63 protein-coding genes, 3 tRNA genes and 1 pseudogene (1 of these 67 running past the window's edge) are annotated in these 53,747 nt (G+C 66.3%); 48 read left to right on the forward strand and 19 right to left on the reverse strand.

All coding sequences use genetic code 11. The features are described from left to right. Window positions 1–760: 760 nt before the first annotated feature. Both petD and petB read right to left on the reverse strand, forming a co-directional pair. Window positions 761–1,243: a cytochrome b6-f complex subunit IV gene (gene petD, locus CJZ80_RS12910; protein WP_094514044.1), complete on the reverse strand. Its 483-nt coding sequence runs from the start codon at window positions 1,241–1,243 to the stop codon at window positions 761–763. Window positions 1,244–1,303: 60 nt separating this feature from the next. After that, window positions 1,304–1,978 carry a cytochrome b6 gene (gene petB, locus CJZ80_RS12915; RefSeq protein WP_094514048.1) on the reverse strand — a complete coding sequence of 225 codons (675 nt, stop codon included), beginning with the start codon at window positions 1,976–1,978 and terminating at the stop codon, window positions 1,304–1,306. A gap of 69 nt (window positions 1,979–2,047) precedes the next feature. Here petB and ctpZ point away from each other — a divergent pair, with 69 nt between their 5' ends. The 3 genes from ctpZ to minC are packed head-to-tail and all read left to right on the forward strand — an operon-like array spanning window position 2,048 to window position 5,274. After that, a complete protein-coding gene (ctpZ, locus tag CJZ80_RS12920; RefSeq protein WP_369803094.1) occupies window positions 2,048–3,256 on the forward strand; it encodes a carboxyl-terminal processing protease CtpZ in 1,209 nt (402 codons plus the stop codon). After that, window positions 3,257–4,528, forward strand: a complete 1,272-nt coding sequence (locus CJZ80_RS12925; protein WP_094514053.1) for an HD domain-containing protein — start codon at window positions 3,257–3,259, stop codon at window positions 4,526–4,528. It abuts the gene before it with no gap. A 23-nt stretch (window positions 4,529–4,551) separates the two neighbouring features. Beyond that, window positions 4,552–5,274 (forward strand): septum site-determining protein MinC, encoded by a 723-nt coding sequence (gene minC / locus CJZ80_RS12930; RefSeq protein ID WP_094514055.1) that lies wholly within the window; start codon window positions 4,552–4,554, stop codon window positions 5,272–5,274. Window positions 5,275–5,327: 53 nt separating this feature from the next. On the opposite strand, the gene CJZ80_RS12935 is transcribed toward minC, so the two are convergent. The 3 genes from CJZ80_RS12935 to CJZ80_RS12945 are packed head-to-tail and all read right to left on the reverse strand — an operon-like array spanning window position 5,328 to window position 7,485. After that, window positions 5,328–5,915, reverse strand: coding sequence for a chromate transporter (locus CJZ80_RS12935; protein ID WP_233133096.1), 588 nt, complete (start codon window positions 5,913–5,915; stop codon window positions 5,328–5,330). An 8-nt stretch (window positions 5,916–5,923) separates the two neighbouring features. Further along, the gene (locus CJZ80_RS12940) at window positions 5,924–6,526 is read right to left on the reverse strand and encodes a chromate transporter (protein WP_233133097.1); all 603 of its coding nucleotides are present in this window, start codon (window positions 6,524–6,526) and stop codon (window positions 5,924–5,926) included. Then, a complete protein-coding gene (locus tag CJZ80_RS12945; RefSeq protein WP_233133098.1) occupies window positions 6,526–7,485 on the reverse strand; it encodes a phospholipase D-like domain-containing protein in 960 nt (319 codons plus the stop codon). The genes CJZ80_RS12940 and CJZ80_RS12945 overlap by 1 nt, the downstream gene beginning before the upstream one ends. A 161-nt stretch (window positions 7,486–7,646) precedes the next feature. Here CJZ80_RS12945 and minD point away from each other — a divergent pair, with 161 nt between their 5' ends. The 4 genes from minD (at window position 7,647) to CJZ80_RS12965 (ending at window position 9,208) form a co-directional block, all read left to right on the forward strand. After that, window positions 7,647–8,465 (forward strand): septum site-determining protein MinD, encoded by an 819-nt coding sequence (minD, locus tag CJZ80_RS12950; protein WP_094514061.1) that lies wholly within the window; start codon window positions 7,647–7,649, stop codon window positions 8,463–8,465. Window positions 8,466–8,471: 6 nt separating this feature from the next. Beyond that, window positions 8,472–8,777 (forward strand): cell division topological specificity factor MinE, encoded by a 306-nt coding sequence (minE, locus tag CJZ80_RS12955; RefSeq protein ID WP_094514062.1) that lies wholly within the window; start codon window positions 8,472–8,474, stop codon window positions 8,775–8,777. 129 nt (window positions 8,778–8,906) lie between these two features. Beyond that, window positions 8,907–9,125: a response regulator transcription factor gene (locus tag CJZ80_RS12960; RefSeq protein WP_369803074.1), complete on the forward strand. Its 219-nt coding sequence runs from the start codon at window positions 8,907–8,909 to the stop codon at window positions 9,123–9,125. Between the two features lie 11 nt (window positions 9,126–9,136). Continuing rightward, window positions 9,137–9,208, forward strand: a tRNA-Thr gene (locus tag CJZ80_RS12965). 194 nt (window positions 9,209–9,402) lie between these two features. Here the strand turns inward: CJZ80_RS12965 and CJZ80_RS15480 are convergent. The 5 genes from CJZ80_RS15480 to CJZ80_RS12985 form a co-directional block, all read right to left on the reverse strand. After that, window positions 9,403–9,561 (reverse strand): hypothetical protein, encoded by a 159-nt coding sequence (locus tag CJZ80_RS15480; protein WP_198948317.1) that lies wholly within the window; start codon window positions 9,559–9,561, stop codon window positions 9,403–9,405. Window positions 9,562–9,568: 7 nt separating this feature from the next. After that, on the reverse strand, window positions 9,569–10,198 hold the full coding sequence (locus CJZ80_RS12970) for an L-threonylcarbamoyladenylate synthase (RefSeq protein ID WP_094514067.1): 630 nt from the start codon (window positions 10,196–10,198) through the stop codon (window positions 9,569–9,571). Then, complete coding sequence (prmC, locus tag CJZ80_RS12975; protein WP_233133099.1) at window positions 10,198–11,115, reverse strand: peptide chain release factor N(5)-glutamine methyltransferase; 918 nt, start codon at window positions 11,113–11,115, stop codon at window positions 10,198–10,200. Before prmC ends, CJZ80_RS12970 begins: the two co-directional genes overlap by 1 nt. Before the next feature lie 64 nt (window positions 11,116–11,179). Continuing rightward, window positions 11,180–12,298: a DNA-processing protein DprA gene (locus tag CJZ80_RS12980; protein WP_233133100.1), complete on the reverse strand. Its 1,119-nt coding sequence runs from the start codon at window positions 12,296–12,298 to the stop codon at window positions 11,180–11,182. A gap of 164 nt (window positions 12,299–12,462) precedes the next feature. After that, the gene (locus tag CJZ80_RS12985) at window positions 12,463–12,891 is read right to left on the reverse strand and encodes an acyl-CoA thioesterase (RefSeq protein WP_369803095.1); all 429 of its coding nucleotides are present in this window, start codon (window positions 12,889–12,891) and stop codon (window positions 12,463–12,465) included. A gap of 116 nt (window positions 12,892–13,007) precedes the next feature. Between CJZ80_RS12985 and CJZ80_RS12990 the strand changes: the two genes are divergently transcribed. After that, on the forward strand, window positions 13,008–13,859 hold the full coding sequence (locus tag CJZ80_RS12990; protein WP_094514074.1) for a universal stress protein: 852 nt from the start codon (window positions 13,008–13,010) through the stop codon (window positions 13,857–13,859). Between the two features lie 372 nt (window positions 13,860–14,231). Here CJZ80_RS12990 and psbM read toward each other — a convergent pair whose 3' ends face one another. Continuing rightward, window positions 14,232–14,339 (reverse strand): photosystem II reaction center protein PsbM, encoded by a 108-nt coding sequence (psbM, locus tag CJZ80_RS12995; protein ID WP_094514076.1) that lies wholly within the window; start codon window positions 14,337–14,339, stop codon window positions 14,232–14,234. 15 nt (window positions 14,340–14,354) lie between these two features. Then, a complete protein-coding gene (locus CJZ80_RS13000) occupies window positions 14,355–14,840 on the reverse strand; it encodes a 2Fe-2S iron-sulfur cluster-binding protein (RefSeq protein ID WP_094514078.1) in 486 nt (161 codons plus the stop codon). Between the two features lie 223 nt (window positions 14,841–15,063). Between CJZ80_RS13000 and psbB the strand changes: the two genes are divergently transcribed. From psbB to CJZ80_RS13065, 13 genes are all read left to right on the forward strand, one after another. After that, the gene (gene psbB, locus CJZ80_RS13005; protein ID WP_094514080.1) at window positions 15,064–16,623 is read left to right on the forward strand and encodes a photosystem II chlorophyll-binding protein CP47; all 1,560 of its coding nucleotides are present in this window, start codon (window positions 15,064–15,066) and stop codon (window positions 16,621–16,623) included. A gap of 24 nt (window positions 16,624–16,647) precedes the next feature. Then, window positions 16,648–16,743: a photosystem II reaction center protein T gene (locus CJZ80_RS13010; RefSeq protein WP_006042122.1), complete on the forward strand. Its 96-nt coding sequence runs from the start codon at window positions 16,648–16,650 to the stop codon at window positions 16,741–16,743. 148 nt (window positions 16,744–16,891) lie between these two features. Continuing rightward, window positions 16,892–17,395, forward strand: a complete 504-nt coding sequence (gene nrdR, locus CJZ80_RS13015; protein ID WP_094514082.1) for a transcriptional regulator NrdR — start codon at window positions 16,892–16,894, stop codon at window positions 17,393–17,395. Window positions 17,396–17,493: 98 nt separating this feature from the next. Then, complete coding sequence (locus CJZ80_RS13020) at window positions 17,494–18,555, forward strand: 30S ribosomal protein S1 (protein ID WP_094514084.1); 1,062 nt, start codon at window positions 17,494–17,496, stop codon at window positions 18,553–18,555. Between the two features lie 27 nt (window positions 18,556–18,582). Beyond that, window positions 18,583–19,371 (forward strand): HAD family hydrolase, encoded by a 789-nt coding sequence (locus CJZ80_RS13025; RefSeq protein ID WP_094514086.1) that lies wholly within the window; start codon window positions 18,583–18,585, stop codon window positions 19,369–19,371. Between the two features lie 60 nt (window positions 19,372–19,431). Continuing rightward, window positions 19,432–20,706, forward strand: a complete 1,275-nt coding sequence (metK, locus tag CJZ80_RS13030) for a methionine adenosyltransferase (RefSeq protein WP_094514088.1) — start codon at window positions 19,432–19,434, stop codon at window positions 20,704–20,706. Between the two features lie 15 nt (window positions 20,707–20,721). Beyond that, window positions 20,722–22,011: an FGGY-family carbohydrate kinase gene (locus CJZ80_RS13035; protein WP_094514090.1), complete on the forward strand. Its 1,290-nt coding sequence runs from the start codon at window positions 20,722–20,724 to the stop codon at window positions 22,009–22,011. 207 nt (window positions 22,012–22,218) lie between these two features. Next, window positions 22,219–22,494 carry a DUF2470 domain-containing protein gene (locus CJZ80_RS13040; protein WP_094514093.1) on the forward strand — a complete coding sequence of 92 codons (276 nt, stop codon included), beginning with the start codon at window positions 22,219–22,221 and terminating at the stop codon, window positions 22,492–22,494. 94 nt (window positions 22,495–22,588) lie between these two features. Then, entirely contained in the window at window positions 22,589–23,287 is a 699-nt protein-coding gene (locus CJZ80_RS13045) for a ComF family protein (RefSeq protein WP_144037038.1), read from the forward strand. A gap of 32 nt (window positions 23,288–23,319) precedes the next feature. Continuing rightward, a tRNA-Phe gene (locus tag CJZ80_RS13050) sits at window positions 23,320–23,392 on the forward strand. A 178-nt stretch (window positions 23,393–23,570) separates the two neighbouring features. Then, window positions 23,571–23,807 carry a hypothetical protein gene (locus CJZ80_RS13055; RefSeq protein WP_233133102.1) on the forward strand — a complete coding sequence of 79 codons (237 nt, stop codon included), beginning with the start codon at window positions 23,571–23,573 and terminating at the stop codon, window positions 23,805–23,807. Between the two features lie 136 nt (window positions 23,808–23,943). Continuing rightward, complete coding sequence (locus tag CJZ80_RS13060; RefSeq protein ID WP_094514098.1) at window positions 23,944–24,540, forward strand: chromophore lyase CpcT/CpeT; 597 nt, start codon at window positions 23,944–23,946, stop codon at window positions 24,538–24,540. A 166-nt stretch (window positions 24,541–24,706) separates the two neighbouring features. After that, complete coding sequence (locus tag CJZ80_RS13065; protein ID WP_094514101.1) at window positions 24,707–25,525, forward strand: phycobilisome rod-core linker polypeptide; 819 nt, start codon at window positions 24,707–24,709, stop codon at window positions 25,523–25,525. Window positions 25,526–25,607: 82 nt separating this feature from the next. Here the strand turns inward: CJZ80_RS13065 and CJZ80_RS13070 are convergent, their stop codons facing one another. Then, on the reverse strand, window positions 25,608–26,195 hold the full coding sequence (locus CJZ80_RS13070) for a hypothetical protein (protein ID WP_094514104.1): 588 nt from the start codon (window positions 26,193–26,195) through the stop codon (window positions 25,608–25,610). Window positions 26,196–26,405: 210 nt separating this feature from the next. Between CJZ80_RS13070 and CJZ80_RS13075 the strand changes: the two genes are divergently transcribed. The 13 genes and pseudogenes from CJZ80_RS13075 to CJZ80_RS13135 form a co-directional block, all read left to right on the forward strand. Further along, a complete protein-coding gene (locus CJZ80_RS13075) occupies window positions 26,406–27,251 on the forward strand; it encodes a phycobilisome linker polypeptide (protein WP_094514107.1) in 846 nt (281 codons plus the stop codon). Between the two features lie 31 nt (window positions 27,252–27,282). Further along, window positions 27,283–27,501, forward strand: a complete 219-nt coding sequence (locus CJZ80_RS13080; protein ID WP_094514109.1) for a phycobilisome linker polypeptide — start codon at window positions 27,283–27,285, stop codon at window positions 27,499–27,501. Between the two features lie 412 nt (window positions 27,502–27,913). Continuing rightward, the gene (locus CJZ80_RS15365) at window positions 27,914–28,081 is read left to right on the forward strand and encodes a hypothetical protein (protein WP_158217485.1); all 168 of its coding nucleotides are present in this window, start codon (window positions 27,914–27,916) and stop codon (window positions 28,079–28,081) included. Between the two features lie 81 nt (window positions 28,082–28,162). Further along, complete coding sequence (locus tag CJZ80_RS13085; RefSeq protein WP_255374180.1) at window positions 28,163–28,456, forward strand: DDE-type integrase/transposase/recombinase; 294 nt, start codon at window positions 28,163–28,165, stop codon at window positions 28,454–28,456. 41 nt (window positions 28,457–28,497) lie between these two features. Then, entirely contained in the window at window positions 28,498–28,737 is a 240-nt protein-coding gene (locus CJZ80_RS15960) for a hypothetical protein (RefSeq protein ID WP_369803097.1), read from the forward strand. Window positions 28,738–29,242: 505 nt separating this feature from the next. Continuing rightward, window positions 29,243–29,761, forward strand: a complete 519-nt coding sequence (locus tag CJZ80_RS13095; RefSeq protein ID WP_094514122.1) for a phycocyanin subunit beta — start codon at window positions 29,243–29,245, stop codon at window positions 29,759–29,761. 79 nt (window positions 29,762–29,840) lie between these two features. Further along, complete coding sequence (cpcA, locus tag CJZ80_RS13100; RefSeq protein WP_094514115.1) at window positions 29,841–30,332, forward strand: phycocyanin subunit alpha; 492 nt, start codon at window positions 29,841–29,843, stop codon at window positions 30,330–30,332. A 107-nt stretch (window positions 30,333–30,439) separates the two neighbouring features. After that, window positions 30,440–31,291, forward strand: coding sequence for a phycobilisome rod-core linker polypeptide (locus CJZ80_RS13105; protein WP_094514118.1), 852 nt, complete (start codon window positions 30,440–30,442; stop codon window positions 31,289–31,291). Between the two features lie 869 nt (window positions 31,292–32,160). Next, window positions 32,161–32,679 (forward strand): phycocyanin subunit beta, encoded by a 519-nt coding sequence (locus tag CJZ80_RS13115; protein ID WP_094514122.1) that lies wholly within the window; start codon window positions 32,161–32,163, stop codon window positions 32,677–32,679. A 79-nt stretch (window positions 32,680–32,758) separates the two neighbouring features. Then, window positions 32,759–33,250 (forward strand): phycocyanin subunit alpha, encoded by a 492-nt coding sequence (gene cpcA / locus CJZ80_RS13120; protein WP_094514115.1) that lies wholly within the window; start codon window positions 32,759–32,761, stop codon window positions 33,248–33,250. 211 nt (window positions 33,251–33,461) lie between these two features. After that, window positions 33,462–34,322 (forward strand): HEAT repeat domain-containing protein, encoded by an 861-nt coding sequence (locus CJZ80_RS13125; protein ID WP_094514125.1) that lies wholly within the window; start codon window positions 33,462–33,464, stop codon window positions 34,320–34,322. A gap of 2 nt (window positions 34,323–34,324) precedes the next feature. Further along, entirely contained in the window at window positions 34,325–34,963 is a 639-nt protein-coding gene (locus CJZ80_RS13130) for a HEAT repeat domain-containing protein (RefSeq protein ID WP_094514128.1), read from the forward strand. Window positions 34,964–34,968: 5 nt separating this feature from the next. Beyond that, window positions 34,969–35,430 (forward strand): annotated as a pseudogene (locus CJZ80_RS13135) (low molecular weight protein-tyrosine-phosphatase); the annotation flags it as partial. Window positions 35,431–35,525: 95 nt separating this feature from the next. On the opposite strand, the gene CJZ80_RS13140 reads toward CJZ80_RS13135, so the two are convergent. Together CJZ80_RS13140 and CJZ80_RS13145 are read right to left on the reverse strand one after the other, a co-directional pair. Further along, complete coding sequence (locus CJZ80_RS13140; protein WP_094514407.1) at window positions 35,526–37,100, reverse strand: bifunctional pantoate--beta-alanine ligase/(d)CMP kinase; 1,575 nt, start codon at window positions 37,098–37,100, stop codon at window positions 35,526–35,528. Between the two features lie 84 nt (window positions 37,101–37,184). Further along, window positions 37,185–37,736 (reverse strand): septal ring lytic transglycosylase RlpA family protein, encoded by a 552-nt coding sequence (locus tag CJZ80_RS13145; protein WP_094514131.1) that lies wholly within the window; start codon window positions 37,734–37,736, stop codon window positions 37,185–37,187. Window positions 37,737–38,168: 432 nt separating this feature from the next. On the opposite strand from CJZ80_RS13145, the gene purM reads away from it, so the two are divergent. Then, window positions 38,169–39,203 (forward strand): phosphoribosylformylglycinamidine cyclo-ligase, encoded by a 1,035-nt coding sequence (purM, locus tag CJZ80_RS13150; RefSeq protein WP_094514134.1) that lies wholly within the window; start codon window positions 38,169–38,171, stop codon window positions 39,201–39,203. 140 nt (window positions 39,204–39,343) lie between these two features. Next, a complete protein-coding gene (locus CJZ80_RS13155) occupies window positions 39,344–39,976 on the forward strand; it encodes a hypothetical protein (RefSeq protein ID WP_094514137.1) in 633 nt (210 codons plus the stop codon). 51 nt (window positions 39,977–40,027) lie between these two features. On the opposite strand, the gene CJZ80_RS13160 is transcribed toward CJZ80_RS13155, so the two are convergent. Further along, on the reverse strand, window positions 40,028–41,035 hold the full coding sequence (locus CJZ80_RS13160; RefSeq protein WP_094514140.1) for an aldo/keto reductase: 1,008 nt from the start codon (window positions 41,033–41,035) through the stop codon (window positions 40,028–40,030). 58 nt (window positions 41,036–41,093) lie between these two features. On the opposite strand from CJZ80_RS13160, the gene CJZ80_RS15370 reads away from it, so the two are divergent. Together CJZ80_RS15370 and CJZ80_RS13165 are read left to right on the forward strand one after the other, a co-directional pair. Further along, a complete protein-coding gene (locus tag CJZ80_RS15370; RefSeq protein ID WP_158217486.1) occupies window positions 41,094–41,252 on the forward strand; it encodes a hypothetical protein in 159 nt (52 codons plus the stop codon). An 82-nt stretch (window positions 41,253–41,334) separates the two neighbouring features. Beyond that, complete coding sequence (locus tag CJZ80_RS13165; RefSeq protein WP_144037039.1) at window positions 41,335–41,862, forward strand: hypothetical protein; 528 nt, start codon at window positions 41,335–41,337, stop codon at window positions 41,860–41,862. 96 nt (window positions 41,863–41,958) lie between these two features. On the opposite strand, the gene CJZ80_RS13170 is transcribed toward CJZ80_RS13165, so the two are convergent. After that, window positions 41,959–42,029 (reverse strand) — tRNA-Cys (locus CJZ80_RS13170). Window positions 42,030–42,074: 45 nt separating this feature from the next. Here CJZ80_RS13170 and CJZ80_RS13175 point away from each other — a divergent pair. Together CJZ80_RS13175 and CJZ80_RS13180 are read left to right on the forward strand one after the other, a co-directional pair. Continuing rightward, window positions 42,075–43,316: a lipid-A-disaccharide synthase-related protein gene (locus tag CJZ80_RS13175; protein WP_094514149.1), complete on the forward strand. Its 1,242-nt coding sequence runs from the start codon at window positions 42,075–42,077 to the stop codon at window positions 43,314–43,316. Between the two features lie 36 nt (window positions 43,317–43,352). Next, entirely contained in the window at window positions 43,353–43,610 is a 258-nt protein-coding gene (locus CJZ80_RS13180) for a hypothetical protein (RefSeq protein WP_094514153.1), read from the forward strand. A 103-nt stretch (window positions 43,611–43,713) separates the two neighbouring features. Here the strand turns inward: CJZ80_RS13180 and CJZ80_RS13185 are convergent, their stop codons facing one another. Next, window positions 43,714–44,373, reverse strand: coding sequence for a ribonuclease D (locus tag CJZ80_RS13185; protein ID WP_094514157.1), 660 nt, complete (start codon window positions 44,371–44,373; stop codon window positions 43,714–43,716). A 78-nt stretch (window positions 44,374–44,451) separates the two neighbouring features. Between CJZ80_RS13185 and CJZ80_RS13190 the strand changes: the two genes are divergently transcribed. Both CJZ80_RS13190 and CJZ80_RS13195 read left to right on the forward strand, forming a co-directional pair. Continuing rightward, window positions 44,452–45,006 (forward strand): cofactor assembly of complex C subunit B, encoded by a 555-nt coding sequence (locus tag CJZ80_RS13190; protein WP_094514160.1) that lies wholly within the window; start codon window positions 44,452–44,454, stop codon window positions 45,004–45,006. Window positions 45,007–45,011: 5 nt separating this feature from the next. After that, on the forward strand, window positions 45,012–45,848 hold the full coding sequence (locus tag CJZ80_RS13195; protein WP_094514163.1) for a dehydrogenase: 837 nt from the start codon (window positions 45,012–45,014) through the stop codon (window positions 45,846–45,848). On the opposite strand, the gene hemF is transcribed toward CJZ80_RS13195, so the two are convergent. Next, window positions 45,796–46,881, reverse strand: a complete 1,086-nt coding sequence (hemF, locus tag CJZ80_RS13200) for an oxygen-dependent coproporphyrinogen oxidase (protein ID WP_255374181.1) — start codon at window positions 46,879–46,881, stop codon at window positions 45,796–45,798. The two genes, CJZ80_RS13195 and hemF, sit on opposite strands and share 53 nt — an antisense overlap. Before the next feature lie 172 nt (window positions 46,882–47,053). On the opposite strand from hemF, the gene CJZ80_RS13205 reads away from it, so the two are divergent. From CJZ80_RS13205 to gshA, 6 genes are all read left to right on the forward strand, one after another. Beyond that, a complete protein-coding gene (locus CJZ80_RS13205) occupies window positions 47,054–48,145 on the forward strand; it encodes an Mrp/NBP35 family ATP-binding protein (RefSeq protein ID WP_094514169.1) in 1,092 nt (363 codons plus the stop codon). 5 nt (window positions 48,146–48,150) lie between these two features. Further along, window positions 48,151–49,425, forward strand: a complete 1,275-nt coding sequence (gene rodA, locus CJZ80_RS13210; protein ID WP_369803080.1) for a rod shape-determining protein RodA — start codon at window positions 48,151–48,153, stop codon at window positions 49,423–49,425. Beyond that, a complete protein-coding gene (locus tag CJZ80_RS13215) occupies window positions 49,422–50,834 on the forward strand; it encodes a sensor histidine kinase (RefSeq protein ID WP_369803082.1) in 1,413 nt (470 codons plus the stop codon). The genes rodA and CJZ80_RS13215 overlap by 4 nt, the downstream gene beginning before the upstream one ends. Before the next feature lie 137 nt (window positions 50,835–50,971). After that, window positions 50,972–51,403: a photosystem I reaction center subunit II PsaD gene (locus tag CJZ80_RS13220; RefSeq protein ID WP_094514174.1), complete on the forward strand. Its 432-nt coding sequence runs from the start codon at window positions 50,972–50,974 to the stop codon at window positions 51,401–51,403. Window positions 51,404–51,491: 88 nt separating this feature from the next. After that, the gene (locus CJZ80_RS13225; protein ID WP_094514177.1) at window positions 51,492–53,015 is read left to right on the forward strand and encodes an anthranilate synthase component I family protein; all 1,524 of its coding nucleotides are present in this window, start codon (window positions 51,492–51,494) and stop codon (window positions 53,013–53,015) included. Then, window positions 53,012–53,747: the 5' portion of a glutamate--cysteine ligase gene (gene gshA / locus CJZ80_RS13230; RefSeq protein WP_094514180.1), read on the forward strand. Its footprint extends 425 nt past the window's final position; the window shows 736 of its 1,161 coding nt (coding positions 1–736); it begins with the start codon at window positions 53,012–53,014; its stop codon lies off the right edge, out of view. The genes CJZ80_RS13225 and gshA overlap by 4 nt, the downstream gene beginning before the upstream one ends.

The raw sequence follows: 53,747 nt of genomic DNA on the forward strand, positions 1-53,747 counted from the left end.
CAGCTGCTCGCTATTGCTCGCCGCAAGCACGGGAAAGTCTGTGCTCGCAAGGCTTTCGCCCGCTACTAGTGGGGTGGGACTGCGTTGCAGCCACTGCTCTCAACGAGCCGCAGGAGCCATTGCGAAACGGGCCGAACCGTCCACTGTGAACTTTTGCAACAGTCACGCGGCCCCCCTGGCTCACGGTTGCGCTGGCCGCGCTTGAAGCCACGAGAGAAGACAGCAGGTGCCACACGAAGGCAACGACTCCGCTCAGACCTCTCCAGCGCAGGCCCTCCTGGTGGAGCTGAGAGGAGACGGTTCGCTCCAGAGGCCGAGCACAAGCTCTTCGGACGTAGCCGTTCCAAGCCCCATCGCCTTCCAGCTTCCAATCCCCGCTCCGCTACTCCGCTTCTCACCACCCGGGGGCCGGCTTGCTGAACGCGACGGACGGATACGGCCCAGAAGCCCGCAGCCATAGGGAGGGCCAGTGTGCTCAGGAAGGTGCGTTCAAAGCCGTGAGCAGCCTTAGCCTCAATCGGACCTCTGCCCCTGGGAGGCCTTCGAGCAGCAGAGTGTGGCTGTCACTACAGACGCGCTACCGAGAGGCACACCCATGTCTGCCCAGGCCAGAGCAAAACCGAGGCAACAGAGGCGATAGCAGTTGCTGGCCTGCCTCAAGAGAGAAGAAGGCCCAGGAACTGCCAGCGGACCGTTCTCCCATAAAAAAAGCCGCGGCTGATGCCGCGGCGGGGGAGTATTGGCTGAGCTCGGAAGAGGCTCAGAACAGACCAAGGGTGAGGGACTTGTCAATCGGCATGGCGGCACCGATGCCCAGGTAAATCGTGAAAGCAGTACCAAAAAGGAAGGCACCCATGGCCACAGGGCGGCGGAAGGGGTTCTGGAACTTGTTGAAGCTCTCAATAAAAGGAATGAGCATCAAGCCGAGGGGCACCATCGTTTGAAGAGCGATGCCGAGCAGCTTGTTGGGGACAACCCTCAGAATCTGGAAGACGGGATAGAGGTACCACTCGGGGAGAATTTCCAGAGGAGTGGCAAATGGATCGGCTTTGTCGCCCAGCATGGCTGGATCGAGGACAGCGAGCCCAACAACGCACGCGATGGTGCCAAGGATCACCACTGGGAAGATGTAGAGGAGATCGTTGGGCCAAGCGGGCTCGCCGTAGTAGTTGTGCCCCATGCCCTTGGCGAGCTTGGCGCGGAGCTTGGGATCGCTCAGATCAGGCTTCTTGAGGATGTGCATGGAGGGGACCTAGTGAGGGCGGCGGAAAGCTAGAGAGCAGGGGCAAGAAACAGGCAGAGATCACAAGGGACCGGAAATGCCTTGCTTACGGATCATCAGGAAGTGCATGAGCATGAAGACCGCAAGCAGCCAGGGCATGACGAAGGTGTGAAGGCTGTAGAAGCGGGTAAGAGTGGACTGACCGACGCTTTCACCACCACGGAGCAGCTCGACCATGAAGTCGCCAACCACAGGGACGGCGGCAGGAACACCGGAAACAATCTTGACGGCCCAATAACCCACCTGATCCCAAGGGAGGGAATAGCCGGTGACCCCGAAAGAAACTGTGATGACGGCCATGGTGACGCCGGTGATCCAGGTGAGCTCACGGGGACGCTTGAAGCCGCCAGTGAGATACACGCGGAACACGTGAAGAATGAGCATCAGCACCATCATGCTGGCGCTCCAGCGATGCACTGAGCGGATCAGCCAACCGAAGCTGACATCCGTCATGAGGTACTGAACCGAGGCATACGCCTCAGCGACGGTGGGCTTGTAATAGAAGGTCATCGCGAAGCCGGTGGCAAACTGGATCAGAAAGCACACCAGGGTGATGCCGCCGAGGCAATAGAAAATGTTGACGTGGGGCGGCACGTATTTGGAGGAGATATCGTCTGCGATCGCCTGGATCTCCAGACGCTCCTCAAACCAGTCGTACACAGGGGACGACTTGGCAGCCGGAGACGAGTTCGCCATGCAGCAGGGGACGGTGGGTTGCGAGAGTCTACCGATTGCCGTGGACCGGTCGTGATTGCTGGCAGGCCTCTGAAACAGAGGGCATGGGCCTTGGTGTCGGCGGCCTCTTTGGCCCTGATTCTGCTGGGGTGCCCGCCCCCCGTGCAGGCCCTCAACGACGCGCAGCAACTGGTGGTGGAGGCCTGGCGCCTCGTGAACCAGAGCTATGTGGACCCCGAGCGCTTCGAGGCTGTGCACTGGCGCCAGTTGCGCCAGCAGGCCCTTGAACAGAGGATCGAAAGCAGTGGTGAGGCCTACGACGCCATCGCCGCCATGCTGGCCCCGCTGGGTGACCCCTACACACGGTTCCTCAGCCCATCTGACTACGCCGCTCTTCGTTCAAGCACCAAGGGGAGCGTCAGCGGGGTGGGCCTGCAGCTTGGGACGGTGGGCAACGACCAGACCATCGTGGTGATTGCGCCCCTGGATGGCTCACCGGCTGCCGAGGCGGCCATCGGCACCGGCAGTGCACTGCTTGAAGTGGAGGGGCAAAGCTGCGCCTCACTCGGTCTTGAGGCCACAGCGGCACGGCTGCGGGGACCGGCTGGAAGCCGGGTTCAGCTGCTGGTGCGCTCACCCGAAGGCGTGGAACGGCAGCTGCTGCTGGAACGCAGAACCGTTGACCTGCAACCCGTGCGGCAGCGCGAGTTCAATGCGCAGGGCCACCGGCTTGGGTACCTGCGCATCAGCCAGTTCAGCGAGCAGGTGCCCGAACAGGTGCGCGACACCCTCACTGCCTTCGACAGCCATGGCGTGGAAGGGCTTGTGCTGGACCTGCGCAACAACTCCGGCGGACTGGTGGATGCCGGAGTTGCCGTAGCCGGCGCCTTGCTGGATGGCCAGCGGATCGTGGAAACCCGCACCCGCAGCGGCCTGAGCGAAGAGAGGCAGGCCCCTCCCGGCCAACTGTTCCGCGGGCCGATGCTCACGCTGGTGAATGGCGGCACAGCCAGTGCCAGTGAGATCCTGGCCGGGGCTCTCCAGGACGATGGACGTTCGGAGCTGCTGGGTAGCCGCACCTTCGGGAAAGGGCTGATTCAGACACTGATCGGGCTGGGCGACGGCAGTGGCCTCACGGTGACCGTGGCCCGCTACGTGACCCCCAGCGGCCGCGACATCCAAAGCCTGGGCATCACCCCCGATCAGCCCCTGCCCGAGCCGGAACCGCTCAACCCCGGCGGAGAGGACGACACCTGGCTGGCGGAAGCGGCCGCGACGCTCGCCGGGGAGTTGGCCTGAATGAAACGCACCCGCACGTATCACGATCCCCTGCATGGGGCCATTCGCCTCGACCGTGACAATCCAGCCGAAGCGCTGGCCATGGAACTGGTCGATACCGTGCCGTTTCAACGGCTGCGCCGCATCCGCCAGCTGGGGCCCGCCTTTCTGACCTTCCACGGAGCTGAATCCAGCCGCTTCACCCATTCCCTCGGGGTGCTCCATCTGGTCCGTCGCGCCCTGGCGGAACTCACTCCCCAGGCTCCCGATCTGCTCGAAGCCCAGGGCGTTCTGTATGCCGCGGCCCTGCTGCACGACGTGGGCCATGGCCCGCTCAGCCACTCGGGCGAGGAGATGTATGGGTTAAGGCACGAGCGCTGGTCGGCCCGGCTGGTGCGCGAGCACCCGGATCTGCGCGGCCCGATGGAGCAGTTCGCTCCCGGCACCGCCGAGGCTGTGGCCAGCCTGCTGGAAGAGGGCAGCCACCCGCATCCCTCGATCGCGGCGCTGGTGAGCAGCCAGCTCGACTGTGACCGCCTCGACTACCTGCTGCGGGACAGCCACAGCACCGGAACCTGCTTCGGACAACTGGACCTCGACCGCCTGCTGGCCGCCCTGACCCTGGCCCCCGACCGCAGCCTTGCCATCCATCCCAAAGGCCTGATGGCAGTGGAGCACTACCTGGTGGTGCGCAATCTGATGCACCGCAGCGTCTACAACCACCGCCTCAACGTGGTCTGCAACTGGCTGCTGCGGCAGCTGATCCTGGCCGCCCGCGACGCTCGCCCCGATCAGGTGTTTGCCGATGCGGTGATGGCCCGCTGGCTGTGGGAACCGGCGGCGCTGGATGTCTCCACCTATCTGGCCAACGATGACGTACGCACCGGGTACCACCTGCTCCGCTGGGCCGAGGACGGACCTGAGCCCCTGCGGCAGCTGAGCGCTCGCCTGCTGGAGCGCAGGCTGTTGAAGGCCCTTGACGTGAGCGCCCTGCCAGCGCAGGGCCGGTTGGAGCTGCTGGCACTGGCCCAGCGCCACGCTGCCGCCGCCGGCCTCGACCCACGGGTGTGTTGCGGGCTCGATCAGCGCCAGAGCCGTGGGTATCACCCATACAAAGGTGGGCTGCGGCTATGGGACGGTCACACGCTCGAAGCGCTTGAGGAGCGATCGCCATTGGTGAGCAGCCTGGTCAAACCGGTGGAGCTGTGTTGGCTGATCCATCCGGCTGAGGTCAACGCGCAGCTGAGGCAAGCGCTCCGGCAGCGATCGGCTGAATCGAGACCTCCTGGGTAAGTTGTCCTCCTTCGCCCGCACCGATGGCTGCCGTTCTGATTGCGGCTTCAGCGCCCGGCCTCGCCCATCAGATGCTGCTGCCGGCCTCCCCTGACGGAGCAGCCACTGCCTTTCAGAACGTGCGCCTCGCTCTGGGGCACAGACCACCGCAGGGGCCGGTGGTGCTGCAGAGCGGAACCTGGCAGCTGGATCTGCCGCAGCTGCGCGAGCTCCAGCGGTTGTTCCGCAGCCATGGCCTGAAGCTTTGCAGGGTGGAGGGGCGGTGCGAGGAAACGCTGGTGGCGGCGGCGGCGATCGGACTTGCCGTTGTCTCCAGCCGCAGCACGGAAGAGGGGTCAGGCGCGGCGGGGAACAGCGACAGCCAGGCGAGCGGCACCGTCGCAGGGCTGCCCGGCAGCGACGGACTCAGCCTGCATCGCGGCACACTGCGCGCCGGGGACCACGTGGAGGTGGGGGGATCGCTGCTGGTGCTGGGGGATGTGAACCCGGGCGCCCGTGTACGCGCCGCGGGTCATGTGCTCGTGTGGGGACGGCTGCGGGGCATTGCCCATGCGGGCTGCGAAGGGGATGCAAACGCCAGGATCGTGGCCTTGCACCTGCGGCCTCTGCAGTTGCGGATCGCCGATGCCGTGGCCCGCGGGCCCGAAGATCAACCACCGCTGGGCTTCTGCGAGCAGGCCACGCTGGTGGCAGGAAGCATTCGGATCGATCCGGCGGAACCGTTCTGGCCGGTGACGGAGGCCTGAAGATCGCTTGGCTGGCATGTGTTCGGCGACAGCACTGACGAACAGCAAGCTCATCAGCGGTTGATGATCCCCAGCCCGCCCAAAAGGCCCGCCACCCCCATGAACCACAGCGGCGAAAGCCGCGTGCGCAGCATGAGGAAGCACACCACAATCGAAACGAGATAACCCGGAACCCCGTGGTTGGCCGTGTTGAGGATCTTGAAGCCCACCACGAAGAGAATGCCCAGGGTGATCGGCCCAAGACCGCGCTCAAATGCCACCCGCCAGGGGGAATGCTCCAGGCGTTTCCAGCTGAGGCAGGCGACCACCATCAGCAGCGTGGATGGAACGAGAATGGCCAGTTCAGCGGCGTAGGCACTCACGAGCGCCATCCATGGCCCTTCCTTCCAGGCCGCCCCCATGCCCAGCAACCCCACAATCATTGAGCTGGGGCCCGGGGCCGCCTCCGCCAGCGCGTAGATATCCGAGAACTGGGAATCGGTGAGCCAGCAGAACTGCTCCACACTGATGTGGTGATACTCCGCCAGCAGGGTGTTGCCGCCTCCCAGCGAAAACAACGAAAGAGAAAGGAAGGTCCAGATCAGTTGAAGGAAGTCACCCAGCTGAGTGGTGGGAGGGGTCGCGCAGGAAAGCAAGACCAACGGCGAGCTCATGACGGCTCCTGGGCGCTGCTGCGGGGCCAGTACCAGACCATGGCCAGTGGACCCGCCACCAGCACCATCGGAATCAGCCGCACATGGAACACGGCCATCGCCACAAAGGTGAGCGCAGCCAGTAGCAGGGCAACCCGATCTCGCCAGTAGGTGTGCAGGATCTTGAAGCCCATCGACAGGGCCATGCCGGCCGCCGCTGCAACGACCCCGGCCAGCACCCGATCCACGGCCGGGATCTCATGCACCTGGAAATACACGAGGCCGAGCAGCATCAGCAGCGTGAATGGCACCACCAACATGCCGGCAAGAGCCACCAGCGCTCCGACGAGCCCGTGAAAACTGGCGCCGATGTAAACGGCCATGTTGATCTGGTTGGGCCCGGGGAACAGGCGCGCCACGGTGAGGCCGGTGAGGAAGTCCTGGTCGGACATCCAGCGGCGCTGCTCCACCACGATGCGCTGGCTCCAGGCCGAAAGGCCACCGCCAAAGGAGGAGAGCGCGACCTGCAGCATGCCGATGAACAGCTGACGGAGGCCGGGGGGTGGCGCCAGCCCGGCAGGGCACGGAATCGGGTGCGGTTCGGGAGCAGACGCAGGCATCAATCGTGCACGAAGTGGGGATCAGGGGGGAGTTCACCCAGTTCGTGCAGGCTTGGATTGAGCGGGTCGGGGGCGGCATAGGGGCTGGCCTGCTCCCAGTCGGCTGCGAACGTGGCCTTGAGCCGTTCCACCACGGCCGGGGCATCACACTCGATGCCCAACTCCCGGCGCAGATCGAAGGCGCTGCGGTCGATGTTCATGGATCCGGTCTGGGCGGCAATACCATCCATGAGGATCAGCTTGGCGTGCAGCTTGAGATGTTTCTGCCGCCGCACCTTCACACCGAAGCGTTGCATCACCCGCAGCGATGAGAAGGTGTCATAAATGTCCCAGTCACTGATGCCGTGCTTTCCTCCGCAGAGCACGCGCACCTTCACCCCCCTTTCGCGGGCCGAAATGATCCGATCGAGGATCACCGCATCCACGAACTTGGGATGCTGGATCCACAGCGTGTTGTTGGCAGCATCCACGATCCGCGCCATCTGGCCGCGGCTGTGCAGACTGCTCCACAGCAGGCCGACCGCCAGATCAGGGGAGAAGAAGGTGCGGTTCCAGTCAGCCTCGAAGCCAGCAATCACCTGCTCCACCACAGCTTTGGCACAGCTCACCACGCCATAGTCGCGCGTCTGGGTGAAGTACTTGTCACTCAGGTTGAAGGTGGCGATCAGGGCCTGCTCGCGGTCCACCACCATCGATTTCTCGTGGGTCACAGGGAAGGCTTCGCTCGTCCAGTTCACCTCCATGCCCCAGTCACACAGGCGCTGGTAGGCGGCATCGTTCCAACGATCGCCGCCGGAAGTGTGAGGATTGAGCATCACCCGCACCTGCACACCACGTTGATGGGCCCGCAGCAAGGCCGCTTCCACCGCTTCCGATTCCAGCTTGAACTGCTTCAGCAGCAGTTGCTCCCTGGCCCCTTCAATGAGCGCCACCACCGCTTCAGCGCCGTCGTCGGGCATGACCAGAAGTCTCTGGTGATGGGGGAGCGGATCCGGCATCGGACAGGTGACAGCACGTGCACCGTTTTACTGGGCTCAGGAGCGTCTCGCCCGCAGCAGCAACGGGTACGGAGGGTGCCGACCACAAGTGGACGTAACCTGCAGGCATCCCTGGCAGCGCCGTGACCTCCGCCTCGAGCCGCACGATCCTCATCTGCTCCGGCAAGGGGGGGGTCGGCAAGACCACCCTCACCGCCAACCTCGGCATCGCCCTGGCCAAACAAGGCGCCAGAACCGCCGTGTTGGATGCCGATTTCGGTCTGCGCAATCTGGATCTGCTGCTCGGCCTCGAAAACCGGATCGTCTACACGGCGCAGGAAGTGCTCGCGGAAACCTGCCGCCTGGAGCAGGCTCTGGTGAAGCACAAGCAGGAGCCGAATTTATCGCTGCTGCCCGCAGGCAACCCACGCATGCTCGAGTGGCTCACGCCCGACGACATGAAGAAGATCGTGGCCATGCTGGAGGAGCGCTTTGATTTCGTACTGATCGACTGCCCGGCCGGCATCGAGGACGGCTTCAAGAATGCGGCGGCCGCCTCCCGCGAAGCCCTGATCGTGACCACTCCGGAAGTGTCCGCGGTGCGGGACGCTGACCGGGTGATCGGCCTGCTGCAGACGCGAGAAATCCAGCCGGTGCAGCTGGTGCTGAACCGGGTGCGGCCAAAGATGATGGCCAATCAGGAGATGCTGGCCGTCGACGACGTGACCGACATCCTCGCCCTGCCGCTGGTGGGCCTGGTGCTGGAGGACGAGCAGGTGATCGTGTCGACCAACCGCGGCGAACCGCTCACCCTCAATGGCAGCCGCTCCCCCGCAGGCCAGGCCTACATGAACGTGGCCAGGCGCCTGCGGGGCGAGGACGTTCCACTGGTGGATCCCACCAAGAAAGCACCAGGGCTGAGGGCCAAGATCGGCCGCTTGATGCAAACCAAGATCTTCTGATCACCGATGACGCTCCGCGAACTCATCGACAAGCTGCTTGGACGTCAACCGGCCAGCGCTGCCACCGCCAAGCAGAGGCTGCAGCTGGTGCTGGCTCACGATCGCAGTGATCTGAATCCTGAATTGCTGGAGCAGATGCGCCGGGAAATCCTTGAAGTGGTGTCGCGCTACGTGGAAATCGATCTGGAGGAAGGCGATGTGAGCCTGGAAACCGAAGACCGCGTGACTGCTCTGGTGGCCAACCTGCCGATCAAGCGGGCCCGCCCCACACCGTTACCTCCACCGCCTGGCACGGCTGCCGCCTCCGCCTGAGCAAGCCAGCGGCAGAAGCCGCTGGCCATGGGCTACGCCGGAGTGAAGTGGGAACCAGGGCCAGCAACGAGGGCGAAGCTGCGATTGCGTGGGAACCCTGGCATGAGCCGCACTTCAGCGATGGATCCCTTGCCTGCCACCAGCGAAACCACACTGACTTCACCCGTGCTCACCCCTGCCGAGAGGCGCGTGCTGCACATGTTGAAAGAAGGGAGAAGCAACAAAGGCATTGCCGCCGCCCTTACCTTGAGCCACCGCACCGTGGAAAGCCACGTGTCGCACTTGCTGGCAAAAACCGGCTGCAACAACCGGAGCCAGCTGCTGCTGTGGGCTCTGGGGGAGAGATAAGCTCAACGCGTGCCGGCTTAGCTCAGCGGTAGAGCAGCGCTTTTGTAAAGCGAAGGCCATCGGTTCAAATCCGTTAGCCGGCTTCTCTTTGCCCTCAAGCTCACGGCTGTTGCCTTCTGGCCAGCAGGTTCCGGCGGCGTGCCGGCCTTCCCCGTGCTGTGCAACAGCATTGCTCCTTGCCGCTTGATGCTGTTTTGCTCTATGCCCTGCAGGACGTCAGCGGCTCAGGAGGCAAGACAAGCAACACACGGGGAAGCCCCTCAGCCGACGCCGTCTTTCAGGAGCGCCGGCCCGCCAGCAACCAGCCGCCAGCGATCAGCGGCAGCCAGATCCAGCCGCTCAAGGAGAGGAGCGGCGTGAAGGCGCGCAGCACCGGCTCCAGGAGTGCGTCGAATCCCGTGAGCAGGAACACGATCAGCAGGATCAGCCAGAGCATGGCGGCATCATGGCGCGCCGTTGATGGGCATCACAGCCCCACGCCGCAGCACTTCCCAGCGATCGCCCGGATGCCAGCGAAGCACCGTGCTGGCCTGGCCTTCCATCAACGGCCATGGCAGCGGAGCCAGGATCGGCAACCCGCCGAACACCGCAGCCACCTCGACAGGGGTGCGGCAAGGCGGCTCCCCTGAGCGGTTGGCGCTTGTGGTGGCCAGAGGGCCGGTGCGCCGCAGCAGATCCAAAGCCGGGGCACAGGCTGGAATGCGCAGGCCCAGGGAGATTGCCTGCTTGGGCGCACTGGGCTGCAGGGCCTCAACGATCGGGCCGCTCGCCGGCAGCACGAGGGTGACCGCGCCTGGCCAGCAGCGCGCCGCCATCTCCAGCCAGGACGGCTGCAGAGGTTGGTGCAACGCCGCAAACAACAGCTCCGGATCTGCCCCCATGAGGATGAGCGGCTTGCCTTCAGGGCGCTGCTTGAGACGCCAGATCTGGGCGGCCACAAGTGGTTGGGTGGCCAGGGCGGGAAGGGTGTCGGTGGGAAACACCGCTGCTCCGCCACCGACCAGGTGCTGAGCCAGAGCCGCTGGCTCGAGGGTGAGCGGCAGAGAGGAACCAGGAGCAGGCAACGAATCCATCAGTGGGGAATGGGCGGACGCCGGCCCTGGGCAAAGCGGAAATGCCCTTCCAGATCCTTGTGGGCAACAACCGCTTCCAGACCGGCCGCGCTGAGCAGAGCGCACACGGCGGAGGATTGGTCGTGGTGGTGCTCAAGCAGCAGCCAGCCCCCGGGGGCCAGTGCCTGGAGAGCTCCGGCGGCAATCAAGCGAACTGCGTCAAGGCCATCGGCACCGCCATCGAGGGCGAGATGGGGTTCATGCCAGCGCACCACGGGATCGAGCTGGCTCACCTCGGCCGAGGGGATGTAGGGGGGATTGCTCACCACCAGATCGAGCTGCCCCCAGACGGCCTGCAGGGGGTCCCACCAGGACCCTTCCAGCTGTGCGACCCGGCCTTGGACGCGGGCGCGCTGGAGATTGTTGTGCGTGTGGTGAAGCGCCTCCGGGGAGCAATCCACTGCCCATCCCTGAGCCTCTGGGAAAGCCAGCGCCAGCGCCACTGCCAGGCAACCGGAACCGCAGCCAAGATCGGCCCAGCGGCGCGGCCAGCCGGGAGCGAGGGCGCCGGCATGCTCCAAGGCCAGTTCCACCAGCCATTCGGTTTCCTGGCGGGGAATCAGGGCCCCGGGCCCCACAACAAGCTCCAGATCGCGCCAGGGGCATATGCCCACCAGGTATTGAAGGGGGATGTGCTCGCTCAGATGACGGCGCCAGAGGCGCTCGATCTCGCCGAGGCTGCACCGCAGATCCACGCTGAGCTCAGGCTCAAGCCGCAGGCGATGGCGGCCGCGGCCATCCACTCCGCCGGCGAGATCCAGCAGCCAATCGAAATCTGCGGCAACTCCGCCAAGGCGAAGTTGTTCGCGGCGCCAAGGCCAGAGTTGCTTGCCGCTGAGCCGAATCGGCCCTGGGGAGCCTGTGGATGGGGTTTCCACGGGGGAGAACGCCTGTGGCGAGGCTGGAACTGCGATGGGACTGCGTTTGGCCGATGCGGAAAGGCTAAGCAAAGCTGCCGTGGGCGGGCCGCCAGTACAGCCCAGGCTCGGCGCTGATCAGCCCCGCCAACTCCAGATCCAGAAGCAGGCTGGAGAGATGCGCTGGTGGCTCTCCAAGAGACTGGCAAAGGTGCTCAAGCGAGGCCCCGCTGCCCAGTGCGGCGAGCAGATTCCGCTGCACAAACGTCAGTGCCCCCACCCGGCAAGATGGCAAGCCCGTGGCTCGCTCAGCGGAGCTCTGCGCCTGCAACAGCGGGCCGGGGCCCAGCTGGTGCACAAGATCCCCAGGCTGCAGCAACGGTGTGGCACCTTGCAGCAGCAAGCGGTTGCTGCCCTGGGCAGACACCTTGGCCGCATCGGCCGGCACCACCCAGAGCGGCAGACCCTGCTCCCAGGCCAGCGCCGCGGAATGGAGAGCGCCACTTTTGAAGGGGCACTCGATCACTACCACCGCCTTTGCTAGGGCCACCTGCAGGCGGTTGCGGGCGGCGAAATGGCCACGCTGAACCGAGGCGCCCGGAGGTTGCTCGGTGATCAGCAGCCCCCGGGCGGACACAAACTGCTGAAGGGGCCCGTGATGGCGGGGATAAGCCCGCCTTAGCGGCGTGCCGAGCACCGCCACTGGCTTGCCATCCTGAGCCAGACACCCTCGATGGGCGGCGGCATCGATGCCATCGGCGAGGCCGCTCACCACAGGCCAGCCTGCCGCGGCAAGGGCAGCACCCACCGCCTCCGCCATCGCCAGACCGTGCAGGGAGGGGTTGCGGGTGCCCACCACAGCCACTGCCTCACGGCGGCGCAGCACCGGCCATAAGGCGCCCTGCCCCTGCCAGTAGATCGCCAGGGGTGGCCGTTCCAGGGCAGTGAACGCCCGCGGGTTGGCGGGATCCCCGGGAAGCAGCACCCGGCGCATCGCCGCCGGCGCCGGCTTGCCGGCGGCGACCGGATCGGCGCCGTGCCGCTGCCGATAGGCCTCCACAGCGGCCCGCAACCCTGCACCCAACCCCTGCACAGCGGCAAGATCCGCGGCCGGCGCCTTCCAGGCCTCTTCCAGAGAGCCGAACCGCTGCTCCAGCCCCTCCAGCCGCCGGATTCCCAGACCCGGACAGCCAGCCCAGAGCAACCACCACCGCCGACGCCGCTCTGGCCATGGCAGCCCCATCTCAGACGTGGGATTGCCAGAAACGAAGCCCTTGGGCCATGGGCTCGGCACAGCGCCAGAGCCCCGAGGAAAGCTGACGGCAACAAGCTCTCCCATTCCGCCGACAAAAGATCAGTACGCTTGTACTATGGCATGGCGGTCCGAGGGCCCCGCCGCAGGGCTGCCAGCGCCTCCGCCAGATCGGCGGGCGGTTGGCGTCGCAGCCGCCGCTGTGGAACGCCCCCGGCCGGATGGGGCCTGGATTCCACCAGCACAAGCTCCACCCGCGCGGTGGCAGCCACATGCCCTTCCATGCCCACGAACCTGCTGCACCAGGGCAGTCGCAGCCCCTGCGCATCACCCACCATGCTCTCGATGTCCACGCAGTCGCCGTGCTGGAGCGGGCGGCGGTAGTCGATGGTGAGCGAAACCACCGGCAGCTCAAGGCCCCGGTCGGAGAGCACCCGGTAGGGCAAGCCCACCGCTGCCAGCGCCTCCACCCGCGCCTCCTCCAACCAGCGGAGGTAGGCCCCGTGCCACATCACCCCTGCGTGATCCGTGTGCTGAGGCAACACGCGCCGGGTCAGACGCCAGGGCCAGGTCGGATCACGATCGTCCATTACGACCTCGACAGGGCGGAGCTGCTGGCCCCGGAGGCGGCCATAGGCTGATTTTGAACCGTGACGCCCCCGTGTTTCGCAACCTTCTGATCGCCGATTCCGGCAAAGGTCATGTGGAGGAAATGGTGCGCATGCTGCGCGACCTCCCGGCCTTCCGGCAGGCACGGCTCAACCTGCTCCATGTGGTGCCCGAGCAGTCGGGGGAAACCGTGCAGGAGCACTGGCAGCGTGCCGGCGGGTTGATGGCGGAGGCCGTTCAACGCCTGGGCCTCAATCCCACCGATGTGAACACGATCATCCGTCAGGGGGATGCCAAGCAGACTGTGCTGAAGGTGGCCGATGAGCTGGATGCCGACCTGATCGTGATGGGGTCGCGCGGCCTTGGACGGCTGCAGTCGATCCTGGGCAACAGCTCGAGCCAATACGTCTTCCAGCTGTCCACGCGGCCCATGCTGCTGGTCCGCGACGACCTTTACGTCCGGCATGTCAACAGGGTGATGGTGACCATCGATGGCACCGGCGTGGGCGATGACGCCCTCAAGATCGCCTGTGAGCTGGTGAAGGAGATTCCCGGGGGCACGCTCACCGGTGTGCACGTGAGCCGCCAGCAACTGGCTCCCAGCCGAGGCGGAAAAACCCCGGCAGACGAGGTGCTGGAGAAGGCCAAGCAGCGCGCGCGCAGCTTTGGCGTGGAGCTCAAGGGGGTGCACCGCGATGGCAACGATGTGGGCCGGGAAGTGTGCGCAGCAGCCAAGGAGATCGAGGCCGATCTGCTGGTGATTGCCTCTCAGGATCGTCGCCCGCTGGTGGCCAAGGCACTGGTGGACATCGATCGGCTGCTTGGGACCTCGGTAAGCGACTTCATCCGGGTGCACGCTCCCGCGCCGGTGCTGCTGGTGCGCGAACCCGAACGCCGCGCCTGAATCCGAAAGCTCTGGCCCGTTTCAGCCGGAGCCTGTGGTGCAGTTGTCAGGGAATGGCGTAAAGGCAGTTGCGTGGAGGCAATTGCGTTCGTGCAGTTGCGTGCAGGCACCTGGCTTCACGGCCTGAAGAACGACCACCTGACTGGATCTCTAGCAAGCAGAACCAACGGCCAGCTCTGGGGAAAACCTTTCCTGCGGCAAAAGGCGTGAGCAAACCACTGGGTTGCGATCATGCGTTGCGCTCACCTTGCCCGAAAGCTGTGTGCGGAGTGAGCGATGCAGGCGGACGAAAACACGGGTTTCTCTCTGCCAGAAAATCACCCCAGGGCAAACCTGAGGTTGCTCTGGGGTGAAAAAGCGCCAGCTGCGGGCTCAGCCTTGCTGGCGGCTGTTGGTCTGGATGTAGAGGATGATCAGGAAAATGGCCGGGACCAGCACGAACAACAGGCTGGCCACGAAACCGAGATCGTTGGTTTCCATCAAGGCATGGAGGACTCAGCGGACCGTATCACCATTGCCAGACGCTTCAGGAAGCCCTTCACCCGTCGTTGCGGTCGTGGCGCCCTCGTCCTCGTCGTCCAACGGCGCTTCCACCACGGGCCAGCTGGTGGGGCCCTCCGGCAGCGGCTGCTGATGGGCCTCCGCAAGCAGCCGGTCACCGTCCGGCAAGGCGACCTGGGGCCGAGTCACCACGATCAGCGAGCGCTGCACCAGCGCCTGGCAAGCCAGGCGCCAGTTCCCAGGACGCTTGAGCAGCTTCCGCTCCTCCACAGCGGTGCGTGGGGAGAGGGCGGCCGCAGACGTTGCCGGCTCCTCAACCGCCACAAAACAGGTGATGCACTGGCCGCAGCCGCCGCAATTGCCCAATTTCCCCTTCAGGCCATAGATCTCCACCCCTTCGCGCAGGGCCACCTCCCGCAGGTTTTCGCCGGGATAACAGCTGACATCACGGCCTTCACGAACAAAGCGGATCACGGGCATGGAGGAACGGCTCAAACCACGCCATTGTGCTCCCAAGGTTGCGAAATGTAACTTCACAATCGCGACAGGGCCAGACCCCGTATCACGGCTCGTTTCAGCTCCCTTGGTGGCCTCTCCGCAACGGAAGGAAACCCTTACGATCGCCAGCACGGAACGATCCATCTGATCGTCCGCTGCTCGGGTCACACCCTTGCAGCCGTTTGTTTCCCCGGACCTAACCCCCATGGGATTGCCCTGGTATCGGGTGCACACGGTCGTGATCAACGACCCGGGCCGCCTTCTGGCCGTGCACCTCATGCACACCGCTCTTGTTGCCGGCTGGGCCGGCTCCATGGCGCTTTACGAGCTCGCCATCTTCGATCCCTCCGACCCGGTGCTCAACCCCATGTGGCGCCAGGGCATGTTTGTGATGCCCTTCATGGCCCGCCTCGGGGTCACAGGCAGCTGGGGAGGCTGGAGCATCACCGGTGAAACCGGTGTCGACCCTGGCTTCTGGAGCTTCGAAGGCGTAGCCGCCGCTCACATCATTTTCAGTGGCCTGCTGTTCCTTGCCGCCATCTGGCACTGGACCTACTGGGATCTTGAGATCTGGCAGGACCCTCGCACCGGCGAGCCCGCCCTGGATCTGCCCAAGATCTTCGGCATCCACCTCCTGCTGGCCGGCCTCGGTTGCTTCGGCTTCGGAGCCTTTCACCTCACAGGCGTCTTCGGCCCTGGAATGTGGGTATCCGATGCCTACGGCCTCACCGGGCACCTTGAGCCCGTTCAGCCCTCATGGGGGCCCGAAGGATTCAACCCCTTCAACCCCGGTGGAATCGTGGCTCACCACATCGCCGCCGGCATCGTTGGGATCATCGCCGGCATCTTCCACATCACCACCCGCCCCCCGGAGCGTCTTTACAAGGCTCTGCGGATGGGCAACATCGAAACGGTGCTCGCCAGCGCGATCGCAGCCGTTTTCTTTGCAGCCTTCATCGTGGCTGGCACGATGTGGTACGGCTCTGCGGCCACCCCAGTCGAGTTGTTCGGTCCCACCCGCTACCAGTGGGATCAGGGCTACTTCAAAACCGAGATCAACCGGCGCGTGGCCACGGCCATGGAGGCCGGAGCCAGCAAGAAGGAGGCTTACGCCTCCATCCCAGAGAAGCTTGCCTTCTTTGACTACGTCGGCAACAGTCCTGCCAAGGGAGGTCTGTTCCGCGTCGGCCCGATGGTGAACGGTGACGGCCTGCCCACCAGCTGGCTGGGTCATATCAGCTTCACCGACAAAGAAGGGCGCGATCTCCAGGTTCGCCGTCTGCCCAACTTCTTCGAGAACTTCCCCGTGGTCCTTGAAGACAGCACAGGCATTGTGCGGGCTGACATCCCCTTCCGCCGCGCCGAAGCGAAGTACTCCTTCGAGCAGACCGGCGTCACCGCCACCGTCTACGGCGGTGCTCTCGACGGTCAGACCTTCACCGACCCTGCAGACGTGAAGCGCCTGGCACGCAAGGCCCAGCTGGGTGAAGCCTTCGAATTCGATCGCGACACCTATCACTCCGATGGCACCTTCCGCAGCTCCCCTCGCGGCTGGTTCACCTTCGGGCACGCCACCTTCGCGCTGCTCTTCTTCTTCGGCCACATCTGGCACGGGGCTCGCACCCTCTACCGCGATGTGTTCGCAGGCATCGATCCTGATCTTGGCGAGCAGGTCGAATTCGGCCTCTTCCAGAAACTCGGTGACCGCTCCACCCGTCGGATCCCCGAGGGCTTCGTGCCCCCGGCCGGCAGCACGCTCAGCTGATCGTCCCTTCGCCCGAGAACCTCGATGGAGAGCTTCGCCTACATCCTGATCCTGACCCTGGCGATCGCCACCCTGTTCTTCGCCATCGCCTTCCGCGATCCCCCGAAGATCGGCAAGTGATCCCTGTCCAGCTCTGCCCCCGCCCCGGCGGGGGCTTTTTCATGCCGACGGGCCGGAGAGAGAGGGGGGAAACCTGAGGGCGAGAACCCTTTTCATTGAATGAATGTCTGCTTACAATTGATAAGCGCAACTTGCGGCGAAAAAAGGGATGCAATGTCCCTCCTGCCAACACACCGACAGCCGGGTCCTCGAATCCCGATCCGCAGATGGAGGCAGGAGTGTGCGCCGTCGCAGAGAGTGCCTCAACTGCGAAGCCCGCTTCACCACCTACGAGAGGGTTGAAACGGTTCCGGTCACCGTGGTGAAGCGCAACGGCCAGCGGGAGCTGTTCAGCCGCGAGAAGCTGCTGCACGGCCTGATCCGCGCCTGCGAAAAAACCGGCCTGGAGCCAGCCCGGTTGGAAACCGTGATCGACGAGATCGAGCTGCAACTCCAGCAACGCGGCGGTCGTGAGGTCAGCAGTGCCGAGATCGGCGAGCTCGTGCTCCAGCAGCTCGGCGAGATGAGTGAAGTGGCCTACGTGCGCTTCGCCTCGGTGTATCGCCAGTTCCAGGGGATCAGCGATTTCGTTTCCGCCCTCGAAGGGCTGAGCCGGCGTCCCGCCAAGCGCCGCAACGACGGATCCAGCCCGGCACTGGCCATCTTGAACTGACGGTCGCGCCGATTCGTATAGTCGGAGATTGGGTTTGCGCTGTCGGCGGGCAGCCAGGCCGAACCTTCGCTCTGCCACAGGCAGACCGCCACTCCTTCATGACCGTGACCCCTTCCGACATCAGCAGCGCCGAGGCCGACCTCGAACTCATCGACACCATCGCCGCTGATCTGGACCTCGACATTCCGGAAGAGGTTCCCACCGCTGACGACCCCTCGAGCCGGGCTGCAAGCCGCGACGCCGATGGGGCCGGTTTCACCCTGGAGGAGTTCGCCTCTCTTCTCAGCAAGTACGACTACAACTTCAAACCCGGCGACGTGGTGAACGGCACTGTGTTCGCCATGGAGCCAAAGGGCGCCATGATCGACATCGGCGCCAAGACGGCTGCCTTCATGCCTCTCCAGGAGGTCTCGATCAACCGCGTCGAGAACCTCAGCGACGTGCTGGAGCCCGGTGAGGTTCGCGAATTCTTCATCCTCAGCGAGGAGAACGAAGACGGCCAGCTCACCCTCTCCATCCGCCGCATTGAGTACCAGCGGGCCTGGGAGCGCGTGCGTCAGCTCCAGAAGGAAGACGCCACGATCTACAGCGAAGTGTTTGCCACCAACCGTGGCGGTGCCCTGGTGCGGGTGGAAGGCCTGCGTGGCTTCATCCCCGGCAGCCACATCAGCACCCGCAAGCCGAAGGAAGATCTCGTCGCCGACTTCCTGCCCCTGAAGTTCCTGGAGGTGGACGAAGAGCGGAACCGTCTGGTGCTCAGCCATCGCCGCGCCCTGGTGGAACGCAAGATGAACCGCCTCGAGGTCGGCGAAGTGGTGATCGGCACCGTGCGTGGCATCAAGCCCTACGGCGCCTTCATCGACATCGGCGGCGTCAGCGGCCTGCTGCACATCTCCGAGATCAGCCACGAGCACATCGAAACACCCCACACGGTGCTCAATGTCAACGATCAGATGAAGGTGATGATCATCGACCTCGATGCAGAACGTGGTCGGATCTCCCTCTCCACCAAGGCGCTCGAACCCGAACCCGGTGACATGCTCACCGATCCCCAGAAGGTGTTCGACAAGGCCGAGGAGATGGCCGCCCGCTACAAGCAGATGTTGCTGGAACAGGCGGAAGAGAGTGAGCCGATGGGCGTCACCCTCGACCTCGACTGATCCACGCCTCTCCCCCCGGGTGCATCCATGGCCGTCCTGGCCCTGCGCGGTGAACCGATTGGCCAGTTGGAGGCCGTTCTGTTCGACAAGGACGGAACCCTCAGCCATAGCGAGCCATTGCTGACCAGGCTGGCCCGCACCCGCATCGATCTCTGCGAGGCACGGGTGGCGCCTGAGCGCCGCCTTGAGCTGCGTGAACTGCTGGAGCGGGCTTATGGGCTCACGGGCGATCGCCTCCACCCTGCCGGAACCACTGCGGTGGCCAGCCGCAGCCACAACCTCATCTCCACCGCCACGGTGTTCTGCCTGGTGGGACTGGGCTGGCCGGAAGCCCTCCGCCACAGCGAGGAGGTGTTCTTTTGCACCGATGCTGCGCCGGGGGAGGATCAGGCCGCTGCTGTGGCTTTGCCTACCCAGGGCCTGGAGCGGCTGCTGGCTGAGCTCGACACTGCGGGCGTGGTGATCGGGGTGATCAGCAACGATCAACCCACAGGTATCGAGCGCTTTCTGAGGGCCCATCAACTTCAGCACCACATTCGTGGCATCTGGAGTGCCGATCACAAGCCCGCCAAGCCCGACCCGGGCGCCGTGCATGGGTTCTGCAGGCAGCTCGGTGTGGAACCGGCGGCCTGCGCCCTGATCGGCGACGCCGACAGCGATCTATCCATGGCTGAGGCCGCAGGAGTTGCCGTGGCCTTGGGGTATCTCTCCGGCTGGCTCACACCACCGGCGCTCGACGCCCGCTACCCCCGCATCCACCATTGGTCGGAGCTCACTGTGCTGGAGGCACCGGGCACCAACGGATCCGCTACCTGAGTACGAACCCCTGAGGATTCAGGGAATAGGCTCACCCCTCTAGATCCCTTTTCCACCGGCATGGCGCGATACGTCTTCACGTCCGAATCGGTCACCGAAGGGCATCCCGACAAGATCTGCGACCAGATCAGCGACGCGGTGCTCGATGCCCTGCTCAGCTCCGACCCCACCAGCCGTGTGGCCTGTGAAACGGTTGTCAACACCGGGCTCTGCCTGGTGACGGGGGAGGTCACCACCAACGCGAAGGTGGATTTCACCAGCCTGGTGCGAGGGGTGATCGAACGGATCGGCTACAGCGGAGCGCGGGCCGGCGGCTTCGACGCCCACAGCTGCGCCGTTCTGATCGCTCTCGATCAGCAATCTCCCGACATCGCCCAGGGAGTCAATGAAGCCGATGACCACGATGGCGACCCGCTCGATCTGGTGGGTGCCGGCGACCAGGGAATCATGTTCGGCTTCGCCTGCGATGAAACGCCGGAGCTGATGCCGCTGCCGATCAGCCTGGCGCATCGCCTCTCCAGGCGCCTCGCCATGGTGCGCCACGAGGGGACGCTTCCTTACCTGCTTCCCGATGGCAAGACCCAGGTGAGTGTGGTGTACGAGCATGGCCGCCCCGTGGCCATCGACACCCTGCTGATCTCGACCCAGCACCTGGCGGAGATCACCTTTGCCGATGGCGCGGTGGTGAGCGACGAAACCACCCTGCGCGAGCGGATCGCCGACGACCTGTGGACGCACGTGGTGGAGCCGGCCACTGCCGATCTCTACATCCGCCCGTCCCGCAGCAGCACCCGCTTCCTGGTCAACCCCACCGGGAAATTCGTGGTGGGCGGGCCGCAGGGGGATGCCGGACTCACCGGCCGCAAGATCATCGTGGATACATATGGCGGCTCTGCCCGCCATGGCGGCGGTGCCTTCTCCGGCAAGGACCCCACCAAGGTGGACCGCTCTGCGGCCTATGCCGCCCGCTTCGTGGCCAAAAGCCTCGTGGCGGCAGGGCTTGCCCGCCGCGTGGAAGTGCAGCTGAGCTACGCGATCGGTGTGGCCCGCCCGGTGAGCATCCTGGTGGAGAGCTTCGGCTCAGGCCTGCTCGGCGATGAGGCACTCACCGCCCTGGTGCAGGAGCATTTCGACCTGCGGCCCGGGGCGATCATCGACGTCTTCGGGTTGCGCACCCTTCCCCAGGAGCGCGGTGGTCGCTTCTATCAGGACGTGGCGGCCTACGGCCACTTCGGCCGCAGCGACCTCAACCTCCCCTGGGAGAACGTTGACGCCATGGCGGCCAAGCTGAGGCAGGCCACGGCCGATCGCATTCCAGCCGGAAGCGCCGCCTGACTGGAGGCCTCCGCCATGTCCGGGGCGGGACCGCAAGCCCCGTTCTGCCTGGGGATTGACCTGGGCACCAGCGGCCTGCGCCTTGCCCTCGTCGATGCGGCAGGACTGCCGGTGGCTGCAGGCGAGCGGGCCTTGCCCTACCCACAGCCGTTTGAACAGCCCGGCGGTTGGCGCTCCGGACTGATGGCCCTGGTTCAATCCCTGCCGGCAGCCTGGCGGCAGCAGGTGGCGGCCCTCAGTGTGGATGGCACCTCCGGCACCCTGCTGGCCTGTCGCCCCGATGGTGAACCACTGGGGGAGGCGCTGTCCTATGCACTGGCCTGCCCAGAGCAAGCCGCCAGCCTGGTCGCACTGGTGCAGCCCGGATCACCGGCCCGCAGCAGCTCCGGCAGCCTGGCGAGGGCGCTGCGGCTTCTGGAGGTCCACGACGCGCTGCAGGAACCAGCCCTTCTGCTCCGCCATCAGGCCGACTGGGTGATGGGCTGGCTGCTGGGGAACTGGCGCTGGGGGGAGGAAGGCAACAATCTCAAGCTCGGCTGGCAGCTGGAACCAGGCCTCTGGGCGGGCGCCATCGGCGAGCAGCACTGGTCGGGCGCGCTGCCGGAGATCGTGGCCAGTGGCACCGCTCTGGGCCCGTTGCATGCCCCAGCGGCCGCCGCCCTGGGTCTGCCGCCTGGCTGCCTGGTGATCGCAGGCACCACCGACGCCAACGCGGCCGTGCTGGCGGCGGCACCACGGGATCACGAAGGGGTTGCCGTGCTGGGGAGCACGTTGGTGCTGAAGCAGTTCGTGGCGCACCCGATCCAGGCGGCCGGGGTGAGCTGCCATCGCGTGACTGGGCGCTGGCTGGTGGGAGGGGCCTCGAATGCGGGCGGCGTGGTGCTGAGGCGCTTCTTCACCGATCAGCAATTGCGGCAGCTGAGCCGTCAGATCGACATACGCCGCCCCAGCGGGCTGGATCTGCTGCCGCTGCCGTCGGCGGGTGAGCGTTTCCCGGTTGACGATCCCACCCTGGAGCCGGTGCTGGAGCCCCGGCCGGTCAGCGATGTGCGGTACCTGCAGGCCCTGCTGGAGGGCCTCAGCCGTATCGAGGCACAGGGCTGGGGGAAACTTCAGGAGCTCGGCGCGCCGGCCGTGCAGCAGGTGGTGACGCTGGGGGGTGGGGCCCGCAACCCCCAGTGGTGTCAGCTGCGTGAGCAGCTGTTGGGAGTCCCGGTGCGCTGCCGACCGGGTGTGAGCTGCGCTTTCGGCTCAGCCTTGCTGGCCCAGCGAGGCTGGCGGCAATGGCTGGCTGGCCGAGGATGATGACCATGGAACCGTCTGCCTGCCTGCGATGAACGAACGACTGCGCACCGTCATCTCCATGGGGCTGTTCGTTGTTCTGGCGGGCTATGTGGCCTTCAGCGGCGTGCGGCTGGGGCTGCTCCTCTGGCAACGCTTCGGGGCCGGCTAGAGGCGCAGGGGCGAGCAGGGCAGCCAGAATCGCGCTTCGTCCCACTCCTTTGCGCGTCGATGTCCGCCGATCCCCTCACCTCAGCCGTCAGCGCACGCATCTGCGCCCACATGAACAACGATCACGCCGAGGCCGTACTGGCCTACGCCCGCCACTACGGCGGAGTGGCAGACGCCCAGGCGGCCCACATGCTTCAGGTGCTGCCGGAAGCCATGGAACTCGACGTGGATGGCGCCACCATCTCCGTACCCTTCGATCACCCGCTCACGGACAGTGAGGACGCTCACCGGACCCTCGTCGCCATGCTGCGGGCCATGCCCTCACAGCCGGGCTGAGCGGCGTCTCAGCCGCAGGGATCACAATGGCGCCGGTTGGGAAGGCTGAGGAGACACGGCAGGTGGGAGTCCTGCCACTCCCCGCCCACACGCCATGTTCCGGTCGTTTTTGAGCGGCTGCTGTGAGCTGCTCACCATCTCGGTCTGCCCACGCTGCCGCCAACCGTTGCCCAGCCGAGAGCAGGCGAGGCTTCTGTGCCTGCCGTGTCAGGAGCACCTGGAGTTCACCGGCATCGGGCTGCAAGGAACCGAGCCGCTGCCCTGGTGGAGCCTGGGCGCCTATGACGGCGCCTTCCGCCGCGAGCTGCTGGGACTGCGCAAGCGCCCTGATCCGGCCATGATTTCTGCCCTGGCGCGCAGCCTGGGCGCCACCCTGCCGGACGCACTCTGCCGTGACGGGCTGCTGGTGGCAGTGCCGAGCTGGAAGCGCCGGGCGAATCCCCTGCCGGAACAGATCTGCGCCGGACTCCCCCTGCCGGAGGCCGCGCTGCTGCGCCGCCGCCACGCCACCCTCGGGCAACACCACCTCAATCGCCAGCTGAGGGAGCGGAACCAGGCTGGCTCGTTCTGCCTCAGTGCCGAAGGCGAGCGGTTGGCCGAGCAAGGCCTGCGCGCCTGCGGCGACTTGCCGGCCCCCACCTGGAGGAAGCAGCAGGTGCTGCTGGTGGACGACATCCTCACCACCGGCGCGACGGCGCAAGCCGCCGCTTTGGCCCTGGGACAGGGGGGATTCCAGGTGGCGGGGCTGCTCTGTCTGGCCCGCACGCCAGCAAGAAGGCGCCACGCGCCGTGATCTAAGATCCGGGAGCGCTGCGGCCGCAGCCTGCCGGGATAGCTCAGTTGGTAGAGCAGGCGACTGAAAATCGCCGTGTCCCCAGTTCAAATCTGGGTCCTGGCATCCACCATTTCTGGCCTACAGCCTTTTCGTGCCGCGATTTTCGGGCACCGTGCGCTGTGTAGTTCTGCCTGGCTTCGTGCTCAGCCGCTGAAACTCCGGGTCGATTCCGGCGTCGGCGGCGGTCACCAGGCCGGGGCTTGCCGAAACTTCCATTGCCCTCCCCGACGCAGCTTTCATGATGCGCACCCCCCCCGAGTGGGACTCGAATCAACTGTTCAACAACGCCGACAGCTTTGGCATGTCGTTTGATCAGGCCTGGCAGGCCTCTCTGGCGGCCGACCCCTCCCCGGACCTGAGCGAGGCGGAGAGGCTCGCGGCCATCCTGGACGCCCTGAGTGACCACCCTTTCGCCATCAACCAGCCGGATCTGGTGGCCCAGGTGGCGGCGTTCCGCCTGCGGTTGCTGGGCGGCTAAGGCTGAGGCTGAGGCTGGGGCTGGGGCTGGGGCTGGGGCATGCTGCACCGCAACGTTCTTCGGCTTCCACTACAGGCTTCCAGCAAAGGCTCCGGCCAGAAACTGCCAGCGCAGGCTCCGCTCATAGGATCCGCTCATGACCACGACCCTGCGCCGTCTGGTGGAGATGCTGAGCGCCGGCTTCAGCAACCAGCACCAGGCGTTTGAGAACCCACCGATCTACGCCCACATCCTGGTGGCCTTCCGTCCCGTGCCGCAGCTCGGAGAAGGTGCCTTGCTGCTGGAGCAGTCTTATGCCTTCGCACCGCGGCAGCCCTACCGGATCCGCATCCTGCGGGCTGAGGCGTCACCGGATGGCTCGGTGCGCATCCATAACCACGCGTTGGTGGAGGAGAAGCGGTTCTGGGGGGCTGTGGAGGAGCCGGAGCGGATGGCGACGATCCAGAACGACGACCTGCGCCTGCTCAAGGGCTGCTCGTACGTGGTTCGCCAGCAGGGAGAAGGTTTCGTGGGCGAGGTGGAGCCCGGCTGTGGTTGCCTGGTGGAACGCAAGGGGAGCGTGGCCTACCTGGTGAGCAGCTTTGAGCTCGATCCCCGCGGGATGCGCACGATCGACCGCGGCCACGATCCGGAAACCCACCAGCAGCTGTGGGGATCAGTGGCTGGCCCCTTCGAGTTTCAGCGAACCCACGATTACAGCGCAGAGATCCCAGCCGATTGGTTCGCCGCCTGAGGCATGACCGGGGCGGGCGGCACAGCCTGCCCCACCAACTTCAAGACTTCTTCATGAAGAGAATGTCATGAACTCTTATTTTGTAAAGGAGTATGTGTGGATGCTTTTCATTCACCAAGATCGCGACGAGAGCCTCTAGCTTCTACCACCAGCACAACACTTTCGCATGCCTCTGCCCCTGCTCGAATACAGCCAGATCGCGCAAAATGCCCGCGTCAAAAGCTATTCCGTCGGCAGTGAGGAGGATCCCCGCCGCTCCCCCGAAGGTCTGCGCCGCAGCCCTCAGGACATGGACGCTTTGATCGAGCGCTCCTACCGCCAGATCTTCTTCCACGCCTTCAAAGTCGACCGCGACGCCGCCCTGGAATCGCAGTTTCGCAACGGCCAGATCACAACACGACTCTTCATTCGCGGTCTTCTGCTATCGCCGCGATTCCGTGAAGGCTTCTATCGCTGCAACAGCAATTACGCGATGGTGGATCAGATCGTCGGCCGCGTTCTCGGCCGCAAAGTGAATGGGGATGGGGAACGGCTCGCTCTCTCCATTCTGATTGCGCAGCGCGGGCTTGAAGGCTGTGTCGATGCCCTGCTGGAGTCGAATGAGTATCTCGATCGTTTCGGCGAGATGGACGTTCCCCAGCAATTGGGACGTGTGCTGCCTGGCAACCCCGGCGGTGAGCTGCCGTTCAACCAGCAAGCCCCCCGTTACACCGCTTACTGGAGGGACGCCCAGTCCAAACGAGCGCCTGCAGGGCCCTTCCGCGGCACCCGCTCCTGGGGCAGCACCCCCCACATGGTGATGGGCACCGACGTGATGGCTCCCGGCCCGGTTCCCGTTCAGGTGTCGCCCACCTGGAAGAACGGCCAACCACCACGCCTTGCGATGAATCTCTGGCTGCTGGCCGGAGCCCTCGGCGCTCTCGAACTGGTGAGGGTGCTGCTCACAACGGCTGGCGCCATGCTGAGCACCGGTTCCGGGGGCTGAGTCCCAAGCGTGAGCAAGGGCTTGGGCGCCCATGGCCCAGGCCCATCGTTCATCTTCAGATGGCTTGCCCAGGCAGCCCGCTTCAGGCCGTCAGTTCATCCATGAAGGGTTGTTCCTCGTCCTCGGGGAACACATCGTCGGCTTCGCTGGGACGTTCAGGGCGCTCCAAGGCTGCCGGCATGGAACGCGCCTTCGCCAGCGACGGCTCCTGAACATGGAGGCCGAACACCTTGGCCCCGCTCATGGCGCCAGCAGCCTCAGCAGCGGCCAGATTGTCCCTGTCGCCAGGCTCGGGCGGCGATGCTTCGAGCAACGATTCTTCCAACGGGCGCCCTTCGACCTGCGCGCGGCGCCTGGGCTGGGCATGCAGCACCTGCAAACGCGGCGGCGCGGCATTGGCTTCAGCAACTACCCCCTGTGTCCCCTCCAGCAGCGACTCCAGAGAGGCAAGCCGTTGGCCGGTGGCTTCCAGCACATCCACCAGAGCGGCGGCGCTGCCGGCTTGCACCGAAGCCTGCTCTTCCAGGCACCGCTTCTGCTCATCCCAGCGGCCCATGCGCTCTTCCAGCTCCAGCAGACGGAGGGTGAGCGTTTCGCAGATCACACTGAGCGACTGGAGCTGAAGGCTCATGCGATGGGACCAGGAATCCGCCGCAGGCAGGGACGTCATGGCTTCACACAACAGACCAAGGCATGGCCGGATGGTATCGGCGTTGGCGGATGGCGCCAGATCTCTGCTTTGTAACGATTCTGGAACCAGGCGCTGGAGGTTGTAGTCCCCCCATAGGATCCCGCTAATGCCAGACCCGTCCGCGAGTGCCGCGCCGTGTACGGCACCCTCCCGACAGGCCCTGTCTCCCCACCCCCGGCTCGCACGCCCATGACACTCGTCAACGCTGCCTATCTGGGCATTGACCGTTTTTCGACCTCGCAAAACAAGGAAAACTGGCTGAACGCCACCGAATCCGACAAGGCCACATTGATTCGGGCTGTTTACCAGCAGGTTCTCGGCTTCCAATACGTCCTCAAGAGCGATCGCCTTGAGGGTCCTGAATCCCTGTTCCGTCGCGGCTATCTGAGTGTGCGCGAGCTGGTTCGCCAGATCGCCAAGAGCAGCCTCTACCGCAAGCGCTTCTTCGAAAGCACCAACCCCTACCGGTTCATCGAACTCAACTTCAAGCATCTTCTCGGGCGCGCTCCCCAGAACAAGGCCGAAATGCTTGAGCACTTCACCATCCTGCAGGAGCAGGGCTTCGACGCCGAAATCGATTCCTACATCGACAGCGCCGAGTACCAGGAGCGTTTCGGAGAAGATCAGGTCCCTTATCTCCACGGCTGGAATTACTCCGCCGGGCAGCAGGGCCTTCAGTTCTCCTACCTCCTCCAGCTCACCCGCGGCGTGGCCGCTTCTGTGAAAGGTGATCTGGCCAAGAACCAATCCCGTCTCAACCCCTCCATTCACAAGGAAGCCCCCATTCCGGTGGTGAGCCCGAATGCCTGCGGTTCGGCTTTCCGCAAGGTGGAAGACGATGGCGTCACCCGCATGGGCGTGGGTGCTGGCCAGCAAGGCCGCACCTATCGCGTTGAGATCACTGGTTTCAACAACTACAAACTGCACAAGCGCAGCAACCGTGTGCGCTTCATTCCGTTCGACAAACTGCTGGAGTACCAGCAGCAGATTCACCGCCAGGGTGGCAAGGTTGCCAGCCTCACACCAGTGAACTGATCTTTTTCTCCATCCCCTCGCCATCCCAGCCATGAAGGTCTCCGCAGGCACCCGCGGCAGCAGCTTCAGCAGCAACCGCCAAGTCACCATCAGCGTCACCGGCATCGTCAACAACGACTATGTGCGCAGCTCTGATTGCGTCATGCAGGTTCCCTACACCCGCATGAACGACACGCTTCGGCTCGTGAACCGCCTTGGCGGCAAGGTCACCAACGTCTCTGTCAGCGGCGGCGATATCGCAGCTGATTGATTCCGGCGGATGACCCACCCCGCCTAGCGCCTGAAGCCTGGGGCCCTTCCTGGGCCTCTTCTCATCAAACCTCCTCCATGGGAGGTTTTTTTTATGGCAGCACTGACCTGGATTTGAACGGGGCGGCGTGAACCCCGGAAGCCAGTCCAGGGTGAAGGAGAGTCTTCAGCCAGCCCGACTTGAGCCGGGGACTCGACCATGAAACACACCAGGCCTTCACCCGAACAGATCCTCCGCACGCTCCAGCCCGAAGGGCTTCTCCAAAGGAGTGGAAGCTTCTGGCTGAGGCAGAGCTGGAGAAGGCAATGCGCAAAGACCTTGCCGAGAGCAACTTCTGAGCCCGGAACTCCGGCACAGGGCCGTCGTGGTCCTGCAGGAGCGATACCGGGCATCTGAACGCTTCGTCTGTCGGGTGGCTGGCCAGCACAGCAGCACGCAGCGCCATGGCGGCAAGGTCATCGATCTGGAGGAGAGCAAGCTCCGGCGGCGTCCCCTAAGGATCGCGGCCGAACACATCCGCTGGGACAGCCGCATGGCCTATCGCCTTCTGCGTGAGGGCTGGATGGTGAATCACAAGTGAGTGCAACGGCTGTGGCGGGAGATAGGCCTGCAGCGCCCCACTCCTCGCAAGCAGAAGCGTGCACGACCCGCCGAAGGCTCCGTGCGGCCTCACCAGGGTGAGCATCCCCATCAGGTGTGGGCCATGGACGTCCAGTTCGATGCCACCGCTGATGGAAGGCGGCTCAAGTTCCTGAACGTGATCGACGAGGACAGCCGCCTGTGCCAGGCGATCCGTCTGGGACGGCGTTGCAAGGCCAGAGATGTGGTGGCGGTGCTGGAGAAGCTCATCAGGCTCTACCCAGCTCAGGCCTTCATCCGCAGTGACAACGGGCCGGAGTTCATTGCTCATGCCCTCAGACGCTGGAGCGAGAGCAGCGGTACGGGAACGGCCTAGATCGAGCCAGGATCGCCTTGGCAGAACGGCTTGCCGAGTCGTTGAACGGACGGTTCCGCGATGCGTTCCTGAAGACGGAACTGTTCTCGACACCAACCGAGGCCCAGTTGCCATCAGACCAATGGCAGAGGGACCACAACACCCATGAGCTCCGCTTGACTTCGTCTACAGGACGCACTCAGCGCTCCAGGGTCATGCGCCCCTGGGAGCAGCTCAACTGGGAGCTGCAGCATGGCCACAACCAACAACTCTCCTTCGGACTGGACCGATCAAGGGGGTGACTTCAGGGGTGCGGTCGGGCAGCGCGGAGCTGGGCTGGCCAGTGTCAATCCGAACCGAGCTGAACTGGACGCACTTGACCAGCACGGAATCGGACTGGACGCGTTGATCCCCTCAACGTTGAACTTGCAGCGCTCGAGCAGGATTCCCACAACTCGTGGGCATCAAAGTGATCCCACACATGGGATTTTCACCAGGTTTCTGTTCGCTCAGATACATTCACTGGGGCCTGCCACCTCAGCCTGAGCACAGAATGCCTGGCTTCACCACGCAAAAGCCTTGCCCCGCAATGGATATCAGCAGGCAATGACCATTTGTTAAGCATCGCTCACAAGATTAGGCGTTGGGCCAAAAATACGTAGGCCAAGTCGGGGGTCCGCTGGCACCGGTCAAACAACGGTGTTCAGCGCAAGACACACCTTTCTGGCTCGCGTGAACGCCTTTGGCGCTCTCGCTTTGCACACCCACCCTCCCGACCCCACCCGTCGAGAACAGGAGCTCATTTACATGTTCGACGCCTTCACCAAGGTCGTTGCTCAGGCTGATGCCCGCGGCGAATTCCTCAGCAGCGCCCAGATCGACGCCCTGGCGTCGGTTGTCGCTGACAGCAACAAGCGCATGGATGCTGTCAACCGCATCACCTCCAACGCCTCCAGCCTCGTCACCAACGCTGCTCGCGATCTCTTCGATCAACAGCCTGCTCTGATCGCCCCCGGTGGCAACGCCTACACCCATCGCCGCATGGCTGCCTGCCTGCGCGACATGGAGATCATCCTCCGCTACGTCACCTACGCCGTCTTCACCGGCGACGCTTCCGTCCTGGAAGATCGTTGCCTCAACGGCCTTCGCGAAACCTATCTCGCCCTCGGCGTCCCCGGCGCTTCGGTGGCTGAAGGAGTCCGCAAGATGAAGGACGCCGCCATCGCTCTCGTCAACGATCGCAACGGCATCACCCCCGGTGATTGCTCCGCTCTCGTTTCCGAAATCGGCACCTACTTCGATCGCGCCGCCTCTGCTGTCGGCTGATCGGCTGCACCTGGATCGGCTGGTCTCATCCCGCTGATCCAACCCTTTCTTCGGTTCCCACCTTCTTCTCCTTCACCCAATGTCGAAGACTCCCCTCACCGAGGCCGTTGCTGCCGCCGACTCCCAGGGTCGTTTCCTGAGCAACACCGAGCTCAACGCCGCCTTCGGTCGCTTCGAGCGCGCCAAGAACGCCCTCGAAGCTGCTCGCCAGCTCACCGCCAACGCTGACGCTCTCGTCAACGGCGCTGCTCAGGCCGTCTACAACAAGTACCCCTACACCACCCAGCAGCAGGGTTCCAACTTCGCCTCCACCCCCCGGGGCAAAGAGAAGTGTGCCCGTGACATCGGTTACTACCTCCGTCACATCACCTATTCCCTCGTTGCTGGTGGCACCGGCCCCCTCGATGAGTACCTCATCGCTGGTCTCGATGAAATCAACCGTGCCTTCGAGCTCTCCCCCTCCTGGTACGTTGAAGCCCTGAACTACATCAAGGCCAACCACGGCGTCTCCGGCGACCCCGGTGTCATCGCCAACAACTACATCGACTACGCCATCAACGCCCTCGTCTGATCCCTCGTGGATTCAACGATGCAACCGAGGATTCTCTCCTCGCTTGCCATCGGCGCAACGGAGGCCTCACGGCCTCCTTTTTTTTACCCTCTTCCAGCCCGGCACCCATGACACTCGTCAACGCCGCCTATCTCGGCATTGAGCGCTTCGCCAACGATCGCGGTAACGAAAATTGGAGCAACGGCTCCGATCAGGACAAAGGGAAACTGATCCGCGCCGTTTACCGGCAGGTTTTCGGTTACCAATACCTGATGGAGAGCGAGCGGATTGAAGGGGCAGAGTCCCTCTTCAAGAACGGCTACCTCAGCATCCGCGAGTTGGTGCGGATGATGGCGAAAAGTGGCCTGTACAGGGCAAAGTTCTTCGAGAACTGCAACCCCTACCACTTCATTGAACTGAATCACAAGCATCTGCTCGGCCGCGCCCCTCACAGCAAGGCGGAGATGCTGCATCACTTCACGATCCTCCAGGAGCACGGCTACGACGCCGAAATCGACTCCTACATCGACAGCGATGAGTATCAGGCGCGGTTCGGGGAAGAAACCGTTCCCTACCTGCATGGCTGGGATTACTCCGCAGGCCATGCCGGTCGTCAGTTCTCGTGGCTGATGCAGCTCACCCGCGGAGCGGCTGCTTCGGTGAAGGGTGACACTGCCGGCACCAACTTCCGTCTCGGCAAGGCCCTCCACCAGGACCGTGCACTGCCCGTGGTGAGCCCGAACGCCGCCGGTGCAGGCTTCCAGCCCACCAAGGTCGCCAACGAGTCGATCACCAAGATGGCCAAGGGGATCGGCCAGCAGGCGAAGATGTATCGGGTGGAAGTCACCGGGTTCAACAACTACCGGCTGCACAAGCGCAGCAACACGGTGCGCTTTGTTCCCTTCAACAAAATGCTGGAGTACCAGCAGATGATTCACCGTCAAGGTGGCCGCGTGGCCAGCGTCACACCGGTGAACTGACTCAACGTCCCCAGAATCCATGGGCATCAGGCCCGGCGGTAACCCCGCCGGGCTTTTTTGTGGCTTTGTGACCGTGCAGCGCCATCACCGCCCCTGCCCTGCACTTGGCTGTCAGGACAGAAGCGGCAGGAGAACGGGGCTGTCGTCAGAAGCAGCAAGCACCAGCCAAGGCTGGCGGGTCAGCCTGTCGGCCAGAGCAGGGCGATTGGAGCGGCGCGCCTCAGCCGAGCAGCCGCCGACCTGATCGTGGGCCGCAGGGCACCAATCCAGTGACATCGGGCCAGTGAGGTTTGCCCAGTGGCGTTGGGCGGCCAGGCAGCTCACTCAGAGACGGAGCGTCTTCACCAGCGGCGGAGCGCTTTGACCCACTGAACAGCGATTCGTCCGGCAGCGGGGCGACATGGCCAGCCGTCTATGGATCTGGGTGCTGGCGTGGTGACCGCGCCGCCCGGGCACCAGCGGACATCGACGCGGACCTTGCCGGAGCGGGGCAACCGCCCTGTGGAGGCAAGACACACAGGCTTGACCACTCAAGGCCTTGGGGCCGACTTCAAGAGAAGGCCGGCCGACCAGGAGCAATGGCTGACCGCTGCGGGGAACGGCCACTGGCGGACCCGGGCCAGCGAGGCGGAATCCGGAACGATGCCTGCAGCCTCAGGGCTTGCCAACGGGGAGGGGCGTCGCCATCGTTGTAGCGTGGAGGCACAGACAAGGGGGTCTGACCCCAGTGCGCAAGGGGCTAGGTGACCCTTTGTGAACTTCCCACGGAACGGGTGCATTCGTCCGCAGAATAGCGCAGTCGATCGGAAGAATCCGATCGCTGTCAACCCCATCCCGACCCCGATCGTCGAGAACAGGAGCTCATTTACATGTTCGACGCCTTCACCAAGGTCGTTGCTCAGGCTGATGCCCGCGGCGAATTCCTCAGCAGCGCCCAGATCGACGCCCTGGCGTCGGTTGTCGCTGACAGCAACAAGCGCATGGATGCTGTCAACCGCATCACCTCCAACGCCTCCAGCCTCGTCACCAACGCTGCTCGCGATCTCTTCGATCAACAGCCTGCTCTGATCGCCCCCGGTGGCAACGCCTACACCCATCGCCGCATGGCTGCCTGCCTGCGCGACATGGAGATCATCCTCCGCTACGTCACCTACGCCGTCTTCACCGGCGACGCTTCCGTCCTGGAAGATCGTTGCCTCAACGGCCTTCGCGAAACCTATCTCGCCCTCGGCGTCCCCGGCGCTTCGGTGGCTGAAGGAGTCCGCAAGATGAAGGACGCCGCCATCGCTCTCGTCAACGATCGCAACGGCATCACCCCCGGTGATTGCTCCGCTCTCGTTTCCGAAATCGGCACCTACTTCGATCGCGCCGCCTCTGCTGTCGGCTGATCGGCTGCACCTGGATCGGCTGGTCTCATCCCGCTGATCCAACCCTTTCTTCGGTTCCCACCTTCTTCTCCTTCACCCAATGTCGAAGACTCCCCTCACCGAGGCCGTTGCTGCCGCCGACTCCCAGGGTCGTTTCCTGAGCAACACCGAGCTCAACGCCGCCTTCGGTCGCTTCGAGCGCGCCAAGAACGCCCTCGAAGCTGCTCGCCAGCTCACCGCCAACGCTGACGCTCTCGTCAACGGCGCTGCTCAGGCCGTCTACAACAAGTACCCCTACACCACCCAGCAGCAGGGTTCCAACTTCGCCTCCACCCCCCGGGGCAAAGAGAAGTGTGCCCGTGACATCGGTTACTACCTCCGTCACATCACCTATTCCCTCGTTGCTGGTGGCACCGGCCCCCTCGATGAGTACCTCATCGCTGGTCTCGATGAAATCAACCGTGCCTTCGAGCTCTCCCCCTCCTGGTACGTTGAAGCCCTGAACTACATCAAGGCCAACCACGGCGTCTCCGGCGACCCCGGTGTCATCGCCAACAACTACATCGACTACGCCATCAACGCCCTCGTCTGATCCCTCGTGGATTCAACGATGCAACCGAGGATTCTCTCCTCGCTTGCCATCGGCGCAACGGAGGCCTCACGGCCTCCTTTTTCATGCGCCTGCCTGAATCTGCCTGGCTGACGCCGGCAGGCTCAGGCAGGGCCACCGGACACCGGTCCGGTAGTTCTTCCGGCAAAGGCAGGCCACCCGCCTGCCTTTGCGAACCCGACACACAGCGGCCATGGATGTCGCCGGATCCACCATCGACACACCCCTCTCAGACCCTGCCGCCACGGGCGGTGGCGCACCGATTTCGGAAGCGGAGGCCCTGCGGCGGCTCCGCCAGAGCGAAGACCAGTCGTTGCAGTATTACGCCGCCTGGTGGCTGGGTCGCATGCGCAGCCGCCACCCCGACGCCGTGCCCCTGTTGTGCGTGTCCCTGAGGCAGCGCCAGCCCCGCCAGCTGGACGCCGGGGTGGAGCACAATGCCGTCGCCCGCAACGCCGCCCGCGCCCTGGGCAAGCTCGGCTCTGCCGACGCCGTCGCCGACCTGATCGAAGCGCTCGACGATGAGGACGACGGGCTGCGCGAAGCCGCGGCCCGGGCCCTCGGTGAGCTGGGAGCCACCGCCGCGGTGGAGACGCTCTGCCGACGGCTCGCCAGCGGTCCCGCCGTGGCCGGGGCCGTGCAGCCTGCCAGCAGTCGGCTGCAGGAACCCTGCGAAGCGCTGCTGGAAGCCCTTGGGTCGCTTGGGCAGGCCACGCCCACCGTGCTGGCGGTGATCGAGCCGTTCGTGGCGCATGAGCGGCCGTTGATCCGCAGCGCCGCCTGCCGCGCTCTGCTGCAGCTCACGGGCGACCATCGCTGGGGCGAGCAGCTGGTGGAACTGCTTGATCATCCCCAGCTGCAGGTGCGGCGCGCCGCCTTGATGGATCTGGGAGCTGCCGGCTGGCGGCCTGCGCTGGAGCCGATTCGCCGCACCCTGGCCGAAAACAGCCTCAAGCTGATCGCTTTGCGCGGGCTGGCGGAAAACCTGCAGCCGCCCGCCATGTCCGATCCCGCCACCACCGCTGTGCTGGCAGTGATGGACGACCTGCTCTGACCATGTCATCTGCTGATCCGAGCGTTCTGATTCGCAACCTCAAGGAGGCCGACAGCCCCGTCGGGCTGCTACAGGCCACCCGCGCCCTGGCGACGGCCTGCCATCCAGAGGCTGCTGTCCATCTGGTGGAGGTGCTGGGCTTCAACAATCCCGGGGCAGCGGTGGCGGCGGTGGAGGGATTGGTCGCCCTCGGCACCGCTGCCGTGGAGCCCCTGCTGACCAACATCGACGGCTACAACTACGGCGCCAGGGCCTGGGCCGTGCGCGCCCTCTCCGGCATCGGTGATCCCCGCGGCCTGGCGGTGCTGGAGGAGGCCCTTGCCGAAGACATCGGGCCGAGCGTGCGGCGCGCGGCGGCCCGCGGGCTCGGCCAGCTGCGGTTGGAGAGCCTGCCGCAGGAGGAGCGCAGCGCCATCTGGCAGCGCTGTCTCACGGGGCTGCTGGCTGGAGCGGCCGATCCGGAATGGGTGGTGCGCTATGCCGTCGTGGTGAGCCTGGAGCAACTGCTGCCCCATCCTCTTGCGGCTGAACAGCGCGTGCGCGGGCTGGCGCAGCTGGAGGGACTGGCCGCGCCGGCTTCGGAAGACACCTTGGTGGTGCGTCTGCGCGCCAGGCTGGCGCTCGACAATCTGTCTGGCTGATGGCGATGGCTCCCACCCGTGTCCTGTTTGTCTGCCTCGGCAACATCTGCCGCTCCCCGGCGGCGGAAGGGGTGTTCCTCAGCCAACTGGAGCAGGCCGGGCTCTCGCACGCCTTTGCTGTGGATTCCGCCGGCACGGGCGGTTGGCATGTGGGCCATCCCGCCGATGCGCGCATGCGCGCCGCTGCCGAGCGGCGCGGCATCCTGCTCACCAGCCGGGCCCGCCAGCTCGAACGGGGCGATCTGGACCGGTTCGACCACATCCTCACGATGGATGAGGACAACCTGGCCGCCGTGCGTGCCCTGGCCGGCGACGGGAACCACAGAGCCACGGTCACCCCACTCACCACCTACTGCCGCCGCCACAGCGCCAGCCACGTGCCCGATCCCTATTACGGCGGCAGTCAGGGATTCGAGCAGGTGCTCGACCTTCTGGATGACGCCTGCGCCGGACTGTTGGCACACCTCGAAGCCAGTGGCGGCGAGGGTGGCTCTGCCAGTGGAGGCGCCGCCGCCGGTGGACACGGCCCTGGCGGTGGAGCTGGAAACGGAGCCGGCGCGGCTTAGGCCGGATCCGGCCAGGCCTCTTCCGGCACCCGCTCGCGAAACAGTTCGGTGAGCCGTTCGATCACCGCTTCGATCGCCATACCATCGGTGATCACCTCCACCGCATCCTCGGCCTGGAGCAGGGGCGCAACAGCCCGGGTCGAATCGAGCCGGTCGCGTTCGGCGATCTGCGCCTCCAGCTCCGCGCCTGCTGGTACAGCGAAGCCCCGCTCCGCCAGATCGAGCGCCCGGCGACGCGCCCGCTCCGCCACGGTGGCCGTGAGGAACACCTTCAGCTCGGCGTCCGGGAATACAGCTGTGCCGATGTCGCGGCCTTCGGCCACCAGGCCGCCGCGCTCCCCCATGCCCTGCTGCTGGCGCGTGAGCGCCTCACGCACACAGGCATGGGCCGCCACCACGGACACCTGAGCGGTGACGTCCGGACTGCGGATCGCCGTGGTGATATCGATGCCGTTGATGGTGACGCACGGTTCGCCGCCGGGGCCGTTGTCGAGGCGAAGCTCCAGGGCCTCGAGCAGGGGAGCCACAGCCGCGGCATCGGCAGGATCGGCCCCCTGGCGCTGCACCCACAAGGTGACGGCGCGGTACATGGCGCCGGTGTCGAGATAGATCAGCCCCAGCCGCCGGGCGAAGGCGCGGGTCACTGTGCTCTTGCCGGCGCCAGCAGGGCCGTCGATGGCGACGATCGGGAGACGGGTCATCAGAACGGTGTGATCGATCAGGCGGCTGGGCCCGCAACGGACGGCCACGGCGAGCAGAGCCATGGCGCGGAGCTGGGTCACCGGCGCCAGGGTCTGGGGGACCACCAGCTCGGCGTACTCCACCGCAAGGGCGGCAGCCTCGAGACCTTGGCACACCGCCTGCTGCACCACGGCGGCGCTGCGTTCGCCTGCGGCCACCAGGGCCCGGCCGGCTTCCAGCGCCCGGGGCAGGGCTGCAGCCTGCAGGCGTTGGGAAGAGGAGAGATAACGGTTGCGGGAGCTGCCGGCCACGCCATCGGCTTCACGCCAGGTGGGACAGCCGCGGATCTGCAGCGGCAGCCCGAGATCGGCCACCACCCGACGCAGCACCACCAGCTGTTGCCAGTCTTTTTCGCCGAGCCAGAGCTGCTCAGGGCGGATGAGACCCAGCAAACGGCAGACCACCGTGGCCACCCCTTCGAAGTGGCCCGGGCGGTGCCGGGCGCAGAGGCCGGCAAGCAAGGCCGGCGGCGGGCACACGCGGGTGAGGCCGGCGTCACCACCGGGGAAGAGCTCTTCGGCCGTGGGCACGAACAACGCCATTGCTCCGGCCGCCTCAGCCAGAGCACGATCGGCCTCCAATGTGCGGGGGTACGACTGGAAGTCCTCGCCCGGGCCGAACTGGAGCGGGTTGACGAACAGGCTCACCAGCACGCGTGGCTGGTGGCGGCGGCCATCCGGCGCGGGCACCAGCCGGCCGGCCCGCTCGATCAGGCTGAGATGGCCGGGGTGAAGCGCCCCCATGGTGGGCACGAAGTGGAGGGGCACGTTCCGGGTGGAGGGGGTGCCGCACCAATGCTGCAGCTCCCGGCGAGTTCTCAGCAGGCGCACCGGCTCCACAAGCGAAAGGCCCCAACCGAGGGATTCTCGGATGGGGCCTGTGCACCCCTCAGAAGGGGTGTTGAAGAGGAAGACCTACCGCAGGACTTCCAGGCGGACCGGGGCGAGGCCGCTGGCCACGAGGCCCAGGTGCTGGGCGGCTCCATGGGCGAGGTCAATGACGCGGCCGCCGGTGAAGGGGCCTCGGTCATTGATGCGCACCACGGCCGTGCGGCCGTTGTTGAGGTTGGTGACCCGCACCTTGGTGCCGAAGGGGAGGGTGCGGTGGGCGGCCGTCATGGTGCCGGGGCGGAACACCTCGCCGTTGGCGGTGCGATTGCCGAAGAAGCCGGGGCCGTACCAGCTGGCTTTGCCGCTGCTCACGTTGACGACGCGCGGGGCGCGGGGAGCTGGGGCGACAGGGGCGGGAACAACCGGGCGCACTTCGGGTTCGGGAGCGACTTCGCTCTGCACTTCCCGGATGGCCACGTCAGTGCTGGTTTCGAGCTGGACCGTGGGCTGGCTCACCTGGGCCGAAGCCAGCAGGGGGGACTTGTGGGAAAGGGTCGAATCAGCCAGAGCCGGTACGGCGAGGCTGCTGCCGGAGAGCAGAAAGGCGATGGCGCCAAGGGAAAAGGAAGGTTGCATAACGCTCGGAACGCCCCTGGGTGAAAGAAATCGCCAATGAGAATTGGGAAATTTCTTTGGCTCTCCGCGCCAGGTAACGACCTGGAGCATCGAGCAGACGAGGGGAATTCCTGGGCAGAAGTAACGGCCCGGCAAAGTTAGGCTGTCTTTTCAGTGCAGTTCGGCCAGGAATACGCCGAAGAAAATGATCAGGAACAATCATCAAAGCCGACATCCCTGTCACTGTCTGCACTTCCTGACCACCACCGCCCAGGCAATGATCAGCGAACCCGATCACCCCGATCAGCGCCGCTGATGGTTTCCTGTGCCAATCGACCCAGCGTCTACCGGAAATGGCGCCCGCCGGTCGCGAGCGGCACCGCATTCAGCGCAATCTGTCCCGCTGCATCGGAGGATCGGAGCGGAGATCGCCCGCCCTGAAGGACCTGAGCCATGGACTACCGCAGTGCAGGGGTGGATGTGGTCGCCGGTCGCGCCTTCGTTGAGCGCATCCGCAGCAGCGTGGATTCGACCCGCCGGCCTGAGGTGGTGGGGAACCTCGGCGGCTTTGGAGGGCTGTGCCGGCTGCCGGCCGGGCTGAAGAAGCCGCTGCTCGTCTCCGGCACCGATGGCGTGGGCACCAAGCTGGAACTGGCGCAGGCCCATGGCCGTCACCACGACGTGGGCATCGACCTGGTGGCCATGTGCGTGAACGACGTGGTCACCAGCGGCGCCGAGCCTCTGTTCTTTCTCGACTACATCGCCACCGGCAAGCTGAGTCCTGAGGCCATGGCGACCGTGGTGGAAGGCATCGCCGACGGTTGCCGTCAGAGCGGCTGTGCCCTGCTGGGTGGGGAAACCGCCGAGATGCCCGGCTTCTACCCCAGCGGTCGCTACGACCTGGCGGGGTTCTGCGTGGCGGTCGTGGAAGAGGACGCACTCATCGATGGGCAGCAGGTCAGCGCCGGTGATCGCCTCATCGCCCTGGGCAGCAGTGGCGTCCACAGCAACGGTTTCAGCCTGGTGCGACGGGTATTGGAGGCGGCAGGGGCCAGCAGTGAAACGCGGCTGCCCGGCAGCGGCGCGTCGGTGATCGAGGCCCTGCTGACGCCCACCCAGCTGTATCCCGCCGCAGTGAAGGCCCTGCTGACTGCTGGGGTTCCGCTCCGGGCAATGGCCCACATCACCGGCGGCGGACTGCCGGAAAACCTGCCACGCGCCCTGCCGGCACACCTGCACGCAGTGATCGATCCCGCCAGCTGGGAGCGGCCTGCGCTGTTCTGCTGGCTGCAGGAACAGGGCAGCATCCCGGAAGAAGACCTCTGGAACACCTTCAACCTGGGGGTGGGATTCGTGCTGGTGGTACCGCCAGCGGCCCTGCCTGATGCGCTTGCCGTGTGCGCCGCCATCGGCCAGGCGGCCTGGCCATTGGGAGTAGTGGCAGAGGGCTCTGCAAGCAACCGTCCACTTGGGGGGTTGCCGTACTGACACCGCCTGCCAGAAATGACAAATTGGATTCGGCTTATCCGCGATCGGTCGTCGAGCAGGTGACACGATTCGCTTCACATGCTCCCCAGGCCTTCTGGAGCCAGCAGGAGCCACGTCTTCGTCGATAACTCCCTTTGTCCATGATTCCCAACCCCGGTCGCATCACCCGTCGCCGCAGCTCCGCTCCTCCTCTGGCTCCCGTGCCGCCTCGTCGCCACGGCGAAAGCTTCTCCCGACCCCCGATCCGCCCCACCTTTCTCACCCTGAGGGACTACGGCAAGGTGTATGTGGCGGATCTACCGCGCCTCTCGGATGGCCAGCTGGGCCACGTGCTCAAGGAAGCCCGCGACATCCTCGAGAGTCTCAACAACCGCCTCAAGGAACTTGAACTGCAGGCCTCGCTCAGCCCGCTGGAGCAGGAAACCGTGATCCGGGCCGGCACCAAACGGGATGTGACCGAGCGCTTCATTCAGGCCCTTACCGAAGAGCTCGAGCAGCGCCGCAACAACCCCGCCCTGCGCGCCGCCGTGGGCGAATCCCTGGCCCGTACCTTCCTGGAGATGGCTCGCCATCGGCTGCCAGGTTCAACCTTCGATTCCCTCCTGCAGGAGGCGATGGCCGCCTGCGGCGGCGACGACGGCTCCGCTCTGGCTGAAGCGGACGACATCGCCGACGAGGACGAATCGGAGGAACGCTCCGCCCCGGTGCTGGTGCGCGTCACCCGGCCTGCCGCCATGCCGGTGGTGCTCACACCCGATGCCTCCCCGGCGTAAGCCCCCAGGGCGCCTGTTCATCCATCGCCCGCCGTTCTGGAGCGCTTGGGTTCAGGCGCTCTGAAAGGGATTGGCCGGCATGCGCACCGGCAGGGCCAGTGCCAGCCCATCAAGCTCGTGGCGTTCAGCAGCGCTGAGCTGCCAGGCCAGCGCTGACGCTGCTCCATCCACCTGTGCCGGCGTGCGCAGGCCGGGGATCGGCATGGCTCCGTGGGCGCGGCACCAGTTCAGCGCCACTTCTGCCACCTGGGCCCCACGGGCATGGGCCACCGCCCGCATCGCCTCGAGCAACGGGGTGATCCGTGGCCATAAGCGGCGGTACAACACACCCCTAGGGCCGGCCGGCCAGCTCTCGCCAGCCCGGTGGCGATCGCTGAGCAGCCCCAGGGCGAGCGGGCTGTAGGCGATCAGCTCGACGCCGAGCTCGCGGCAACAGTCCGCCACGCCCCCCGGCGCCAGGGCCTCAGGTGCCAGCAGCGAGATCTGCACCTGCAGGCTCGCCAGCCGCACCCCCCGCTCGGCCAGGTGCCGGTGCACGCGGCGCAGGCGCTGCGGGCCCATGTTCGACACCCCCAGGCTGGTGGCAGCGCCGGCCAACACCCGATCCGCCAGTCCGTCGAGCAGGGGCCCCTCCTGCCAGGGCGCGTAGCGGGCGGTGCTCCAGTGCAGTTGCACCCGGTCGAGCTTGCCTCGCAGGCGCTCGCTTGATGCATCGAAGGCACGCCCGAAACCGCCGCGGCCCAGCCGCCAGGGGAAGGGGGCCAGTTTGGTGGCCAGGCACAACGCCTCCCGCTCGCCGGGTGGCAGGGCCGCAGCGAAGCGGCCAAGCAGGGTTTCGCTGCGGCCCGTGAACCGGCCGGTGCCGTAGGAGTCGGCGGTGTCGAAGAACCGGAAGCCCTGGGCCACCGCCCGCTGAAACGTGGCCTCCAGCTCGGCGTCGTGCCGCTCGGGCTGGTAGCCCCACAGAAACTGGTTGCCCCAGGCCCAGGTGCCCACGCCGATGGCTGGGACCGCCGCTGCCGGTGCAGCAGGCTCGAGGGAGGAACTCCGCTCCTGCATGGCTCCACGTTCTCCACGGCCTGGTGGCCATGATCGTGGTTCGTTGCTGTAGTGCGTCATGCAGCCAGGCGGCCGGTTGCCCGAGCCCAGCCCCGAGCCTCCCGTGGCCGTGGCTGATTCCACCCCTGCCGAACCGGTGCTGTGCCAGCACTGCGGGCGCACCGCCAGCAACGGGATCGCCTGCCAGGGGTCCTGCGTGGCCGATTCCGGCTACTGATCCACGCGTTGGCCGGCACTTCTGCTCCGGCCGCTCCCCCGGAGATCAGCACAGACAATGGGGTTCATCCCGCCCCTGAGCCGTGCAAACTCCTTTGAACGTGGCGGGCCGCTGGGCGGCCCGTCTCTCCTTGGCGTTACTCGCCGCCGCCCCGCTGGGCGGTTCCTTCCCTTCGGTCGTCCGAGCCGCTGAGCCGGGCGACGATTTCGGCCGGCTGCGCAAAGCACCCGACACCTGCCGCGCCAACCTGGCGGAGGCGCCGGCAGTGGCCTGCACGTCGATCCAGCTGGAACAACGCGCCCGTGGGTCGCTCAGCATCCGCTTCTTCCTGCCGGAAGCGGAGGCAGTGAGCCACCAGCTCACGTTTGCGGGGGTGTTGACGCCGGGCAGCCAGCCGCTGCAATGCCGTCAGGGCCGTTGCCGCCTGCAGGGGCCGATCGAAACGGAGATCGGCAGCATCAGCGAAAGCGGCTTCGACGGCCGTGGGCTGGCGACCAGCTTGCCGAAGGCCTGGCCGGTGCGGGGCCGCTGCAAGGTCGAGCAACTGCAACTGAGCTGCGAAGGCACATCCTTCAGCGGAGAGCGCTGGCAAGCGCAGGCCAGCTTCTGACGACGCTGCTACCGCGCCAGTGACGTGCACTCTGCCGAAGCCCCGGGCCCCCACGCCTCATGGCGGGGCGAGGAGCTAACGGTTGACTGAATAAAGAGGCGGCACCCAGATTCGAACTGGGGGTAAAGGATTTGCAATCCTCTGCCTTACCACTTGGCCATGCCGCCGCATGGGGGAGCAAACTCCCTGGACCGGATCGTATCAGCCACGGCATGCCCTCCCGTCTGCTGGTCCTGAGCAACGGGCATGGGGAGGATCTGATCGCGCTCAAGGTGATCGAGGCCCTGCAGCAGCGGCAGCCGGGCCTGGACGTGTGCGTTCTGCCCCTGGTGGGAGAAGGGCAGTGCTTTGCCGCGGCCGAAGCCGCCGGCGCCCTGCAGCGCATCGGCCCCCGCCAACGGCTGCCCAGCGGCGGCTTCAGCAACCAGAGTCTGTCGGGGTTGGTTCAGGACCTCGTCGCCGGCCTGCCCCAGCTCAGCTGGGGCCACCTGCAGACGGTGCGCCGCTGGGGGCGCACCCACCAGCCCCTGCTCGCGGTGGGAGACCTGCTCCCCCTAGCCCTGGCCTGGAGCAGCGGGGCACCGTTCGCCTTCATCGGCACCCCCAAGAGCGACTACACCTGGCGCAGCGGCCCGGGCCACAACGGCCTGGCCGATGGCTATCACCGCTGCAAAGGCAGCGAGTGGGATCCCTGGGAGTGGGCGCTGATGGGCTCGCGGCGCTGCCGGCTGGTGGCGGTCCGTGATGGGCTCACCGCCCGGGGGCTGCGCCGCCATGGGGTGCCGGCCCTGGCTCCGGGCAACCCGATGATGGATGGGCTGGCACCCACGGCCCTGCCGGCGGCTCTGGCCTCCAGCCGGCGGCTGGTGCTGCTGTGCGGCAGTCGTCTGCCGGAAGCGATCCGCAACTTCGAGCGGCTTCTTTCTGCCCTTCAGGGGCTGGCTGCAGAGCACGACACGCTGGTGTTCTGCCCGATCGGTGCCACCCCGGCGCCGGAGCAGCTCGGGCCAGCGCTGCGGGCGCATGGCTTCCAGCCTGTAGCCGTGCCCGGCGGCAGCGGCGCCGATCAGGCCTGGCGGCGGGGCGCGATGGTGCTGTTGCTGGGCCGGGGTTGCTTTCCGCGCTGGGCGGGGTGGGGAGAGCTTGGCCTGGCCACGGCGGGCACGGCCACCGAGCAACTCGTGGGGCTCGGCCTGCCAGCCCTGTCTTTGCCGGGTCCTGGCCCGCAGTTCAAGCGGGCCTTCGCGCGCCGGCAGAGCCGGCTGCTGGGGGGAGCGGTGCAGGTGTGCGCCAGCCCTGGCGCATTGACCCGTCGCCTGAGGGAGCTGCTGCAGGATCCAGTCGGCATCCGCCGGCTGGGCCAGATCGGCCGGCGCCGCATGGGCAGCGCCGGCGGCAGCGAGCGACTGGCGGCCCTGCTCGAACGCCAGCTGCTGGCAGGGGGCCGGGGCTGAGGCGAGGATGGGGTCAACTCCCTACGCACCCCCCTGATGCCAGTTCCGCCCAATCGGGCCTATGCGGTGGCCACCGGCAACCTGGCCACCCTGCTGGGCATCAGCATCTCCTCCGCCCGGCGGCGGGTGGATCTGCAGGCGGCACGGGAGGAGGTGCGTGATGCCGCCGGAAGAGTGGTGATCGCCGAGCGACTGATCGAGGCGGCGCGCGCCGATGCCATCAGCCAGGGCCGGCTGCTGGATGAGCTGCTGGTGGCCAAGCCTTCGGAATCTAATTTCCTCGACGAGGACTGAACGTCACCGGCGCTGGGCGGATAGGGCTTCAGCGACCTTGGTCGTGGGGCGCCTCAACGGCTTTGTGCGGGCAGCCCTTCATCGGCCCTGGGCGTGCGAACCCTCAGCGACCCTGGGCCGAATGCTCGAACACGGAGCCGAAGCGGCTGCGGTCGAGGTCGGCGAACACCGGGATGCAGGCAAAGCAACGCTGCGCCAGCTCGAGGCGCTCTTCGCGTTCCAGGATCGCGCTCAGGCGGCGGTAGGCGGGCAGCAGGTAGCGGGCATCGTTGGCCGCATAGGCCAGCTGGGCCTCATCGAGCTCCTCCACCCGTCCCCAGTCGCTGCTCTGGGCCTGCTTGTCGAGCTCCACACCCACGAGCTCCTGCACCACCTCCTTGAGGCCATGGCGGGAGCTGTAGGTGCGGGCCAGGCGGCTGGCCACCTTGGTGCAGAACAGCGGCGCCACAGCGATGCCGAGCCCTTCCCCCAGGGCCGCCACATCGAAGCGGGCGAAATGGAACACCTTCTCGATCGTGGGGCTTTCCATCAGCTGCTGCAGACGCGGCGCCGCCTTCTGGCCGCGGGCGATGCGGATGCAGCAGACGTTGTCCTCGTCGTCGGCGATCTGTACCAGACAGAGGCGGTCACGACCGTGCACCAGCCCCATGGCTTCGGTATCCACCGCCAGGGCGGGCGCGGCGGCATACAGCCCCAGCCATTCCTCGTCGAGGTCGCCATCGAAGACGGCGAAGCGGGCGGGTGCGGAGGCGGAGGAACCCATCGAAGGCGAAGCGACGGTCGTCATCGTCGCCCGCCGGGGGACTGGGAGAGAATGGCCGCCACACACGGCCCGCTCCCCATGCCCCCTGCCCTGGGCTCCACCCTGCTGCTCACCGTTCTGCTGGCGATCGGGCTGGTGTTCTTCCTGCGGGCCGCCAGCAAGGACCGCACCACGGTGGTGGAGGTGCACTCGCCCCGCCCGCCGGTGGAGGTGCTGGAGGGCCTGAGCCAATGGTTGCTGCAGCGCGGCTGGCGCACCGACAGCGGCGATGCCGAGCGGCGGGTGCTTCGCTTCCAGGGCACCGTGGCCGCCAGCACCAATCTGGCGCTGCTGCTGTCCCTGCTGGCGGCGGTGGGGGGGGCCTGCCTCGGCCTGGTGCTGCGTCAGCTGTTGCCGGTGCTGGGCGGCTGGCCGCTGCTGCTGGTGGCGGCAGGCCCACTGGCGGGGGTGGTCTACCGGCGGCGGGCCAACCGGCAGGAGCAGGTCGAGTTGCGTCTGATCAGCGGCGATGAGGCCTCTGGCAGCAGCCTGCAGCTGCGGGCCCACCGCGATGAACTGATCGCCCTGGAACTGGAGATGGGCCCCCGCCTGCAGCTGGCCAGCGACGGTGCCCTGCTCAGCTCCCCGATCTGATCCCCATGCACTGCCTCGCCCCGACGCGCTGGCCCGGATCGCTGCTGCCCCGGTTCGGCCTGCTGGCGCTGGTGATCACCACCACGCTGCCGGTGCCGGCGGCCCTGGCCGGCCATGATCCTCTCACCGGTCCCCGCACCCGGCTCAGCAAAGACTGGGTGGGCACCCGCACGCTCCCCCCCGGCACGCCGGTCCTGGTGCTGGCGGGCCACGCCGACTCCCAGGGCATCGCCGGCGCCGGCACACCGGGTGAGGCCGTGGCCCTGTTCGGGGCGGCCCCGATGCAGGCGGAGATCCGCGACGAGCTCTTCTGGAACCTGGCGGTGGCCCAGGAGGTGGCACGGCTCGGCCAGCAGCGTGGTCTGGCGATCGGCTTCTACGACCCCCCGCTCCGCACGATCGTCAACGGCGACGATCCCCGCACCAACTGGAGTGTGGGCCGCGAGCACGTGCGCCGCGGCGGCTATGCGGTCGAGATCCACTTCGATGCCTACGGCCCCGATGGATTCGGCTCCGGCCTGATCCCCCCGTTGCAGCAGCCGCTCAGCCGCCTCGACGAAGCACTGGCCGGTGCCTTCGGCGGGTTTCCGGCCCGCTTCCGCCAGGGGCTGGGGGCGCCCCGGCGCGGCATCGCCATCCTTGAGATCGGCAAGCTGGAAGGGCCCCTGGAAGCCGCGCTGCGCGACCCCTACCGGCGCCAGGCCACTCTGGAGGCCATCGCCGCCCGGGTGGTGCAGGCCATCGAGACGGGTCTCACGCCCAGTCCTGGCGGGCCCGGGACGGCTCCGCTCAGTCCACAGCCTGTCGGGGTCGGCAGCGTTCCTCCAGCGATGGATCGCTGAGCCACTCCTGCGGGCGGGTGAACAGCTCGGTGAGCAGCGCTTCGCGGCTGCCGGGCTCCGGCACATACCCGTATTCCCAGCGCACCAGCGGCGGCAGCGACATCAGGATCGACTCGGTGCGGCCGTTGGTTTGCAGGCCGAAGATCGTGCCGCGGTCGAACACCAGGTTGAACTCCACGTAGCGCCCGCGCCGGTAGAGCTGGAACTGCCGCTCTCGCTCGCCGTAGGGAAGGCCATTGCGCTTCTCCACGATCGGGATGAAGCTGGGCAGGAAGGCATTGCCGCAGGCTCCGGCCAGGCGGAACAGCTGCTCCCAGCCGTGGCTGCAGGGCCCTAGGGCCTTGCTGACGGCAGCGGCAGGGCCGGCTGGATCCTGCCCCTTGTAGAGGATGCCGCCCGGATCCTGGTAGTCGTAGAAGATGCCGCCGATGCCGCGGGTCTCGCCTCGGTGCTTCAGGTGGAAGTATTCGTCGCACCACGGTTTGAACACCCTGTAATAGGCCGGGTCGACGCTGTCGCAGGCGGCCTTGAGCGTGCCGTGGAAATGGCGCGCGTCCTCCAGGAACGGGTAGTAGGGGGTGAGGTCGGCGCCGCCGCCGAACCACCACACAGGGCCGGCCTCGAAATAGCGGTAGTTGAGGTGGACGGTGGGAACGTAGGGGTTGCGGGGGTGGAGCACCATTGAGGTGCCGGTGGCGAACCAGTGCTGCCCCTTGGCCTCGGGCCGCTGGTTGAGGATTGACGGGGGAAGGTTGTCACCCTCCACCTCGGAGAAGTTCACACCGCCCTGCTCGAACACACGGCCCTCGCGCATCACCCGCGAGCGACCGCCCCCGCCTTCGGGGCGCTCCCAGCTTTCCTCCTTGAAAGTTCCCTCGCCGTCCAGGGCTTGCAGTCCCGCGCAGATGCTGTCCTGCAGGCCCATCAGCAACTGTCTGGCGCGCTGGCGTGAATCCGCGGGGGGTGGCGTCGCCGTGCCCTCTGGCCCGGGGGCCGTCGCTGTGCCCGCGGGGCCGGGGGACTGGGTTCCCACCGGCTCCGGCCCGCCCTGCCTGGCCACTCCCTGCTCCGCCACCAATCTCTTCGCCGCAAACGGCGCCCGATACCTGAACACCATTCCAGCCTGTCGCCCCGCCAGACAAGCCTTCGAGAGGGTCTGTCATGGGAGCGGCGCCTAAGATCACCCTCTTTGCCCAGTCAGCCGGATGGCCACCGCCGATCAGGCACGCGAAGCCCTTCAGGCCCTCTGCGACGCGGGCACCGGCCGCAGCCTGCTGGAACTGGCCTGGATCAGCCAGGTGCGCACCCAGGACAACCGCGCCCTGTTCCGACTCGCCCTTCCCGGCTACGCCACCAGCCAGCGCGAGCAGATCGCCAGCGCCGCGAGGGCAGCCCTGCTGGCGCTTGATGGCATCGACGACGTCCAGATCGAGCTGGCCCAGCCCGCCTCCAGCGCGGGGCACGGCCATGGCCATGGCGCCTCGGCGGCCCCGGGGCAGCTGCCCGAGCGCCAGGGCATCCCCGGGGTGAAGCGGGTGATCGCCGTCAGCAGCGGCAAGGGCGGTGTCGGCAAGAGCACGGTGGCCGTCAACCTGGCCTGCGCCCTGGCCGCCAGCGGCCTGAAGGTGGGCCTGCTGGACGCCGACATCTACGGCCCCAATGCCCCCACCATGCTGGGCGTGGCCGACCGCACCCCTGAGGTGAGCGGCAGCGGCGACCAGCAGGTGCTCACACCGATCGACACCTGCGGCATCGGCCTGGTGTCGATGGGCTTGCTGATCCAGGAAAACCAGCCGGTGGTGTGGCGTGGACCGATGCTCAACGGCATCATCCGCCAGTTTCTGTATCAGGTGAACTGGGGCGAACGCGACATGCTGGTGGTCGACCTGCCACCCGGCACCGGCGACGCCCAGCTCACCCTCGCCCAGGCCGTGCCCATGGCCGGCGTGGTGATCGTCACCACACCCCAGAAGGTGTCGCTGCAGGATGCGCGCCGCGGCCTGGCGATGTTCCTGCAGATGGGGGTGAAGGTGCTGGGCGTGGTGGAGAACATGAGTGTGTTCATTCCTCCCGACAGGCCGGAGACCCGCTACGCGATCTTCGGCAGCGGTGGCGGCGCCGCCCTGGCCGCCGAAGCCGAGGTGCCCCTGCTGGCGGAACTTCCCCTGGAGATGAGTGTGATGGAGGCCGGTGATCAGGGGTTGCCGGTGGTGGTGGCCCGGCCGGATTCCGCCATGGGCCAGGCCTTCCGCGCCCTGGCGCACAGCCTCTCCAGCCCGAGCCTGACCCCGGCCTGAGCGTGATGGGCTTGCCCAAAGGGCGGCAGAGCATGTTCTCGGCGCGGCGGCCCCAACGGCGATCGCCGTTTCAGGAGATCGATCTGGTGCTGTGGGGCATCCCCCTGGCCATGACCTTCCTGGCCGGCATCCTGATCGCCAGCACCCAGCGCCAGGCCGAATTCGCCGACTGGTATCAGCACTGGATCACCGGAGGGGTGGGCCTGGTGCTTGCGGCCCTGCTGTCTCGGGTGCCGCTGGAGCGGCTCAGGGCGCTGCTGCTGCCCATCTACGGCCTCACCGTGGTGAGCCTCATCAGCGTGCGATTGATCGGCACCTACGCCCTCGGGGCGCAGCGCTGGATCAACATCGGCGGCTTTCACGTGCAGCCTTCGGAGTTCGCCAAGCTCGGCGCGATCCTGCTGCTCGCCGGTGTGCTGTCGCGCTACCCGATCGAGCGACCGGTGGATCTGATCAGGCCCACCGGGGTGTTCCTGATTCCCTGGACCCTGGTGTTCCTGGAACCCAACCTGGGCACCTCTTTGGTGTTCGCCGCCGTTCTGCTGGTGATGATGTTCTGGGCCGGCATGCCGCTGGGCTGGGTGGTGCTGCTGCTGTCACCGCTGGTGGCAGCGATCCTGGCCGGCACACTCCCACCGGCGCTCGGGATCTGGGTGCCGCTCATGGGCCTGATCGCCTACCGCTCTTTGCCGTGGCGCTGGATCGGCGTGGCGATCACCCTGGCGGTGCAGGGGCTGTTTGCGGCCATCACCCCTTACCTCTGGATGCATGGGCTGAAGGCCTACCAACGCGACCGGCTGGTGCTGTTTCTCGATCCATCCAAGGATCCCCTCGGTGGGGGGTACCACCTGCTTCAGAGCAAGATCGGCATCGGCTCCGGCGGGCTCTGGGGCACCGGCCTGATGCACGGTCAGCTGACCAAACTGCGTTTCATCCCCGAGCAGCACACGGATTTCATCTTCAGCGCCCTCGGCGAGGAGCTCGGTTTCGTGGGCGCGATGCTGCTGCTGCTCGGCTTCGGTGTGCTGATGTGGCGCCTGTTGCAGATCGCCGGCAAGGCCCGCACCGATTTCGAGTCGTTGGTGGTGATCGGCGTGGGCGCCATGGTTCTGTTCCAGGTGGTGGTGAACATCAACATGACCATCGGGCTGGGGCCGGTCACCGGCATCCCGCTTCCTTGGATGAGCTACGGGCGTTCCTCCCTGCTGGTGAACTTCCTGGCGCTGGGGCTTTGCGCCTCGGTGAACCGCCACAGCCGCCACCAGCAGAGCCACTGGTGACCTCCCCGAGCCTGGCGCAGATCAGGCAGAGGCTGGCCGAAGGGGTGCCGCCCGGGCGCGCCGACGAGGACGGCGTGCGCCGGCAATGGTGGGCGGCCCTGGCCACCTTGCAGAACGACTTCCTGCCCGCGCTCCAGCCGCTTCGCGGCGTTTGGCTGGCCTCGCCCCTGCCGGCTCTCTACGAGCCAGCGTTGCTGCAACAGCTGCAGGGATGGGTCTGGACCCCGGCGGCGGTGGGGTCGTTGCTGCAGCCGCCGGTTGCACTGCTTCCGGATCCGCGCGGCGCCGTCCCGGCGGCGGCGGAAGGGAAGGCCGCCGCCTTTGAACGCCTGATCTTGCGGGACGACGACGGCACCGATCCGCTGTTGTTGCTGATCACCCCCGACCTGCAGGTGGCCATGGCCCTGGAGGGTGAGCCCCCGCGCCGCCGCTTTGTGCTGCGCTTCGATCCCGCCACCCTCTCGGCCGCCCTGCAACTGGTGGACCAGCGGCTTCAGGACACGGCTCCGCAGGCGGGTCTGCAATTGCGCAGCGCTCTGCAGCGGCTGGGCCAGCTGCGCAGCGACGAGGGCATGGCCTTGCGCTTCTGGCCGCGGCTGGGGGAACAGCTGGCCGCCATGGCGCCGAGTGTCACGCTTCAGCCGCTGGTGGCTACGGGAGCCGGCAACGATCACCAGGCCGAACGCTCCAGCGAGCTGGCCCTGCTGGAAGCCCTCACCCATGAGGTGCGCACGCCCCTGGCCACGATCCGCACCCTCATCCGCTCCCTGCTGCGGCGCCGCGACCTGCCCGCCGTGGTGGAGCAGCGGCTGCAGCAGATCGACAGCGAATGCAGCGAACAGATCGATCGCTTCGGTCTGATCTTCCATGCCGCCGAGCTGCAGCGTCAGCCGCGGCAACAGCAACAGCTCGCCCGCACCGATCTGGCGGCCCTGCTGCACCAGCTGGCAGGGCTCTGGCAGCGGCAGCTGGAACGGCGGGGCCTGACGCTGCAGCTTGAGGTGGCCGAGGCGATGCCACCGGTGCTCAGCGATCCGAGCCGCCTGGAAACGATGCTGGGCGGCCTGATCGACCGTTTCAGCCGCAGCCTGCCGGGGGGCACCACCGTGCGGATCCGCCTGCAACCGGCGGGATCACGGCTGAAATTGCAGCTGAGCTGCGATGAAGCCGGCGGCGGCCGTGAGCCTGACGGAGACAAGTCCGGGGGGCGGGGATCCACCGCCACCGTCGGACCGGTGCTGCGCTGGGATCCGCTTACCGGCAGCCTGCAGCTCAGCCGGCAGGCCACTCAGGACCTCTTCCGCAGCCTGGGGGGCCGGTTGACCGAACGCTCCGGCAGCGGCCTGACCGTGTTCTTTCCCCTCGCCAACCAGGGGGCGACCGCGCCTCCGCCACGCGAACCCGCCTGACTTTGTTGACGGGTGTGAAGACCAGGCGCCGAGAGACGGTCTGGCTGAAATGACAGTGCTAGCTTCCAGCCGAAATGGTCGGCGGACGGCTTCTGAGCAACCCTCAGACCCCTGCAGACTCCCCTCCCCCCACAGCCATGACAGCAACGGCGCTGAGCGGTCAACTTCCCAAGTACATCGGCAGCACCGGCGGTCTGCTCAACTCGGCTGAAACTGAGGAGAAGTACGCGATCACCTGGACCAGCTCCAAATCCCAGCCCTTCGAGCTGCCCACCGGTGGTGCCGCCGAGATGAACGAAGGGGAGAACATCATGTATTTCGCCCGCAAGGAACAGTGCCTCGCCCTCGGCACTCAGCTGCGCACCAAGTTCAAACCCAGAATTGAGGATTACAAGGTTTACCGTATCTTCCCCGGCGGTGACACCGAGTATCTGCACCCGAAAGATGGTGTGTTCCCCGAGAAGGTCAACGAAGGCCGCCCAATGGTGAACCACAACGCCCGCCGCATCGGCCAGAACCCCGACCCTTCCTCGATCAAGTTCTCGGGCCGCAACACCTTCGACAGCTGAAGCTCTGACCTGCGCTGATCCCTCGCGCAAACAACACTTAGAAAGGCGGGGCCGGTGGCCCCGTTTTTTTTGCCCGGCCGTAGGCCCGATGCCCTTTCCCGATCGCGACGCCTTTCTCGCTCAGGCCAGCTCAGGCCGCACCTTCATCCCCCTGTGGGACCGCTGGCCAGCCGACCTCGAAACGCCTCTCACCACCTGGTTGAAGGTGGGCACCACAAGCAGCCATGGGGTGCTGCTGGAGTCGGTTGAGGGCGGCGAGCGGGTGGGGCGGTGGAGCTTCGTTGCCACCGATCCCCTCTGGACGCTCACGGTGCGTGGTGCCAGCGCCGAGCGCCTCTGGCGTGATGGGCGCTGCGAGCCGCTGGAAGGCAACCCCTTCGAGCTGTTGCGCGACGGCCTGGCCGGCCTCCATACCAGCCCGATCCCCGGCCTGCCGCCGGTGGGGCAGCTGTTCGGCTTCTGGGGCTACGAGCTGATTCGCTGGATCGAGCCCAGCGTGCCGGTGCATCCCTGCGATCCGCATGGCCCGCCCGATGGCTGCTGGATGCTGGCCGACAGCCTGCTGGTGTTCGACCAGGTGAAGCGGCAGATCACGGCTGTGGCCTACGCCGACCTGAGCCAGGGGGGCGATCCCGAGCAGGCCTACGCGGCGGCAGTGGAGCGCATCTCGGCGCTGGAAGCCCGCATGCATGCTCCGCTGCCCAGCAGCGTCCTACCGCTGCGCTGGGAATCGGAGCCCACCAGGACGCTCCCCACCTCCAGCAACCGCAGCCGGGAGGATTTCGAGTCCGCCGTGCGGGCCTCCCGCGAGCACATCGCCGCCGGCGATGTGTTCCAGCTGGTGCTCAGCCAGCGGCTGGAAACCCGCATGCACCGCGATCCGTTCGACATCTACAGAAGCCTGCGGATGGTGAACCCCTCCCCTTACATGGCCTTCTTCAACTTCGGCGGCTGGCACCTGATCGGCTCGAGCCCCGAGGTGATGGTGAAGGCCGAGCCGATGGCGGCAGGGGTGAAGGCCTCGCTGCGGCCGATCGCCGGCACGCGCCCCCGCGGCGCCGATGAAAGCGAAGACCAGCAGCTCGAGCGCGACCTGCTGGCCGATCCCAAGGAACGGGCCGAGCATGTGATGCTCGTGGATCTCGGTCGCAACGACCTGGGCCGGGTCTGCGCACCTGGCAGCGTCAAGGTCACGGAGCTGATGGTGATTGAGCGCTATTCCCACGTGATGCACATCGTCAGCCAGGTGGAGGGCGTGCTCGCCGCTGGCAAGGACATCTGGGACCTGCTCAAGGCCTCCTTCCCCGCCGGCACCGTGAGTGGCGCCCCGAAGATCAGGGCGATGCAGCTGATTCATGCCCTTGAACCCGATGCCCGAGGCCCGTACTCCGGCGTCTACGGCGCCATGGACCTGAGCGGTGCGCTCAACACCGCGATCACGATCCGCACGATGGTGGTGCTGCCCCACCCGGACGGCGGCTGGCGGGTGCAGGTGCAGGCGGGAGCCGGCCTGGTGGCGGATTCCCAGCCCGCCAGTGAGTACGAGGAAACCTTGAACAAGGCGCGCGGCCTGCTCAAGGCGCTGGCCTGCCTCGGCGAGGAACGGCCATGAGCGCCTCCCTGCTGACCAAGGGGTTCGAGGTGGAACTGTTCACCGGCCGCTCCGACGGCCGTGTGGTGGGGGTGGCGGCTGAGGCCGCCGCGGCCCTCAGCGGCTTCGTGACCGAACCGGATCACCGCAATCTCGAATACATCACCGAACCGGACGCCGATTACGCCCGCCAGCTGGCGCTGCTGCTGGAGCCCCGCCGACGGTTGCGGCACTGGCTGCAGGACCGCGGCCTCACCCTGCTGCCGGGCAGCACCTTGAGCCTGGGGGACAGCCGGCGCTTCGAGCGCTCCGACCCCAGCAACCCGTACCACGGCTTCATCGCCTCGGCCTACGGCACCCGGGTGGTGACCGCGAGCGTGCACATCAACCTGGGCCTCACGTCGATGGATCCCCTGTTCGCCGCCTGCCGGCTGCTGCGCTGCGAGGCGGCGCTGCTGCTGGCCCTGAGTGCGAGCAGCCCCTTCCTCGATGGCGTCGCCACCGGCGCCCATTCGCAGCGATGGCTGCAGTTTCCGCTCACCCCCGAGCAGGTACCCCTGTTTCTCGATCACGGGCACTACATCCGTTGGATGGAAGAGCAGCTGGCGGCGGGAACGATGCGCAACATCCGCCACCTCTGGACCTCCGTGCGGCCCAACGGCGACGACCGTCCCCACCGGCTTAACCGGGTGGAGATCCGGATCTGTGATCTGATCAGCGATCCCCGGCTGCTGCTGGCGATCACCGCCTTCG

Origin of the sequence: Synechococcus sp. MW101C3 (assembly GCF_002252635.1) — a bacterium.
Classification (GTDB): Bacteria; Cyanobacteriota; Cyanobacteriia; order PCC-6307; family Cyanobiaceae; genus MW101C3.

Bases quoted from the DNA above. Each gene is read 5' to 3' on its own strand.
- psbM (WP_094514076.1), bottom strand. From the start codon at position 14,339: ATGGAAACCAACGATCTCGGTTTCGTGGCCAGCCTGTTGTTCGTGCTG.
- metK (WP_094514088.1), top strand. From the start codon at position 19,432: ATGGCGCGATACGTCTTCACGTCCGAATCGGTCACCGAAGGGCATCCC.
- CJZ80_RS13185 (WP_094514157.1), bottom strand. From the start codon at position 44,373: ATGGGTTCCTCCGCCTCCGCACCCGCCCGCTTCGCCGTCTTCGATGGC.
- CJZ80_RS13115 (WP_094514122.1), top strand. From the start codon at position 32,161: ATGTTCGACGCCTTCACCAAGGTCGTTGCTCAGGCTGATGCCCGCGGC.
- purM (WP_094514134.1), top strand. From the start codon at position 38,169: ATGGACTACCGCAGTGCAGGGGTGGATGTGGTCGCCGGTCGCGCCTTC.
- minE (WP_094514062.1), top strand. From the start codon at position 8,472: ATGACGCTCCGCGAACTCATCGACAAGCTGCTTGGACGTCAACCGGCC.
- CJZ80_RS12945 (WP_233133098.1), bottom strand. From the start codon at position 7,485: ATGCCCGACGACGGCGCTGAAGCGGTGGTGGCGCTCATTGAAGGGGCC.
- CJZ80_RS13125 (WP_094514125.1), top strand. From the start codon at position 33,462: ATGGATGTCGCCGGATCCACCATCGACACACCCCTCTCAGACCCTGCC.
- CJZ80_RS13155 (WP_094514137.1), top strand. From the start codon at position 39,344: ATGATTCCCAACCCCGGTCGCATCACCCGTCGCCGCAGCTCCGCTCCT.
- petB (WP_094514048.1), bottom strand. From the start codon at position 1,978: ATGGCGAACTCGTCTCCGGCTGCCAAGTCGTCCCCTGTGTACGACTGG.
- CJZ80_RS13020 (WP_094514084.1), top strand. From the start codon at position 17,494: ATGACCGTGACCCCTTCCGACATCAGCAGCGCCGAGGCCGACCTCGAA.
- CJZ80_RS13195 (WP_094514163.1), top strand. From the start codon at position 45,012: ATGCACTGCCTCGCCCCGACGCGCTGGCCCGGATCGCTGCTGCCCCGG.
- CJZ80_RS13225 (WP_094514177.1), top strand. From the start codon at position 51,492: ATGCCCTTTCCCGATCGCGACGCCTTTCTCGCTCAGGCCAGCTCAGGC.
- CJZ80_RS13040 (WP_094514093.1), top strand. From the start codon at position 22,219: ATGTCCGCCGATCCCCTCACCTCAGCCGTCAGCGCACGCATCTGCGCC.
- psbB (WP_094514080.1), top strand. From the start codon at position 15,064: ATGGGATTGCCCTGGTATCGGGTGCACACGGTCGTGATCAACGACCCG.
- CJZ80_RS13025 (WP_094514086.1), top strand. From the start codon at position 18,583: ATGGCCGTCCTGGCCCTGCGCGGTGAACCGATTGGCCAGTTGGAGGCC.
- CJZ80_RS12970 (WP_094514067.1), bottom strand. From the start codon at position 10,198: ATGGATTCGTTGCCTGCTCCTGGTTCCTCTCTGCCGCTCACCCTCGAG.
- CJZ80_RS13010 (WP_006042122.1), top strand. From the start codon at position 16,648: ATGGAGAGCTTCGCCTACATCCTGATCCTGACCCTGGCGATCGCCACC.
- CJZ80_RS13080 (WP_094514109.1), top strand. From the start codon at position 27,283: ATGAAGGTCTCCGCAGGCACCCGCGGCAGCAGCTTCAGCAGCAACCGC.
- CJZ80_RS12940 (WP_233133097.1), bottom strand. From the start codon at position 6,526: ATGCCTGCGTCTGCTCCCGAACCGCACCCGATTCCGTGCCCTGCCGGG.
- CJZ80_RS13105 (WP_094514118.1), top strand. From the start codon at position 30,440: ATGACACTCGTCAACGCCGCCTATCTCGGCATTGAGCGCTTCGCCAAC.
- CJZ80_RS13070 (WP_094514104.1), bottom strand. From the start codon at position 26,195: ATGACGTCCCTGCCTGCGGCGGATTCCTGGTCCCATCGCATGAGCCTT.
- rodA (WP_369803080.1), top strand. From the start codon at position 48,151: ATGGGCTTGCCCAAAGGGCGGCAGAGCATGTTCTCGGCGCGGCGGCCC.
- CJZ80_RS13145 (WP_094514131.1), bottom strand. From the start codon at position 37,736: ATGCAACCTTCCTTTTCCCTTGGCGCCATCGCCTTTCTGCTCTCCGGC.
- minC (WP_094514055.1), top strand. From the start codon at position 4,552: ATGGCTGCCGTTCTGATTGCGGCTTCAGCGCCCGGCCTCGCCCATCAG.
- CJZ80_RS13035 (WP_094514090.1), top strand. From the start codon at position 20,722: ATGTCCGGGGCGGGACCGCAAGCCCCGTTCTGCCTGGGGATTGACCTG.
- petD (WP_094514044.1), bottom strand. From the start codon at position 1,243: ATGCACATCCTCAAGAAGCCTGATCTGAGCGATCCCAAGCTCCGCGCC.
- CJZ80_RS12925 (WP_094514053.1), top strand. From the start codon at position 3,257: ATGAAACGCACCCGCACGTATCACGATCCCCTGCATGGGGCCATTCGC.
- CJZ80_RS13075 (WP_094514107.1), top strand. From the start codon at position 26,406: ATGACACTCGTCAACGCTGCCTATCTGGGCATTGACCGTTTTTCGACC.
- nrdR (WP_094514082.1), top strand. From the start codon at position 16,892: ATGCAATGTCCCTCCTGCCAACACACCGACAGCCGGGTCCTCGAATCC.
- CJZ80_RS13130 (WP_094514128.1), top strand. From the start codon at position 34,325: ATGTCATCTGCTGATCCGAGCGTTCTGATTCGCAACCTCAAGGAGGCC.
- CJZ80_RS13180 (WP_094514153.1), top strand. From the start codon at position 43,353: ATGCCAGTTCCGCCCAATCGGGCCTATGCGGTGGCCACCGGCAACCTG.
- CJZ80_RS15370 (WP_158217486.1), top strand. From the start codon at position 41,094: ATGCAGCCAGGCGGCCGGTTGCCCGAGCCCAGCCCCGAGCCTCCCGTG.
- CJZ80_RS13065 (WP_094514101.1), top strand. From the start codon at position 24,707: ATGCCTCTGCCCCTGCTCGAATACAGCCAGATCGCGCAAAATGCCCGC.
- CJZ80_RS13060 (WP_094514098.1), top strand. From the start codon at position 23,944: ATGACCACGACCCTGCGCCGTCTGGTGGAGATGCTGAGCGCCGGCTTC.
- cpcA (WP_094514115.1), top strand. From the start codon at position 29,841: ATGTCGAAGACTCCCCTCACCGAGGCCGTTGCTGCCGCCGACTCCCAG.
- CJZ80_RS13175 (WP_094514149.1), top strand. From the start codon at position 42,075: ATGCCCTCCCGTCTGCTGGTCCTGAGCAACGGGCATGGGGAGGATCTG.
- CJZ80_RS13095 (WP_094514122.1), top strand. From the start codon at position 29,243: ATGTTCGACGCCTTCACCAAGGTCGTTGCTCAGGCTGATGCCCGCGGC.
- CJZ80_RS13220 (WP_094514174.1), top strand. From the start codon at position 50,972: ATGACAGCAACGGCGCTGAGCGGTCAACTTCCCAAGTACATCGGCAGC.
- CJZ80_RS13045 (WP_144037038.1), top strand. From the start codon at position 22,589: ATGTTCCGGTCGTTTTTGAGCGGCTGCTGTGAGCTGCTCACCATCTCG.
- CJZ80_RS13000 (WP_094514078.1), bottom strand. From the start codon at position 14,840: ATGCCCGTGATCCGCTTTGTTCGTGAAGGCCGTGATGTCAGCTGTTAT.
- CJZ80_RS13205 (WP_094514169.1), top strand. From the start codon at position 47,054: ATGGCCACCGCCGATCAGGCACGCGAAGCCCTTCAGGCCCTCTGCGAC.
- CJZ80_RS13055 (WP_233133102.1), top strand. From the start codon at position 23,571: ATGCGCACCCCCCCCGAGTGGGACTCGAATCAACTGTTCAACAACGCC.
- CJZ80_RS13190 (WP_094514160.1), top strand. From the start codon at position 44,452: ATGCCCCCTGCCCTGGGCTCCACCCTGCTGCTCACCGTTCTGCTGGCG.
- cpcA (WP_094514115.1), top strand. From the start codon at position 32,759: ATGTCGAAGACTCCCCTCACCGAGGCCGTTGCTGCCGCCGACTCCCAG.
- CJZ80_RS13160 (WP_094514140.1), bottom strand. From the start codon at position 41,035: ATGCAGGAGCGGAGTTCCTCCCTCGAGCCTGCTGCACCGGCAGCGGCG.
- CJZ80_RS15480 (WP_198948317.1), bottom strand. From the start codon at position 9,561: ATGCTCTGGCTGATCCTGCTGATCGTGTTCCTGCTCACGGGATTCGAC.